The 57,671-nt window shown below is 42.9% G+C and carries 56 protein-coding genes and 1 other annotated feature (1 of these 57 cut by a window edge); of the genes, 41 read left to right on the top strand and 15 right to left on the bottom strand.

All coding sequences use genetic code 11. The annotated features are described in order from the left end of the window. Positions 1–16: 16 nt before the first annotated feature. From QN079_RS13780 to QN079_RS13765, 4 genes are all read left to right on the top strand, one after another. Positions 17–1,456 carry an MFS transporter gene (locus QN079_RS13780; protein ID WP_010749980.1) on the top strand — a complete coding sequence of 480 codons (1,440 nt, stop codon included), beginning with the start codon at positions 17–19 and terminating at the stop codon, positions 1,454–1,456. 198 nt (positions 1,457–1,654) lie between these two features. Next, positions 1,655–2,338, top strand: a complete 684-nt coding sequence (locus tag QN079_RS13775; protein WP_005228247.1) for a metal-dependent hydrolase — start codon at positions 1,655–1,657, stop codon at positions 2,336–2,338. A 37-nt stretch (positions 2,339–2,375) separates the two neighbouring features. Continuing rightward, complete coding sequence (locus tag QN079_RS13770) at positions 2,376–3,707, top strand: DRTGG domain-containing protein (RefSeq protein ID WP_005228249.1); 1,332 nt, start codon at positions 2,376–2,378, stop codon at positions 3,705–3,707. 54 nt (positions 3,708–3,761) lie between these two features. Continuing rightward, on the top strand, positions 3,762–4,715 hold the full coding sequence (locus QN079_RS13765; RefSeq protein WP_060791471.1) for a DHH family phosphoesterase: 954 nt from the start codon (positions 3,762–3,764) through the stop codon (positions 4,713–4,715). A 140-nt stretch (positions 4,716–4,855) separates the two neighbouring features. Here QN079_RS13765 and dapD read toward each other — a convergent pair whose 3' ends face one another. Genes dapD through dapA form a run of 3 tightly spaced genes read right to left on the bottom strand, consistent with a single transcriptional unit; the run spans position 4,856 to position 7,232 of the window. Then, positions 4,856–5,569 (bottom strand): 2,3,4,5-tetrahydropyridine-2,6-dicarboxylate N-acetyltransferase, encoded by a 714-nt coding sequence (gene dapD / locus QN079_RS13760; protein ID WP_005228253.1) that lies wholly within the window; start codon positions 5,567–5,569, stop codon positions 4,856–4,858. 12 nt (positions 5,570–5,581) lie between these two features. Next, positions 5,582–6,337 (bottom strand): 4-hydroxy-tetrahydrodipicolinate reductase, encoded by a 756-nt coding sequence (gene dapB, locus QN079_RS13755; RefSeq protein WP_005233953.1) that lies wholly within the window; start codon positions 6,335–6,337, stop codon positions 5,582–5,584. Positions 6,338–6,350: 13 nt separating this feature from the next. After that, on the bottom strand, positions 6,351–7,232 hold the full coding sequence (gene dapA / locus QN079_RS13750) for a 4-hydroxy-tetrahydrodipicolinate synthase (protein WP_008380503.1): 882 nt from the start codon (positions 7,230–7,232) through the stop codon (positions 6,351–6,353). 222 nt (positions 7,233–7,454) lie between these two features. Here dapA and QN079_RS13745 point away from each other — a divergent pair, with 222 nt between their 5' ends. The 8 genes from QN079_RS13745 to QN079_RS13710 all read left to right on the top strand — a co-directional run bounded on the left by QN079_RS13745 (position 7,455) and on the right by QN079_RS13710 (position 15,043). Beyond that, a complete protein-coding gene (locus tag QN079_RS13745; protein ID WP_289229957.1) occupies positions 7,455–8,624 on the top strand; it encodes a M20 metallopeptidase family protein in 1,170 nt (389 codons plus the stop codon). Positions 8,625–8,628: 4 nt separating this feature from the next. Further along, entirely contained in the window at positions 8,629–9,945 is a 1,317-nt protein-coding gene (gene lysA, locus QN079_RS13740; protein ID WP_010749977.1) for a diaminopimelate decarboxylase, read from the top strand. Positions 9,946–9,968: 23 nt separating this feature from the next. Continuing rightward, a complete protein-coding gene (gene dapF / locus QN079_RS13735) occupies positions 9,969–10,802 on the top strand; it encodes a diaminopimelate epimerase (RefSeq protein WP_005228261.1) in 834 nt (277 codons plus the stop codon). A 92-nt stretch (positions 10,803–10,894) separates the two neighbouring features. Beyond that, positions 10,895–11,129: a binding site (T-box leader), on the top strand. A 49-nt stretch (positions 11,130–11,178) separates the two neighbouring features. Further along, on the top strand, positions 11,179–12,033 hold the full coding sequence (locus QN079_RS13730) for a MetQ/NlpA family ABC transporter substrate-binding protein (RefSeq protein WP_289229956.1): 855 nt from the start codon (positions 11,179–11,181) through the stop codon (positions 12,031–12,033). 14 nt (positions 12,034–12,047) lie between these two features. Next, positions 12,048–13,073, top strand: coding sequence for a methionine ABC transporter ATP-binding protein (locus QN079_RS13725; RefSeq protein ID WP_060791469.1), 1,026 nt, complete (start codon positions 12,048–12,050; stop codon positions 13,071–13,073). Beyond that, the gene (locus QN079_RS13720) at positions 13,066–13,725 is read left to right on the top strand and encodes a methionine ABC transporter permease (protein WP_016609383.1); all 660 of its coding nucleotides are present in this window, start codon (positions 13,066–13,068) and stop codon (positions 13,723–13,725) included. The genes QN079_RS13725 and QN079_RS13720 overlap by 8 nt, the downstream gene beginning before the upstream one ends. Positions 13,726–13,908: 183 nt before the next feature. Beyond that, complete coding sequence (locus QN079_RS13715) at positions 13,909–14,241, top strand: zinc ribbon domain-containing protein YjdM (RefSeq protein WP_005228268.1); 333 nt, start codon at positions 13,909–13,911, stop codon at positions 14,239–14,241. Between the two features lie 94 nt (positions 14,242–14,335). Further along, entirely contained in the window at positions 14,336–15,043 is a 708-nt protein-coding gene (locus tag QN079_RS13710) for a zinc metallopeptidase (RefSeq protein ID WP_005228270.1), read from the top strand. Between the two features lie 71 nt (positions 15,044–15,114). Here QN079_RS13710 and QN079_RS13705 read toward each other — a convergent pair whose 3' ends face one another. Next, entirely contained in the window at positions 15,115–15,807 is a 693-nt protein-coding gene (locus tag QN079_RS13705; protein ID WP_010749970.1) for an HAD family hydrolase, read from the bottom strand. A gap of 2 nt (positions 15,808–15,809) precedes the next feature. After that, the gene (locus QN079_RS13700; protein ID WP_289229955.1) at positions 15,810–16,595 is read right to left on the bottom strand and encodes a DeoR/GlpR family DNA-binding transcription regulator; all 786 of its coding nucleotides are present in this window, start codon (positions 16,593–16,595) and stop codon (positions 15,810–15,812) included. Positions 16,596–16,832: 237 nt separating this feature from the next. Between QN079_RS13700 and lacG the strand changes: the two genes are divergently transcribed. The 5 genes from lacG to pyrG all read left to right on the top strand — a co-directional run bounded on the left by lacG (position 16,833) and on the right by pyrG (position 24,040). Beyond that, positions 16,833–18,233 (top strand): 6-phospho-beta-galactosidase, encoded by a 1,401-nt coding sequence (gene lacG / locus QN079_RS13695; RefSeq protein ID WP_289229954.1) that lies wholly within the window; start codon positions 16,833–16,835, stop codon positions 18,231–18,233. A gap of 24 nt (positions 18,234–18,257) precedes the next feature. Then, the gene (locus QN079_RS13690; protein WP_010749967.1) at positions 18,258–18,575 is read left to right on the top strand and encodes a PTS sugar transporter subunit IIA; all 318 of its coding nucleotides are present in this window, start codon (positions 18,258–18,260) and stop codon (positions 18,573–18,575) included. Positions 18,576–18,587: 12 nt separating this feature from the next. Continuing rightward, positions 18,588–20,261, top strand: coding sequence for a PTS lactose transporter subunit IIBC (locus QN079_RS13685; protein ID WP_289229953.1), 1,674 nt, complete (start codon positions 18,588–18,590; stop codon positions 20,259–20,261). A gap of 15 nt (positions 20,262–20,276) precedes the next feature. Continuing rightward, entirely contained in the window at positions 20,277–21,908 is a 1,632-nt protein-coding gene (locus tag QN079_RS13680; RefSeq protein ID WP_289229952.1) for a glycoside hydrolase family 53 protein, read from the top strand. Positions 21,909–22,432: 524 nt separating this feature from the next. Continuing rightward, a complete protein-coding gene (gene pyrG, locus QN079_RS13675) occupies positions 22,433–24,040 on the top strand; it encodes a CTP synthase (protein ID WP_005228290.1) in 1,608 nt (535 codons plus the stop codon). A gap of 262 nt (positions 24,041–24,302) precedes the next feature. On the opposite strand, the gene QN079_RS13670 is transcribed toward pyrG, so the two are convergent. Next, complete coding sequence (locus QN079_RS13670; protein ID WP_005233973.1) at positions 24,303–24,758, bottom strand: YehR family lipoprotein; 456 nt, start codon at positions 24,756–24,758, stop codon at positions 24,303–24,305. A 367-nt stretch (positions 24,759–25,125) separates the two neighbouring features. Between QN079_RS13670 and QN079_RS13665 the strand changes: the two genes are divergently transcribed. Further along, on the top strand, positions 25,126–25,995 hold the full coding sequence (locus tag QN079_RS13665; protein ID WP_005228297.1) for a class II fructose-bisphosphate aldolase: 870 nt from the start codon (positions 25,126–25,128) through the stop codon (positions 25,993–25,995). Positions 25,996–26,087: 92 nt separating this feature from the next. Here QN079_RS13665 and QN079_RS13660 read toward each other — a convergent pair whose 3' ends face one another. Both QN079_RS13660 and QN079_RS13655 read right to left on the bottom strand, forming a co-directional pair. Further along, positions 26,088–27,635, bottom strand: a complete 1,548-nt coding sequence (locus QN079_RS13660; protein ID WP_289229951.1) for a putative ABC exporter domain-containing protein — start codon at positions 27,633–27,635, stop codon at positions 26,088–26,090. Beyond that, a complete protein-coding gene (locus tag QN079_RS13655) occupies positions 27,619–28,353 on the bottom strand; it encodes an ABC transporter ATP-binding protein (RefSeq protein ID WP_142964559.1) in 735 nt (244 codons plus the stop codon). The genes QN079_RS13660 and QN079_RS13655 overlap by 17 nt, the downstream gene beginning before the upstream one ends. 241 nt (positions 28,354–28,594) lie before the next feature. Between QN079_RS13655 and murA the strand changes: the two genes are divergently transcribed. From murA to QN079_RS13635, 4 genes are all read left to right on the top strand, one after another. After that, entirely contained in the window at positions 28,595–29,854 is a 1,260-nt protein-coding gene (gene murA, locus QN079_RS13650; RefSeq protein WP_005228299.1) for a UDP-N-acetylglucosamine 1-carboxyvinyltransferase, read from the top strand. A gap of 2 nt (positions 29,855–29,856) precedes the next feature. Next, a complete protein-coding gene (gene rho / locus QN079_RS13645; protein ID WP_005228301.1) occupies positions 29,857–31,152 on the top strand; it encodes a transcription termination factor Rho in 1,296 nt (431 codons plus the stop codon). Positions 31,153–31,251: 99 nt separating this feature from the next. Continuing rightward, positions 31,252–31,515: a type B 50S ribosomal protein L31 gene (locus QN079_RS13640; RefSeq protein WP_005233979.1), complete on the top strand. Its 264-nt coding sequence runs from the start codon at positions 31,252–31,254 to the stop codon at positions 31,513–31,515. A 491-nt stretch (positions 31,516–32,006) separates the two neighbouring features. Next, a complete protein-coding gene (locus QN079_RS13635; RefSeq protein WP_016608429.1) occupies positions 32,007–32,633 on the top strand; it encodes a restriction endonuclease in 627 nt (208 codons plus the stop codon). Positions 32,634–32,826: 193 nt separating this feature from the next. Here the strand turns inward: QN079_RS13635 and QN079_RS13630 are convergent, their stop codons facing one another. The 4 genes from QN079_RS13630 to QN079_RS13615 all read right to left on the bottom strand — a co-directional run bounded on the left by QN079_RS13630 (position 32,827) and on the right by QN079_RS13615 (position 35,768). After that, complete coding sequence (locus QN079_RS13630; protein WP_005234033.1) at positions 32,827–32,994, bottom strand: hypothetical protein; 168 nt, start codon at positions 32,992–32,994, stop codon at positions 32,827–32,829. A 220-nt stretch (positions 32,995–33,214) separates the two neighbouring features. Then, the gene (locus QN079_RS13625) at positions 33,215–33,988 is read right to left on the bottom strand and encodes an ABC transporter permease (protein ID WP_289229950.1); all 774 of its coding nucleotides are present in this window, start codon (positions 33,986–33,988) and stop codon (positions 33,215–33,217) included. A 5-nt stretch (positions 33,989–33,993) separates the two neighbouring features. Further along, positions 33,994–34,797 carry an ABC transporter permease gene (locus tag QN079_RS13620; protein ID WP_010749956.1) on the bottom strand — a complete coding sequence of 268 codons (804 nt, stop codon included), beginning with the start codon at positions 34,795–34,797 and terminating at the stop codon, positions 33,994–33,996. Continuing rightward, positions 34,794–35,768 (bottom strand): ABC transporter ATP-binding protein, encoded by a 975-nt coding sequence (locus tag QN079_RS13615; RefSeq protein ID WP_142964562.1) that lies wholly within the window; start codon positions 35,766–35,768, stop codon positions 34,794–34,796. The genes QN079_RS13620 and QN079_RS13615 overlap by 4 nt, the downstream gene beginning before the upstream one ends. 399 nt (positions 35,769–36,167) lie before the next feature. Between QN079_RS13615 and QN079_RS13610 the strand changes: the two genes are divergently transcribed. Next, complete coding sequence (locus QN079_RS13610; protein ID WP_142964563.1) at positions 36,168–36,836, top strand: CPBP family intramembrane glutamic endopeptidase; 669 nt, start codon at positions 36,168–36,170, stop codon at positions 36,834–36,836. A 48-nt stretch (positions 36,837–36,884) separates the two neighbouring features. Here the strand turns inward: QN079_RS13610 and QN079_RS13605 are convergent, their stop codons facing one another. Continuing rightward, a complete protein-coding gene (locus tag QN079_RS13605; protein ID WP_015510303.1) occupies positions 36,885–37,676 on the bottom strand; it encodes a helix-turn-helix domain-containing protein in 792 nt (263 codons plus the stop codon). 232 nt (positions 37,677–37,908) lie between these two features. Between QN079_RS13605 and QN079_RS13600 the strand changes: the two genes are divergently transcribed. The 3 genes from QN079_RS13600 to QN079_RS13590 all read left to right on the top strand — a co-directional run bounded on the left by QN079_RS13600 (position 37,909) and on the right by QN079_RS13590 (position 40,699). Continuing rightward, the gene (locus tag QN079_RS13600; RefSeq protein WP_289229949.1) at positions 37,909–38,904 is read left to right on the top strand and encodes an acyltransferase family protein; all 996 of its coding nucleotides are present in this window, start codon (positions 37,909–37,911) and stop codon (positions 38,902–38,904) included. Between the two features lie 197 nt (positions 38,905–39,101). Next, positions 39,102–40,166: a DUF1002 domain-containing protein gene (locus QN079_RS13595; RefSeq protein ID WP_289229948.1), complete on the top strand. Its 1,065-nt coding sequence runs from the start codon at positions 39,102–39,104 to the stop codon at positions 40,164–40,166. A 161-nt stretch (positions 40,167–40,327) separates the two neighbouring features. Then, positions 40,328–40,699 (top strand): YccF domain-containing protein, encoded by a 372-nt coding sequence (locus QN079_RS13590; protein WP_060791455.1) that lies wholly within the window; start codon positions 40,328–40,330, stop codon positions 40,697–40,699. 244 nt (positions 40,700–40,943) lie between these two features. On the opposite strand, the gene QN079_RS13585 is transcribed toward QN079_RS13590, so the two are convergent. Next, on the bottom strand, positions 40,944–41,795 hold the full coding sequence (locus tag QN079_RS13585; protein ID WP_289229947.1) for a MurR/RpiR family transcriptional regulator: 852 nt from the start codon (positions 41,793–41,795) through the stop codon (positions 40,944–40,946). 152 nt (positions 41,796–41,947) lie between these two features. Between QN079_RS13585 and gnd the strand changes: the two genes are divergently transcribed. The 11 genes from gnd to QN079_RS13530 all read left to right on the top strand — a co-directional run bounded on the left by gnd (position 41,948) and on the right by QN079_RS13530 (position 51,236). Then, positions 41,948–42,847 (top strand): phosphogluconate dehydrogenase (NAD(+)-dependent, decarboxylating), encoded by a 900-nt coding sequence (gnd, locus tag QN079_RS13580; RefSeq protein WP_005228429.1) that lies wholly within the window; start codon positions 41,948–41,950, stop codon positions 42,845–42,847. Between the two features lie 11 nt (positions 42,848–42,858). Beyond that, on the top strand, positions 42,859–43,860 hold the full coding sequence (locus QN079_RS13575; protein WP_010749950.1) for a D-isomer specific 2-hydroxyacid dehydrogenase family protein: 1,002 nt from the start codon (positions 42,859–42,861) through the stop codon (positions 43,858–43,860). A 15-nt stretch (positions 43,861–43,875) separates the two neighbouring features. Further along, positions 43,876–44,979, top strand: coding sequence for an iron-containing alcohol dehydrogenase family protein (locus tag QN079_RS13570; protein WP_289229946.1), 1,104 nt, complete (start codon positions 43,876–43,878; stop codon positions 44,977–44,979). A gap of 11 nt (positions 44,980–44,990) precedes the next feature. After that, positions 44,991–45,824, top strand: a complete 834-nt coding sequence (locus QN079_RS13565; protein ID WP_005228432.1) for a PTS mannose/fructose/sorbose/N-acetylgalactosamine transporter subunit IIC — start codon at positions 44,991–44,993, stop codon at positions 45,822–45,824. Between the two features lie 19 nt (positions 45,825–45,843). Beyond that, on the top strand, positions 45,844–46,701 hold the full coding sequence (locus QN079_RS13560) for a PTS system mannose/fructose/sorbose family transporter subunit IID (RefSeq protein ID WP_074535421.1): 858 nt from the start codon (positions 45,844–45,846) through the stop codon (positions 46,699–46,701). Positions 46,702–46,719: 18 nt separating this feature from the next. After that, a complete protein-coding gene (locus QN079_RS13555; protein ID WP_005228434.1) occupies positions 46,720–47,226 on the top strand; it encodes a PTS sugar transporter subunit IIB in 507 nt (168 codons plus the stop codon). A gap of 103 nt (positions 47,227–47,329) precedes the next feature. Continuing rightward, positions 47,330–48,205, top strand: coding sequence for an MATE family efflux transporter (locus tag QN079_RS13550; RefSeq protein WP_289229945.1), 876 nt, complete (start codon positions 47,330–47,332; stop codon positions 48,203–48,205). A 24-nt stretch (positions 48,206–48,229) separates the two neighbouring features. Then, positions 48,230–48,685 carry a PTS sugar transporter subunit IIA gene (locus tag QN079_RS13545; RefSeq protein ID WP_289229944.1) on the top strand — a complete coding sequence of 152 codons (456 nt, stop codon included), beginning with the start codon at positions 48,230–48,232 and terminating at the stop codon, positions 48,683–48,685. A 20-nt stretch (positions 48,686–48,705) separates the two neighbouring features. Beyond that, entirely contained in the window at positions 48,706–49,803 is a 1,098-nt protein-coding gene (gene uxuA / locus QN079_RS13540; RefSeq protein ID WP_289229943.1) for a mannonate dehydratase, read from the top strand. Then, entirely contained in the window at positions 49,800–50,417 is a 618-nt protein-coding gene (locus tag QN079_RS13535) for a bifunctional 4-hydroxy-2-oxoglutarate aldolase/2-dehydro-3-deoxy-phosphogluconate aldolase (RefSeq protein ID WP_289229942.1), read from the top strand. Before uxuA ends, QN079_RS13535 begins: the two co-directional genes overlap by 4 nt. Positions 50,418–50,513: 96 nt before the next feature. After that, entirely contained in the window at positions 50,514–51,236 is a 723-nt protein-coding gene (locus tag QN079_RS13530; protein WP_289229941.1) for an HAD family hydrolase, read from the top strand. Between the two features lie 186 nt (positions 51,237–51,422). On the opposite strand, the gene QN079_RS13525 is transcribed toward QN079_RS13530, so the two are convergent. Then, positions 51,423–52,601 (bottom strand): ROK family transcriptional regulator, encoded by a 1,179-nt coding sequence (locus QN079_RS13525; RefSeq protein ID WP_289229940.1) that lies wholly within the window; start codon positions 52,599–52,601, stop codon positions 51,423–51,425. Positions 52,602–52,851: 250 nt separating this feature from the next. Here QN079_RS13525 and xylB point away from each other — a divergent pair, with 250 nt between their 5' ends. The 4 genes from xylB to QN079_RS13505 form a co-directional block, all read left to right on the top strand. Next, entirely contained in the window at positions 52,852–54,348 is a 1,497-nt protein-coding gene (xylB, locus tag QN079_RS13520; RefSeq protein WP_289229939.1) for a xylulokinase, read from the top strand. Positions 54,349–54,465: 117 nt separating this feature from the next. After that, positions 54,466–55,773: a xylose isomerase gene (xylA, locus tag QN079_RS13515; RefSeq protein WP_008380597.1), complete on the top strand. Its 1,308-nt coding sequence runs from the start codon at positions 54,466–54,468 to the stop codon at positions 55,771–55,773. Between the two features lie 141 nt (positions 55,774–55,914). Then, positions 55,915–57,381 (top strand): glycoside hydrolase family 1 protein, encoded by a 1,467-nt coding sequence (locus QN079_RS13510; protein ID WP_216696191.1) that lies wholly within the window; start codon positions 55,915–55,917, stop codon positions 57,379–57,381. A gap of 36 nt (positions 57,382–57,417) precedes the next feature. Then, on the top strand, positions 57,418–57,671 hold the beginning of the coding sequence (locus tag QN079_RS13505; protein ID WP_074535429.1) for a response regulator. It continues 1,153 nt past the right edge of the window; only the first 254 of its 1,407 coding nucleotides appear in the window; the start codon lies at positions 57,418–57,420; the stop codon falls past the right edge of the window.

Raw genomic sequence — 57,671 nt, 5'->3', positions numbered from 1 at the left:
AGAGGATGGTCGATTTGTGAATAGTTATCAAGAAAATCCCATAGTACAACAGAGAAAGTGGTGGATTCTCATTGCTGTTTCGATGTTTACCTTTATGTCAACACTGGATGGGAGTATCGTAAATATCGCTTTGCCGACGATCTCGGCAGATATGGGTGTCCCTATGAATCAAGCGGAGTGGGTCGTATCCGTCTACTTGATGATCGTTTGTGCCTGCCTTTTGTTATTCGGTAAGGTAGGGGATAGTTGGGGCAAGATCAAAGTATTCCGCTTGGGGATGCTAATTTTTATTATCGGTTCGCTGTTATGCGGGTTTAATCATTCCTTAGCATTTCTGCTATTTGCCCGAGTCGTGCAAGCGATTGGTGCCAGCATGACGATGGCGACAAATACCGGAATCATTACTGAAGTTTTTCCTATGAGTGAACGAGGACGTGCCTTAGGGATGATTGGTGCCTTTGTTTCGTTAGGCTCCATCGCCGGTCCTGGATTGGGCGGAGTGATTTTGGCGCATTTTTCTTGGCCGTTTATTTTTTGGATCAATGTTCCAGTCGGTATTCTGACAATGATTGCTGGAGAAAAGGTGTTGCCAAAAGATATCACCATGAGTCATGATTCCATCGATAAAACCGGGTTTGTGCTGTTTTCAATTGCAATTATCAGCTTCTTCGGCGGCATTTTTCTTGGACAAGAGCGTGGCTTTCTAACGTGGCTGCCGCTGCTGTTGGTGGGGATCGCCTTAGTGGCATTCATCGTCTTTTTGCGAGTAGAAGCGCGTGTGAGCAAACCGCTGATTACCTTTGGGATCTTTCGTAATAAAATTTTCACCATGAGCCTGATCACGGCGTTGCTGATCTTTTCTGCAAACTTTTTTGTCAATGTCGTGATTCCCTTTTACTTGCAAAGTGCCCGAGGCTTAACGCCGAGTGTGGCAGGAATGCTGATGATGGTCTTTCCTTTGATGATGGTCATCGGTTCACCACTTAGCGGCTATTTGACGGACCGTGTAGGACCGGAGATCTTGGTCTTAGCTGGCTTAGCGTTGCTGTCCATCACTCAGCTGATGTATATGTTTATGAATCAGCATACGCCGATTTGGTACTATGTCGTCGCTACTGCCATCATGGGGTTAGGCAATTCGTTGTTCCAATCCCCCAACAATACGATGGTGATGAGCAGCGTCACCAAAGAAAATCTTGGGGTGGCAGGTAGTCTAAATTCCTTTGCCCGTAACTTGGGCATGGTCTTAGGGATATCCTTAGCAACGACGATTCTTTATGCCGCAATGAGTCAAGCCTATGGGAAGCATGTGACGACCTATATCGCAGGTCGGGCAGATATTTTTGCCTATGGCATGAAAATCACCTTCTTTGGGGCGTTCCTTCTTTGTATCACGGCGTTATTCTTAACAGTCTGGCGCATCTATAAACAAGGCGGACGTAAGAAAACGCTATGATCGCTTGAAGTCATCAGGTCGAACTGTTCTATTCCTTATTCAGAAAGGGTAGAACAGTTTTTTTATTTTTCTTGACAAGAACCAGAAAAAGGACGGATGTAATAAAGCTGCCAGAATTTGTGCTTTTGGATTTCTGGCGTTATCTGTTATAATGAAAAATATTAGACTGTATTACTTAGATGGAAAGGGGAATGTTGTATGAAACTTACGTATCACGGACACTCGGTGCTTGCTATCCAATTAGCGGATGGCCAAAAATTGTTGTTTGACCCTTTTATTACTGGAAATGCTCTGACTGATTTGGATGCAGACACAGTGGAAACCGATTGGCTTTTGATCACGCATGGTCATAGCGATCATATTGGGGACATGGTGCCGATCGCCAAAAGAAATGAAGCACCAGTGATCAGTGTCGTTGAAATTTGCCGCTATGCAGCCCGCAAAGGCGTTGCTGAGACGCATGGCATGAATATGGGAGGCTCTTTTGAGTTCCCGTTTGGCAAAATCTCAATGGTGGAAGCGAAACACAGCTCTGGTCTTGAAGAAGACGGAACGATGATCTATATGGGCAACCCAGTGGGGATCATTTTAGAAGCAGAAGGCAAAACCATCTACCACGCTGGCGATACTGCCCTCTTTAGCGATATGGCGATGATCGGTGAACGTTTCGACATCGATGTGGCGTTTTTACCGATCGGGGATAATTTTACGATGGGCGTTCAAGATGCTGCAACAGCAGCGGCGCTTTTAAACGCGAGCAAAGTAGTACCGATCCATTACAATACGTTTCCAATGATCAAGCAAGATCCGCAAACCTTCGTGAATTTATTGCCGGCAGGTGTGGGCCAGATCCTTGCAGTCGGTGAAACATTAGAAGTTTAAGCAACAGGAAGATTCGTAGTAGGAATAGGGGATAATTATGGCGACAAAACACGACTTGATTTTAGCGCATATCGAGAATCTGCCTGTAGGCGATCGCATCTCGGTGCGGGGAATCGCAAAAGACTTGAATGTCAGTGAAGGAACAGCCTATCGGGCGATCAAAGATGCGGAAAATATCGGCTTGGTTTCAACGATCCAACGTGTGGGAACCATTCGGATTGAACGGAAACTAAAGAAACACATTGAAAAACTAACTTTCGGCGAAGTCGTCCAAATCATTGAAGGCGATGTTTTGGGCGGCGCAGCCGGTTTAGACAAAGACTTGAACAAATTTGTTATCGGCGCCATGAAGGAATCAGCAATGGAACGCTACATCACGCCTGGTTCCTTAGTGATCGTCGGAAACCGTAACGAAGTCCACAAGTTGGCACTGGAAGATGGCGCAGCCGTCTTGATCACGGGGGGCTTTGAAACCTCAGAGGAAATCTGTCGCTTAGCAGACGAATTGGAGCTGCCGATTTTACAAACGACCTATGACACCTTTACCGTGGCAACGATGATCAACCGTGCCTTGAGCGACCAGCTGATCAAAAAGGACATCATGCTGGTGAGTGACATTTATATGCCATTGGAAAAAACCAAGTATCTACACACCTTTGATACGGTCAAGGATTACAAACTGCTTTCGGAGTCTACCAACCACTCCCGCTATCCAGTCGTCAACAAGAATATGCGGGTCGTTGGGATCATCACAGCCAAAGATGTCCTAGAAAAGCCTGACACGCAGATCATCGAACGAATCATGACCCGGGAACCACGGGTCGTAAAAAAAGAGATGAGTGTGGCCTCTGCCAGCCATCAGATGATTTGGGATGGCTTAGAAGTGATGCCCGTCGTAGCAGATGACCTTTCTTTGATTGGGATCGTCACACGCCAAGACATCATGAAAGCGATGCAGATGGTCCAACGACAAACACAAATTTCAGATACGATTTCAGACCAAATCTCGGGACAGATGCAAGTCATCGAACAAGATTTTGAAGGGAACAAATTGCCGCAGCCGCATTTCAGCTTTGCGGTGACGCCTCAAATGGTCAATGAAGTCGGAACGATCTCTTTTGGTGTCTTGAGTGAAGTGATCGCTAATACGGCAAAACGTACCATGCAGTTGAATCAACGGCGCAATAGTTGGATCGAGCAAGTCAATCTGCATTACTTCCGTTTGATCCAATTAGAAAGCGAGATCATCATTCAACCGAAGATTCTAGAACTGGGGCGACGTTCGGCGAAAATCGATATCGAAGTATCGATCGAAAATTCCTTAGTGGCAAAAGCGATCGTGGTATGCCAAGTAATGGAACGCCCATAAATCATCGAAAACGGCACTTATGGAAAAATTTTAGAGAGAAAGTTGAGACCATTCATGAAGGTACAAGAAGAAATACTTGCAACAATCAAAGCATTCGACCGAATCATTATCCATCGGCACCAACGCCCTGATCCAGATGCATTAGGATCACAAGTGGGTTTGGCAGAAATTTTACGAGCTAGTTTTCCCGAAAAAGAAATCTATCAAGTCGGCGGACCCGTTGAAGGATTGGATTACTTGGCGCTGATGCAGACGATCCCTGATGATTTGTATAAAGGGGCGTTGGTGATCGTTACAGATACGGCCAATGCACCAAGGGTCAGTGACCAACGCTATGATCAAGGGGCGAAATTGATCAAAATCGATCATCATCCTAATGATGAGCCTTACGGAGAGCTGGTCTGGGTCAATACAAAAGCCAGCAGCTGTAGTGAGATGATCGTTTCGTTTTGGCAAATGTTTCAAAACGAGCTGACGATGACGCAAGAAGCGGCTCGTCTGCTATATGCAGGCATTGTTGGTGATACTGGACGGTTTTTATATCCGGCAACGACAGCGACAACGCTGCGCTTAGCGGCTGAACTATTGGATTACGGTTTTGATGCACCGAAGATCAATCGGCAATTGGATCAAGTCTCTCGCAGTGTTGCTCGCCTTTCAGGGTATGTCTACGAAAACATCGAGATCGATGAGATTGGTGCTGGCAAAGTGATCCTATCACAAGAATTGCAGCAGCGTTTTGGCGTAGTGGATTCGGAAACCTCAGCAGTCGTTTCCTTACCAGGGAAAATCGACGAAGTGATGGCTTGGGCGATCTTTGTCGAACAACCAGAAGGCTATTATCGGGTGCGGATGCGTTCGAAAGGTCCAGTGATCAATGAGATCGCCAAACGCCATCATGGCGGCGGACATCCCCTTGCCAGTGGAGCAAACGCAAAAGACCTTGAAGAAGTTGCCGTGATCTATCAAGAGATCCAAGCAGCGATCAAAGAATTTCAAGCAGAATAAACACTTTTACAAGAACATTTACCAATAGAAAAAGGGCGTGCCAAAAGCTTTCGGTACGCCCTTTTTTAGACAAAACGCAGCGCAGGCTCATCACTGAACCCGCACTGCGTTTTTTTGCTTATTTTTGAGAAAAGCGCGGCTTAGCCCCGTAGATCGTCTAAAAATTCGGTTTTGCTTTTAGTTTTCTCGTCTTTCATTTTGATGACTTTGGCTGGTGAGCCAGCAACGACTGCTCCAGCAGGGACATCTTCCGTCACCACAGAACCGGCAGCGACGACTGCACCTTCGCCGACACGAACGCCTTCAAGGACGACGGCATTTGCACCGATCAAAACATTGTCTTCAATGATGACTGGGCTTGCTGAAGGTGGCTCAAGAACGCCAGCCAAGACAGCACCAGCGCCAATATGGGCTTTTTTCCCAACGGTTGCTCGGGCGCCTAAAATCGCACCCATGTCGATCATGGTTTCTTCACCAACGACGGCACCAATGTTGATCACGGCCCCCATCATGATAACGGCATTTTTTTCAATGATGGCTTGGTCACGGATAAAGGCACCTGGTTCGATACGGGCATCGACTTTCGTCAAGTCCAATAAAGGGATCGCTGAATTGCGGCGATCATTTTCCAGATAGTGATCGGTGATTTTGTCTTGGTGCGCGGTTAAAAACTCAGCCACTTTTTGACTGTCACCAACCACGAAATAGAAGGTGCCGTTACCAAACAATTGGATGCCATCTGCTTGGACGTTACTAAGATCTCCATTGATATAGACTTTTACAGGTGTTTGTTTATTTGCTTCTTTGATGTATTTTGCTAATTGATAAGGATCGGAAAATTGTAATTCTGTCATGAGAGACCACCTTTACTTGTCGATTAGATTTTGCATGGAATAAAAACCAGCTGGTTGGTCGGCTAAAAATTCCGCTGCTTTTAGCGCACCATTGGCGAAGATTTCGCGGGAGAGCGCTGTGTGTTTTAATTCAATGATTTCATCCTGCCCAGCGTAGATGACAATGTGTTCTCCAGGAATCGTTCCGCCGCGAACGGCATGGATGCCCATCTGCTTGCGGTCATTTACTAGATCACTGCCTTCACGCCCGTAGAGATACTCTTTTTTCGTTTCGCAGCTGTCATTGATACTATCTGCCAACAGCAAAGCTGTACCACTTGGTGCATCGAGTTTTTGATTATGATGCTTTTCGATGATCTCAATGTCAAAGTCAGCTTCTAATGCGGGGGTGATACTTTGTAGTGCTTTGATCAGTACATTGATCCCCAACGACATATTGGCAGAATAGAAAACTGGGATCACTTTAGCAGCCAACGGCAGCATCATCTGCGTGTCTTCCGTCAACCCAGTTGTAGCAACCACGATAGGCAGCTGCTGTTCGACACAATAGTTCAATAAGGCAGGGACATTGCTATAATGAGAAAAATCAATCACCAAATCGATCGGCTGCGTGATTTTTTCTGGACGATCATAGATTGGAAAGGGACCATCTAATTGCTCGGTACGATCCAAGCCGGCGGCCACTTCTAACTGAGGGTGCTTTGCGATCAGGCTTTGCAACACTTTGCCCATACGACCGTTTGCACCGCTTAATAAAATCTGTTTCACCAAAAACTCCTCCTTACAGCAATCCGTAATTGGTCATTTCTTCTTCTAAATGAACGAGGGTCGCATCTTCTGGGACACCCAAAGGCAAACGATAATGCAATTCGCATTTGCCTAGCAAGGAGACCGCTGCTTTGATCGGCACAGGATTTACTTCACTGAAAATCGCATCGATCAACGGTTTTTGTCGCAATTGCTCTTTGATGGCTGCTTTTACATCACCATTTAAGAAGTCAGCAACGAGTTGTGCCGTTTGTTTCGGAGCAATATTGCCGATCGTTGAAATCACGCCAGAGCCACCTAAAGCTAGAATTGGGGTTACTTGATCGTCATTTCCTGAGTAGATCGCAAAGTCATCATCCGCAAGACGAGCGATTTCTGCGATTTGCGAAATGTCGCCGCTGGCTTCTTTGATGCCTTTGATATTAGGGATTTTTTTCAGTTCTGCCACAGCTTCAGGTGTTAAATTTAAGCCGGTTCTTGAGCTGACGGAGTATAAGATCACTGGCAGCTCAACGCTTTGACAGATTGCTTCATAGTGAGCGACTAAACTTTTCTTGGTCGCTTTGTTGTAGTAGGGTGTTACAACCAATAATGCGTCAGCACCAACGCGCTGTGCTTCTTTTGAAAGATGGATCCCATGTTGGGTGTTGTTGGAGCCTGTTCCGCCGATGACGGGGATTCGACCAGCAACTTGTTTTACCACCGCTTCGATCACCGCGATATGTTCTTCATCGTCTAACGTGGATGCTTCACCGGTCGTACCGCATGCAATGATTGCATTCGTTCCTTGCTGCACATGCCACTCCGCTAACTCCTTCAGCTTATCGAAATCCACCGAACCATCTTGAAGCATAGGGGTGATCAACGCAACGCCAGAACCTTTGAATATTGTCAAACTACGACACATCCTTTCAACCAATTTATTTTTCGTAACTCTACGTATAAGTGTACCAAAACGAGGGGTAAATTTTTCAATAAAAATCGAAACATTTCGACAATTTATACTATAGATTATTCGAATTATATACTATAATATTAAACAATATCAATGAAAAACTGAATATTCGTTGGTTTTTATGGATATTTTTAAAAGGAATGAATAGAAAGGTGTTTTAACATGCAAGTATCGCAAGCAGTCAAAGAATTAACCGAAGACGTGGTTCGTTTTCGTCGTGAATTACATACAATCCCTGAATTAGGGTTAACTGAGTTCAAAACAAAGGAATACTTGCTGCGTCAGTTGCAATCCTTTGGGATCAAAGAAATCTATCCAGTGATTGAAACCGGCTTGATTGCGGTCTTTCGCAGCGATCGCCCAGGAAAGACACTGGCCTTTCGAACGGATATCGATGCACTGCCGATCAAAGAAGAGACAGGTGTTTCCTTTGTTTCCAAACATGAAGGGAAAATGCATGCCTGCGGTCATGACGGCCATATGGCAACGATGCTAGGGTTTGCTAAATATTTGGCAACACATCCTGAAGTGATTCGTGGAACGATCGTTTTGATTTTCCAACCAGCCGAGGAAAGCCCCGGTGGCGCTCAATTGATGATCGATGAAGGCATCTTACGAGATTTTGGCGTGGAAAAAATCGTGGGGCTGCATGTCTTCCCAGATTTTCCCGAAGGAATCATTGCGAGTCGGAAAGGTCCGATGATGGCCCGTAACGGCGAGATCAATCTAACGATCAACGGCACGAGTGCCCATGGTGCCCAGCCTCATCAAGGACATGATGCCATTTTAGCCGCGGCTGCGATTATTCAAGGATTGCATTCGATCATTTCACGCAATATCAGCCCGCTTTCTGCTGGGGTCATCACTTTTGGGAAGATCCATGGGGGAGATGCGGAAAATATCATTCCCGGCAAGGTCGTTTTAAAAGGAACGATGCGGGCGTTTGAAGATGAAGTCTATGAAACGATGACGCGCAGAATCACCACCGTCGCACAAGAAATCGCCAAAGGATATGATTGCACGGCGGATGTCGAATTCGAACATCTTTATCGTGTCGTGGACAATGATCCTGAGATGGTGGAAGTGTTGGAAAAAGTGGTCGGGGAGAGCTACCAAGAAACACCACCATATATGTTGGCAGAGGATTTTTCGATGTACCAAAAGGAGATCCCAGGTGTCTTTTTCTTTGTTGGTACCCGAAATGAAGAAAAAGGCTATGTCCACCCTTTACACAGCAGCAAAATGAATTTTGACGAAAAAAATCTATTGCAAGGCATCGAATGCTACGTTCGTTTGATCGAGGCATTGAACGAGCCGACAGACAAGGAGTAAAGCGATGGCAAAAGAAATCAAGAACAATCACTTATACATTGACGGTTGTGATACCGTTGAGCTGGCAAAAACCTTCGGAACCCCCCTTTACGTGTATTCCGTTTCGGAGATTCGCGAAGAATGCCAAAAGATTCAGGCGCAGTTTTTGACGCGCTACAGCAAGACACGGGCAGCCTATGCCGCTAAAGCTTTCTGCACCACAGCAATGCTGCAAGTGATCAAGTCAGAAGGACTCTCATTAGACGTGGTTAGCGGTGGAGAGCTGTATACAGCGATCCAAGCTGATTTTCCAGCAGAACACATCGAGTTTAACGGCAATAATAAATCGATTGAAGAATTAGCAGCCGCCCTTGATTATGGCGTAGGACGGATCATCGTTGATGGCATTCAAGAAGTCGGCTTGATCCGCGCGTTATGTCAAGAAAAGCAAGTCGTTGCTAAAATTTTGTTGCGCATCACACCCGAGGTTTCGGTCAGCACCCATCAATTTATCTCGACCGGACAAAAAGATTCGAAATTCGGGATTCCTTTAGATGAAGAAATCTTATTTCCGTTAGTGGAAGAAGTGATTCAAGCACCTGAATTGGATTTCTATGGCCTGCATTTTCATGTCGGCAGTCAATTGTCGGACAATCGCTCACATCTAGCGGCAGTTGATGCGGCTTTGGCCCTTGTCCAAACCATTCATGAACGCTTTGATTATTGGATCAAAGAACTAAATGTTGGCGGCGGCTTTGGCGTTCGATACACAGACGCAGATATTCGCCAACCCTACAGCTACTTTTTAGATCCTGTGATGGAAAAAATCGATGCCTTTTATGCGCAGCACCAGAGCGAACGTCCGACCATCGTTATTGAACCTGGGCGCAGTATCGTCGCAGAAGCAGGTATCAGTTTGCACACCATCGGCAGTATCAAGACATTGCCAGGAATCAGAACATACGCCAGCATTGACGGTGGCATGACAGACAATATTCGTCCGGGTCTTTATCAGGCAACTTACACTGGGATCTTAGCCAACCGCGCTTCCGAAGCAGCGACACAAAAGATCACCATTTCTGGTAAAGCTTGTGAGAGCACGGACATCTTAGTAAAAGACCTTGCATTACCGCCCGTTGAAACTGGGGATCTGTTTGCTACGTTCGCAACAGGAGCTTATGGCTATTCGATGGCCAGCAGCTACAATAATTTACAGATTCCTGCAGTCGTCTTTGTGGAAAACGGCCAAGCGGAATTAGCCGTTAAACGCCAGTCCTACGAGCAAATGCTGCAAAATGAAGTGGTTCCTTCGTTTCTAAAAGAGGGAGCTTCCAGCAAGTAAAATTTTGAAAAGCAGGTGACAACATGACGATTCCTTATACAAAAATGCAAGGTGCAGGAAATGATTTTATCGTAATCGATAACCGCACATTGAAATTCTCCCATGAACAACTGTCGCAATTTGCTGCTCAGGTTTGCCATCGGAAATTTTCTGTTGGCGCGGATGCAGTCATGGCAGTGGATTTTCCCACAGGAACCGCTGATTTTCGGATGCGGTTTTACAATGCTGATGGGACCGAAGCAGAAATGTGCGGCAACGGCGCTCGCTGTATTGCCCGTTATGCCTTTGAGAAGGGAATTGCTGGCGAGCAGATGACCATCGAAACAGTTGCTGGCGATGTCCCCGCATGGCGCTTGTCGGCAAAACACTACAAAGTAACCTTGAATCCACCGACCGTGACTACATTTGATCAAGCGTACCCGAATCCAATGGTTTCTTTCGTGGACTATGTGGAATTGGGTGATCCAGGAATCCCTCATGCGGTGGTTCACTATCCTGGTCTGGCAGAAACTGAGTTGGAACAGCTGGCTGAACTTGCCAAAGAGATACGCTATTGGGAGGTTTTCCCAAAAGGGGCGAATGTCAATTTCTATGAAGAAGATGACAAGGGTGATCTGATCGTTCGCACGTATGAACGAGGGGTGGAAGGTTTTACCTATGCGTGCGGCACAGGTTCTGGTGCCACTGCGTATGTCGTGACCAAACGTCACCAGCAAGCGGCAGCGAATGTCTTGCTGCACGTGTTAGGTGGCGAGTTAACGGTAGAAGTTGATGTTGATCAGGGCGCATTAGAATTGATCGGCGATGCGGTTATGGTATCTGAAGGCTTGATTTTAGATGAGAATTTGACTGTGTAAACGCTGTGAAAATCATTGTAAAAAGATGGTTTTTTCGTGAAAAAAAGAATTGACATTCATTTGAGGCTATCGTATAGTTAAACACAACTTAAAAACACGCGATGATAAGAAGAGTAAGTCAGTTTCGATTGGATCAGAGAGCTCGGATTGGTGAGAAAGAGCACAGCCGTTTGACTGAAGATGGCCTTGGAGCGTTTGGACGTGAGCAAAAGCAAGCGTGCAGCGGGATTGCCCGTTACAGCAAAGCAGTTGATAAACTGATAAGGTTGGCAGCTTGTGCCAATGAATTAAAGGTGGTACCACGAACATGGTTGTTTCGTCCTTTCTCTATGATGGAGAAAGGACGTTTTTTTATTATAAAAAGGGGGAACTAAAAATGAAACAGTTGAAAAAGGGAATCGTTGGGTTAGTTGCTGCTGTCTTAATTACATTGGCAGCTTGTGGCAATACTAGCAGCACAGAGGATACACAGTCTGGTGAAAACAGTGTAGATGCAGTGGAAGAAAAAGTCGTTGGAGTGGCACCAGGACCATATGGGGATATGGTGACAGAGGTGATCTCTCCATTACTGGAAGAAAAAGGGTATCAACTAACGACCAAAGTGTTTAATGATTATATTCAGCCGAACAATGCCTTGGCGAATGGCCAAATCGATGCCAATTTGTTTCAGCATACGGCCTATCTAGAAAAATTTTCGGCAGATAACCAGTTATCTCTTACGGCATTACAAAAAGTGCCAACATTGGGAATGGGCATCTATTCGAAGCAATTGTCCAGCTTGGATGAGTTAGCAGACGGGGCGACTGTTTCGATTGCCAATGATGCCTCAAATTTAGCTCGGACCTTGCAACTGTTAGCTGCCAATGTGTTGATCACCATCGCAGACAATATCGACGAAACGAAGGCAACGGTGAATGATATCGAAGAAAATCCGAAGAATCTGACATTTAAAGAATTAGACGCAGCCCAATTGGCTCGTTCGTTAGATACAGTTGATTTAGCTTTAGTACCAGGAAACTTCGCTTGGGCGGCTTCTCTTGATCCTGCAGATGCTTTGGCGTTGGAGTCGTTGAAAGAAGAATATAAAAATGTCTTTGTGGTGTCCACCGAAGAAGAAGACAGTGATTTTGCTAAGGCAGTTACGGAAGTATTAGAAAGTGATGCATTTAAAGAAGCGATTGCCGAATCACCGTTCAGCAACTTTGATCAACCGAAATTTTGGGCTGAGTAAGAAGGGCATATCTTATGGCAAAAATAGAAGTAAAACAAGTATCAGTGACATTCACTCATAAAAAACAAATCAAAAAAGCAGTGGATTCCGTTGATTTTTCCGTTCAAGCTGGAGAAGTATACGGGATCGTCGGATTGAGCGGGGCTGGGAAAAGTACCTTGGTTCGTACGTTGAATCTACTGCAGGTGCCCTCTAGCGGTCAAATTCTGATTGATGGTCAAGACATCACGCAAGCCAAAGGCAAACACTTGCGTGAAGTACGACAAAAAATCGGGATGATCTTTCAGCATTTCAATCTGATCCATAATCGAACCATCAAGGAAAATTTAGCCTTTGCTTTGCGCGCTGGTGATTATCCGAAAGATCAGCAAGAAGCGAGGATCAAGGAACTGTTGGAAATGGTGGATCTGCCTCACAAAATTCACGAGTATCCGAATAATTTGTCTGGGGGAGAAAAGCAACGGATCGGCATTGCACGAGCGATTGCCAACGAACCTGAGATTTTGTTGTGTGACGAAGCTACCAGTGCGTTAGATGTTGAAACGACCGAAGAAATTTTGAAATTGTTGATCCGAATCAAGGAACAGACAGGCATCACCATCGTCTTTATCACTCATGAATTGGATGTTGCCCGTAAGTTTTTTGATCGGGTGGCAGTGATGGAAAAGGGGCGCATCGTTGAAGAACAAACGACCTATGGCTTGTTCAGTCAGCCTAAACAGCCTATTACGAAAAAACTGGTAGGCCGCTACTTGGATCTGACGCTTCCTGAAGAGATTCTAGCATCTTTCACGCAAGGCGACTTGCTGGAATTGCGCTACCAAGGTGAGTATACGTTAGAACCGCTGATTTCGACTGTAGCGAAAGCCTACGATGTGTCGATCAATATCATCCATGGGAAAATTGAGTATATCAAAAAAGATGTGATCGGTATTTTGTATATCTATTTGACGGGACCCGACGAAGAAGCAGCAAAAGCCCGAGAACACTTAGCTGCGAACGTCTTTTCTCTAAGAAAGATAGGTGAGAAAAATGGCTGAAACGATTGAGATTTTAAAAACAAACCTGCCTCAAGCACTATGGGAAACATTCTTTATGGTGGGGACCTCAGCAATTATAGGAGTAGTTTTCGGCTTATTGATTGGATTAGTCCTATTTTTAGTCGGCAGTAACCTTTTTCATAAAAATATTTTCTTGCATCATCTGGCCGATTTTGTCGTCAATGCAATCCGTTCGCTGCCATTTTTGATCTTATTGATTACGCTGATTCCGTTATCAGCGATGCTGATCGGTGATCCTTATACCCCAGCGGGTGGTGCGATTGCTTTATCGATTGCCGCGATTCCTTTTTACGCCCGAATCGCTGAATCTGCATTTGCCGAAATCGACTATGGCGTCCTTGAAGCCAGCGTCGCTTCTGGAGCATCGACGAGACAGATCGTTCGCGAAGTGATTTTACCAGAAAGTCTGCCAGCTTTGATTCGTGGATTTGTGCTAACTTTGATCAGTCTTTTAGGCTACTCAGCGATGGTGGGAACAATTGGCGCAGGCGGCATTGGCGATTTAGCAATTCAGTATGGTTATTATCGCTATGAAACGGCGATTTTGATTGTGGTGATTCTCCTGCTGATTCTTCTGGTACAAATCATCCAGTGGGTCGGCGATGCTTGTGCGAATCATTTCTCAAAATAAAAACCAACGCTTTGTAGTTCCTTTTCGAATACACTTGAGTTATCGCTTCTGTTATTACTCTACAGAAGCGATTTTTTTTACTTACAGGTCACTGATTTTTGGTTGCACCTCTAATGGTTTTTCGGTATGCTGATGGTGAGTTGTTTTTTTACAGCGAAAATTATATTTTAAAGGAGCAACACTATGACTCAAATTCCTAACTGTCCAAATTGCCAATCTGAATACGCTTATGAAGACCGTGGGCTGTTTGTTTGTCCCGAATGCGGAAACGAATGGCAAGAGCAACAAGCGGCGGAAGAAGCACCCGTATATAAAGATGCCAACGGCAATATTTTAGTCGATGGCGATACAGTAACGGTCATCAAAGACTTGAAAGTCAAAGGCGCATCTGGCGCCATCAAACAAGGAACAAAAGTGAAAAACATCAAATTAGTCGAAGGCGACCACAACATTGATTGCAAGATCGATGGCTTCGGCGCAATGAAACTAAAATCAGAATTTGTAAAAAAAGGTTAAAAACAAAATCTTCCAGTCATCTTCATAATTTTTTCACCACTTTAATGGTAAAATAAGGTCAAAGATTAAAAGGGGGAATTTTATCGTGTATGGTATGGGCGGATACGGGTTCGGCTTTTTTTATGACCCGACTTTCATTCTTGTAATTATCGGTATGGTGATTTCGCTAGCAGCGTCAGCGTACGTCAAAAGTACCTTTAACAAATATGACAAAGTCAGAAGTAAAAATAATATTACCGGCACAAAAGCGGCGCAGTACATCTTGCAAAGCCAAGGAATCAATAATGTGGGTGTGCAAGCGATCGCTGGTGATTTGACGGATAATTACAATTCTGGCAACAAAATGCTGAGTTTATCGCAATCCACTGCACAATCAACTTCGGTAGCAGCAATCGGTGTTGCGGCCCATGAGTGTGGACACGCAGTCCAAGATGCCAAAGGTTATTTTCCTTTGCGTTTGCGTCATGCGATCGTACCGATCGCTAATATCGGAACCAGCATCTCGATCCCATTGATTTTGATTGGGGTCCTATTACGAGGATCGTTTCTGATCAACTTAGGCTTGTTGGCTTTCTCATTGGCGTTTATTTTCCAATTAGTGACCTTGCCAGTCGAGTTCGATGCCTCAAAACGGGCGATCCGTATTTTGGCAGATGGTGGCTTGTTAACAGAAGATGAAGTACCACAAGCAAGAAGAGTGCTCTTTGCCGCAGCGTTGACGTATGTCGCAGCTGCCGTAGCAACCTTATTGCAGCTCTTACGTTTGATTATTTTATTTGGTAATAACAACCGTCGGAATTAAAAAATGGAAACAAATAATAACAAAGCGGCTCAATCAAGATTTTTTGGTTGAGCCGCTTTTTGTATGGAATATTATGATTTAACGAAAACTTTTGACAGGTGCTCTGTCCAAAAATCAGTAAAATCTTTGATGGTTCCATCTTTATTTAGCTGTGCCTGTTCAAATACTGATTTATTCTTACCGAATGGATCAATTGCGATAATTGTTCCAATCCCAGCACGCTTGGCAGCAAGCAAACCTGAATAAGCATCTTCGATAACAAGACAATCAGCAGGAGCTAAGCCCAATTTGCCAGCCGCTTTAAGAAAAATATCCGGTTGCGGTTTTCCAGGAAAAGAGCCATCGTCATAGACGATCTTATCCCAATCAAACCAGCGAGCTAAATCGAAAGTATCAAAATAAAAAGCAACATTCTCTTTAACAGTAGCCGTGGCGATCGTTAATGGAATCTGCTGGTCAGTCAGCTGATCAAGAGTCGCTTCAAGCCCCTTTGTCAATTGGAGATCGTTCTTATTTTGCAAGCAAAGCATACGATAATAGCTTTCTTTTTCTTCTGACAATACGGCGATCTCAGAGGCGGTCAAATGTTCTGAAATGAAATGTTTTAAAATCTCCGTATTCGTTCGACCATGGATATTTTTTAAAATATCCTCATCTGATAAACCATCTTTTGTATGATCATGAATCATGTGTAGCCAAGCAGCTTCATGTAGATGAGAGTCCAAAAACATAGTTCCGTTGAAATCAAAAATAATCCCTTTCATAGTTACGCTCCTATAGTGGTATTTTCGGTTGAATCAGCAATTTGCAGATCGACATATTGTGCATAGTGCTCTTGCAGCTCAGGTGATATTTGACGATCCGTAATGAGTAGGTCGAAGTCATGCAAATTATAAAACACATAAAAATCATCCCGATTAAACTTTTTGTTATCAACGAGCAGATATTTCTTGCGGGAATTATTTAATGCGATCTGCTGTGCTTCTCCTTCTTCTGTACTGTAAGTAGAAATTGCTTCGTTGTGAACGCCATTTGAACTGATAAATGCTTTTGTAAACTTTAATCTTCTTAAATTGTCGTTAGTGATCGGTCCAACAAATGCGCCGGTATTTTTACGGAAATCACCACCAATTAGTAAAATTTCTGGTCCATCTGCTTGCGCAAGAATATCAAAAACTGGGTAATTATTAGTAATGATCCGGATTTTCTTGTTGAGTAAATGGGTCGCCAAAAGTTCGATTGTTGTACCTGGTCCTAAAAAAATTGTTTCGCCTTCTTGAATTGAGGAAGCTGCTGCGGCAGCAATCTCTTTTTTTTCTTGAATCTGCAAAGTGGCTTTTTCCGTGTGAGAAAGTTCTTGGTCTAGCGTATAGGAAAGACTTTGAGCCCCACCATGGACACGCAGCAGCTTGCCCGATTTTTCTAATTCATCTAAATCTCTGCGAACGGTCATATCAGAAACATCTAATTGATTGATGATTTCATTAACGGTAAGGATTCCTTTTTTATTGACCATTTCTACGATAGTAAACAATCTTTCTTTTTTTAGCATCGTCTTCACCTCTAATTTAAGGATAATCTACCATATAATCGGATAACAGTCAATCTGTTTCAAACAAAAACAAACAATTATTTGCGTGATATATGTTTATTTCAATGGTTTTTATCATTTTTTTTCGATTTTTGTGATTGTTTATGTTTGTTTGTGTTGACAAATGTTTTGGATACGATTACAATTCAATCAGTTAGAAAGTGCGGAAACTGATTATAGATTTGAGGAGAGATGTACATGCTTAAATTACCAGAAGATTTTATTTTTGGTGGAGCCACAGCAGCCTATCAGGTTGAAGGAGCCACTAAGGAAGGCGGCAAAGGCGCTGTTGCTTGGGATGATTTTTTAGAGGAACAGGGTAGATTCAGTCCCGATCCGGCAAGTGATTTTTATCATCAATATGCAAAGGATATTGAATTGTGTGAACGATTTGGTGTGAATGGGCTAAGATTATCCATTGCATGGAGTCGAATTTTTCCTGATGGTGATGGGGAACCGAACCCAGAAGGAATCGCTTTTTATCATCGTGTGTTCGAAGAATGTGCGAAAAGAAACGTAACGCCGTTTGTGACATTGCATCATTTTGATACCCCTAAACGTTTGTTTGACCAGGGAGATTTTTTGAATCGAGAAACAATAGAAGCATTCGTTTCCTATGCCATTTTTTGTTTTCATGAATTCAAAGAAGTGAAAGTGTGGAGTACCTTTAATGAAATCTATCCTGTTGCGACCAATCAATATTTGTTAGGCGTTTTCCCACCAGGAATCAAATATGATTTTACAAAAATCATCGCCTGTCTTCATAATATGATGGTTACCCATGCACGTGTTGTGAACTATTTCAAAGAAAACGAACTTCCAGGCGAAATCGGTGTCGTTCACTCATTGGAGACGAAATATGCGGCAACAGATGCTCCAGAAGATAAGCATGCAGCCTTTTTAGACGATGCATTGTCGATCCGCTTCTTATTAGATGCTACTTATTTAGGCTATTATTCAACTGAAACCTTGACGGCTCTTGATGAGATATGTGAAGCAAATCAGGCTAGCTATCATTTTCCTGAAGAAGATTTCGTTGAATTGAAAAAAGCCTCCACGCGTAATGACTATTTAGGAATCAATCACTACCAATGCCATTTTGTCAAAGCTTACGATGGAGAAAACGCGATCCATCATAATGGCACGGGTGAAAAAGGGACCTCTGTTTATAAAGTGAAGGGAATCGGAGAACGCATTTATAAAGAAGGAATTCCTCGAACAGATTGGGACTGGCTGATTTATCCAGAAGGTCTTTATGACTTGTTGTTACGAATTAAAAGCGATTACCCGCATTACAACAAAATCTATATCACTGAAAACGGCATGGGGTATAAAGACCAGTTTGAAGATGGCATCATTATGGATCAGCCGAGAATCGATTATTTGAGAGTCTATTTGGAATCCTTAAGCAAGGCGATAACAGCTGGGGTAAATGTGAAGGGATATTTTTTGTGGTCGCTTATGGATCTTTTCTCATGGACAAATGGGTATAACAAAAGGTATGGCTTGTTTTATGTTGATTTTGAAACCCAGAAGCGTTACCCGAAAGAGTCAGCATACTGGTACAAATTAGTTAGTGAAACCAAAACGATTATTTAATAAGTAATAATGGAGGAAGAAAAGATGAATAAAGAGGAATTACAAATGCTTGGTTTTGAGATCGTTGCTTATTCAGGGGACGCTCGCAGTACATTATTAAAATTATTGAAAGAAGTAAGACAAGGGAACTTTGAGCATGTTGATTCAGCACTGAAAGAAGCCGACGAAAATTTAACCCTTGCACACAATTCGCAAACGAAAATTTTAGCGGAAGAAGCATCGGGAAAAGAGATGGAGATGGGATTCATTTTTATCCATGGACAGGATCATTTAATGACCACATTGTTGCTGAGGGATCTGATTCAAGACTTTATTGCACTGTACAAGCAGAATCAAGGATAGGAGAAGAACGCTATGGATGGAATCATTAAACAAATCGAAAAAGGAAAACCGTTTTTTGAAAAAATCTCACGCAATAATTATCTGGGAGCCGTTCGTGACGGATTTTTAACAGCGATGCCGGCTATTTTATTCTCAAGCATATTCATTTTGATTGCTGCGGTTCCTGAGATTTTTGGTTACCAATGGCCTGAAGCTGTCTCCACTTGGTTGTGGAAAATCTATAATTATTCGATGGGGGTTGTAGGGTTACTTGTTTCAGCAACCACTGCTCGCTGCTTGGCTGATTCGATGAATCGCCGCTTACCGAAAAACAAAGTGATCAACACGACTTCTGTGATGCTGGCTTCTGTGGTAAGTTTCCTGTTGTTAAGCGTCTCTCCGATCGAAGGCGGATTTTCAACGGAATACATGGGGACAAAGGGGCTATTGGCGTCCTTTGTCGCTGCATTTTTAACAGTTAATTTATATAAGTTTTGTGTGCTGAAAGATATTACCATTAAGATGCCTAAAGAAGTTCCTGGTACGATTTCGCAAACCTTCCGAGATATTTTTCCTTTCTCTTTTTCAGTATTTGCGGCCGTTTTAATTGATTTAGGTATTCGGCAAATTTTCCAAATCTCATTTGCAGAAGCAATCATTACTGTGCTGCAGCCATTATTCACAGCAGCCGACGGTTATTTAGGAATCGCTATCATCTGGGGAGCGATGGCGCTATTTTGGTTTGTCGGTGTTCATGGACCGTCGATCGTGGAACCAGCAATTGCAGCAATTATCTATGCCAATGTGGAAACCAATCTGCAATTGTTCAATTCCGGTGAGCAAGCTTCAAAAGTACTGACAGTCGGTTTAGGAAATTTTGTAGGAACTATGGGAGGAACTGGGGCCACATTGGTCGTTCCTTTTATCTTCTTACTCTTTGCTAAGTCTAAACAATTGAAGGCAGTCGGGAAAGCTTCCTTTATTCCAGTAAGTTTTGCTGTCAATGAACCATTGTTGTTTGCAGCACCCATGATTTTGAATCCTTATTTTTTCATTCCGTTTTTGTTAACACCAGTTGTAAACGTTTGCTTGTTTAAGTTTTTTGTCGATGTGCTAGGCATGAACAGTTTTATGTACGTTTTACCTTGGGCAACTCCGGCACCGATCGGTCTGGTTCTAGGAACGGGCATGGGGGTGTTAGCCTTTGTTTTAGCAGCGGTTCTAATCGTCGTTGACTTCCTGATCTATCTACCATTTTGTAAAGCATACGATGCTGTTTTAGTAGAGCAAGAAGCACAAAAAGCGGAAGTGATCGCAACCGAAGAAGGTGCTTCTGCTGCTATACGTGAGGAAGTACCTGAGGCAGCGAGCCAAATTATCAGCGATACAAATAAAGAAATCAATGTGTTGGTGCTTTGTGCTGGAGCAGGGACAAGTGCGATGTTAGCTAATGCTTTAAAAGAAGGCGCATCTGAATCGAAAGCACCGATCAGTGCAATGGCGGGTGCTTATGGTTCTCATTACGAAATGCTGCAGGATTTTGATATGGTGGTCTTAGCACCGCAAGTCAATTCTTATTATGATGATATCAAAGAAGATACCGATCGCTTAGGAATCAAGCTGGTTGCGACAAAAGGAGCAGAATATATCGGATTAACGAGAGATCCTGAAAAAGCCGTTCAATTTATTCTGAACCAATTTCAATAAAGGAGGAGCAAATGAATGAAAAAGGGAGCTTGGTTGCGTAAAGTCGCTTTATTTGCAGCTGTGATAGGGACTTTGGGGGCTGTTTCAAAAACAGTTGAAGCATCTGCCAGCGAGTTTATTCGCGGAGCAGATATTTCGATCTTGTCAGATATGGAAAAATCTGGTGCAAAATATTATGAAGATGGTATTTCAAAAGATGCCTTAGAGATTCTAAAAAATAATGGTGTCAACTATGTTCGACTGCGTTTGTGGCAGGATCCTTATAATAGTAACGGAGAAAGTTATGGGGCAGGGACAAATGATCTGGAAACGACGATTGCCCTTGCAAAACGAGCAAAAAGTCATGGACTCAACGTGTTGCTAGATTTCCATTACAGTGATTTTTGGGTTGATCCTGGGAAACAGAATGTTCCTAAAGCGTGGCAAGATCTGACCTTTGAAGAAATGAATACGGCATTGTATGACTATACAAAGAACGTTCTGTCGGAAATGAAGCAGCTAGACGTTTATCCTGATATGGTTCAGATCGGCAATGAACTGAATAGTGGAATGCTCTGGCCTTATGGCAAGTCTTGGGGAGAAGACGGGGGAGAGTTTGATCGATTGGCTACTTTTTTGAAGTCTGGTGTCCAAGCTGTTCGAGACACTCAACCTAAAACAACTCCAGTAATGCTCCACTTAGCTGATGGTGGCGATACAGGAGCATTTACTTGGTGGTTTGATGAAATCACCAGTCGGGGTGTGTCATTTGATTTAATTGGAGTATCGTATTATCCGTATTGGCACGGTTCAATGAATGAACTTCAAACCAATATGAATACGATCAGTCAACGGTATGGCAAAGAAGTGATCGTAGTTGAAACAGCTTATGGGCATACAACAGCGAATGCAGATACTATGCCAAATGCCTTTGGCGAAGCCGAAGCAGCGGCGGGGGGATATGAACCAACACCGTCAGGACAAGCAGAGTATTTGCTGGATCTAGCCGATCGTATTCAAGCGGTGCCGAATGATCGCGGGGCGGGCTTCTTTTATTGGGAACCTCTTTGGTACAACGGAAACGTGAGTTGGGCAACACAAGCAGGTATGAATTATCTCGGTGTTCAATCTACTATGGGAAACGAATGGGACAACCAAGCGATGTTTGATTTTGCTGGAAACGCCTTGCCAAGCTTGCGTGCGTTTAAACAAGCAGGGGCGCAAACAAATCTGGTTAAAAATGCAAGTTTCGAGAGCGATGGACCAACGACCAGTCCTTCCGATTGGCAAACGTGGTTTCAACAAGGAACAGCTGAAGGTACGATCAAAACGGAAGCTGGGACTTTTTTTGGAGACTACAAATTAACTTTTTGGCAGGACCAAGCTTACGAGGCATCAGCTTATCAAAATGTTAGTGGCATCAGCGATGGAACTTACACATTGAGTGCCTATGTAATGTCTGGGGGAGAGTTTGATACCAATCAGTTATATATCAAAAATTATGGTGGAGCGGAACTAAATACTGCGGTTGTTAAAACAAGTGAATGGACAAAAATTACAATCAAAGACATTCCAATTACAACAGGTGCTTGTGAAATCGGGGTTTACAGCAAGGCTTCAGCAAATGCTTGGACGAACGTTGATTTTGTTTCATTGGTGAAACAATAGTCTAAGGATTGCTGCGATTGATCCTCAGTGCTCCCCTTCAACCGCATCACTAGCGTAGAAGGCAGGAATCGAACCTGCACCTCGTCTTTGCCAAAAATAACCAGAAATACGTTCCGATCATTTTTACCAAAACGAGTAAAGCGCCAGACTTCATCTACACTTTGTATTATGCCAAAGAGAGTTCAACGATTTCGTAAGAAGCAATGAAAAATTTGCAAAAAGTTGTGCAGAAAACATGAAGGTTGTTTAAGAAAGAATAACCATAGAACTTAGTCGTGAAAAAGAAGGAACCAGCGGTATCGATAAGTAAAGCCTTTGTCTGGAAACTTCGTTTTTTTCTGAAAAAATCAAATAAAGTTTTCTTGACATTTGCTAGGTGAGAATGTATCATTCTGTTTGGGCACTCTTTACAAGAGTCAGAAAGTGATTTAGAATTTTCGCTCCCTATTCATTTATGGATAGGGAGCTTTTATTATTTTCTAAATGCTTTTCCTGTAAAATAGATTAAAGGAGTTTTTCAGTTTATGACAAAATATATTTTTGTAACCGGCGGTGTGGTTTCTTCTATTGGTAAAGGGATCGTAGCAGCATCATTAGGACGTCTGTTGAAAAATCGCGGCTTGAAAGTAACGATTCAAAAATTCGATCCGTACATCAACGTCGATCCAGGAACGATGAGCCCATACCAACATGGTGAAGTATTCGTAACCGATGATGGAGCAGAGACCGACTTAGACTTAGGTCACTATGAACGCTTTATCGATATCAATTTGAACAAATACTCAAATGTAACAACTGGAAAAATCTATTCAGAAGTTTTGCGGAAAGAGCGTAAAGGAGAATACTTAGGCGCGACTGTTCAAGTGATCCCGCATATCACCAACGAGATCAAAGAAAAAATCATGCGGGCAGCCAAAATGACTGATTCAGATGTGATCATTACAGAAGTCGGCGGTACAGTAGGGGATATTGAATCATTGCCATTTCTAGAAGCTTTGCGTCAAATGAAAGCAGACGTAGGTTCAGACAATGTGATGTACATCCACACCACGCTGATTCCTTATTTGAAAGCAGCGGGCGAAATGAAAACCAAACCGACTCAACACAGTGTGAAGGAACTGCGCGGCTTGGGGATTCAACCAAATATCTTGGTCGTTCGTACAGAACAACCCGTAGGACAATCAACGAAAAACAAATTGGCCCAATTCTGTGACGTGGCACCAGAAGCCGTGATCGAATCTCGTGACGTTGAGACCCTTTATTCGATCCCATTGGCACTGCAAGCGCAAGGCATGGATCAAATCGTGTGTGATCATTTGAAACTGACTGCACCAGCTGCTGACATGACTGAATGGCAAGCATTGGAAGAAAAGGTACTGAATTTGAAGAAAAAAGTACGCATCGCATTAGTTGGAAAATACGTGGAATTGCCAGATGCTTATCTATCAGTTGTTGAAGCCTTGAAACATTCTGGCTTTGCCTTTGATGCAGATATCGAGATCGATTGGATCAAAGCCCAAGAAATCACACGAGAAAACGTGGATTCTTACTTAGGTGAAGTAGACGGTATTCTCGTTCCTGGTGGATTCGGTGATCGCGGGATTGAAGGAAAAATCGAAGCGATCCGATATGCTCGGGAAAACGATGTACCATTCTTAGGGATTTGTCTAGGGATGCAAATGGCTTGTGTGGAATATGCCCGCAATGTCGTTGGCTTGGAAAATGCCAATTCCGCAGAAACCGATCCTGAAACAGCCAACAACATCATTGATTTGATGGCTGACCAAGAAAACATCGAAAACTTAGGTGGGACATTGCGCTTAGGCTTGTACCCATGTAAAGTGAAAAAAGGTACCAAAACAGCTGCAGCTTATGACGGAGAAGAGGTTGTTCAAGAACGTCACCGTCATCGTTATGAATTCAACAACAAATACCGTGAAATCTTTGAAGCAAACGGGATGGTTTTCTCAGGTGTATCACCAGACAATCGTTTGGTTGAGATCGTTGAGATCCCAGAAAACAAATTCTTCGTGGGTTGCCAATTCCACCCAGAATTGATTTCTCGTCCAACTCGCCCACAACGCTTGATCAAAGCATTTGTTGGAGCTTCATTAGACAACCGCCAAGCATAATAATCGCTAGCGGGAAACCAAGAAATGAATGTGCGAAACTCCTCATCTCAAGATGGGGAGTTTTTTTGAGTTACGCCATCCCAGTAATCCATAAAAGGTTGAAACTTGCGTGAGCGTTGGTAGAAGGTATCTGTTTCTGCACACAAAAAACTTCCGTCAAAACGACCGGAAGTTTCTGGCTGATGCATTATTTTTTTCGCTAACAGTTCGAGTGAAATCCGCCAGCGGAAACCCATGTTGATTTGCTGGTGCCTAGAGAGGATTATTCTTTTAGCTTATACCCTTGGTCTAAGAGCATTTCCTCTGTACGTTCCATGCTGATCCCATTTTCAGTGTTTCCTTCGAAACTAACCCCAGGCAATTGTTTCGCTGAATCATAATCCAACTCATCATAATTGATGGTCAAGGATTCAGTCGCTTCACTATCTGTATAGTCGAGGGAATAGTCCAACCCTTTGACTTGCTGATACTGTTCTGCGATCGGATCAAGCACGGTTTGTGCTTCTTCTTTAGTCGTTACCCCGATCGCTGAATAAGGCATGACATTGTTCGCAGTCTGAGTTTTTACTTTATCGCCTTCATAAGTGAAGACCAGTTCCATCGAAACTCCATTTTGATCCATTGTGAATGTTTTGGTTTCTTCCTTGGCCCCCGAGCTACAGCTTGCCAAGAAAAGAACTCCGATGACTGCCAAAAATCCAATAAGCGCTTTTTTCATTTTATCCCTCCTTTTTTACATAATAATATAGCCGCTTTCACAAGGCTATTCTTATGCTCAAAAGAGAAGAGGAAAGGATTTGCTGGAAGATTATGATAAAATAACAAAAAATATGTGAAATTTTTCTCGAATTTTCACATGCCGATTTGTTATCTAACGACCGCAGACAGAAGAGCAAAACCTTACAGAATCCTAGACTTTCAGAAAAGATGATGAAAATGCTGGGTTTTTATATTTGTGCAATCTTTTTTTGAAAAGAGAAATTCCTCTTTTTAGTAGCAAATACCGCAAATCTTTGCTAAAATAGCATTGTCGGTTAAGCATTGCTTAACAAATAAAGTTTTTCAAAACTTAGGAGGAATTTTTTATGCCAGTAGTATCAGGAGCTGAATTCTTAAAAGCTGCTCGTCAAGGCGGATATGCAGTCGGCGGATTCAACACAAACAACTTAGAATGGACACAAGCGATTTTAAAAGCTGCTGAAGCGAAAAAAGCGCCAGTTCTAATCCAAACTTCAATGGGTGCTGCCAAATATATGGGCGGATACAAAGTTGCTAAAGACATCGTTACAAACTTGGTTGATTCAATGAACATCACTGTTCCAGTTGCAATCCACTTAGACCACGGTGATTATGATGCAGCAATGGAATGTATCGAAGTTGGTTACACTTCTGTTATGTTTGATGGCTCCCACTTACCATTTGAAGAAAACTTGAAATTGGCTAAAGAAGTTGTCGAAAAAGCACACGCAAAAGGCGTTTCTGTTGAGTGTGAAGTTGGTTCAATCGGCGGAGAAGAAGATGGAATCATCGGTTCTGGCGAATTAGCTGACATCGAAGAATGTAAACAAATGGTTGCAACTGGTATTGATTACCTAGCTTGCGGAATTGGTAACATTCACGGTCAATACCCTGAAAACTGGAAAGGCCTTGCTTTTGACCACTTACAAGCAATCGCTGATGCAGTAGGTTCTGATGTACCATTAGTATTACACGGTGGTTCTGGTATTCCTCAAGACCAAATCGAAAAAGCAATCTCAATGGGTGTTTCTAAAGTAAACGTAAATACTGAATTCCAATTATCATTTGCTAAAGCAACTCGTGAATACATCGAAGCTGGCAAAGATAAAGAAGGTAAAGGATTCGACCCTCGTAAATTATTAGCACCAGGTGTTGCTGCAATCGTTAAAGATGCAGAAGAACACATCGACTGGTTCGGTTCAGCTGGTAAAGCTTAATCTTATAATGAACGAAAACCGCTGGAAAGCATATTTTCCAGCGGTTTTTTTGATATAGATAAGATGTCGAGTGAATTACATTATCACGTATGTTATTCCGAATAAAGCCCATTGCCATTAAGTAGATCCAAACAGAAATAGCCACCAATACTTGCTGTTAACACATTACAGATAATTAGAACACTAGCAATCAAGGTGATATTTTCGAGTAGTGGGGGATTCAGTATATACATCCCTCCAAGAATCAGTAGGATCGGCACACAGGCTGTCAGCATCACCATGTAACGAATCAATCCTTTTGTTAAAAGATTGTTGCGGTCTTTCAACCAACGAATAGCAAGAAGATTGCCTACAAAAAAGACCATTAAGAAGGAGAATAGGACAAGTGTCACTTTTAGCCATAAGAAGAGCGGTGGTCCTGAAAAGAGCAAATGTACTACCAGTGGCAGCACAAGGATCATTGCTGTTTTTATAAATGGAATCAAAAGCGTATAAAACATTTTTTTGGCAGAAGAATCTGGAATCAGGTAAATATAAATGCTTTTCATTTCCTCCTCCATCCCGGTTTCGTTGACTAAACTGAACAATGTAAGCCAGATGATTAGTGCGACCGCATAAATATCTTTGAAAAGAAACATAAAGAGTATCAAGGTTCCTAGTCGTATCTTTTCATTAGAAGAGAAGACCTTTTTTTTCTTTTTCATCAATAAAATATTTTTTGATAGGGAAGCGCCTGCTAATTTACGATAAGAAATAGTGGCATCACTTACTTTCGTTGGGTCATCGGTTTTTCCATCCAGCGCTTCTTGTAGCATTTTGCTTGCTTCCTCAGAATCTTGAATGGCTTGTTCAAAGAAGTACCCTCTAAGTGTGCATAAACGCAAAATCAACAATAGACAGCTCAAAAGGTAGAAACTATTGCTCAGTAGAAGGTGTGCTAGGTTTTGACTAGAGTAGCCATCGGTTAGCCATTTTCCCCAACCAATGATGGGAATAAAATAAAAGAACGTGTTGTCTGTCAAAGAATAAAAGGTTTCTAACCAGCTATGTGTTGTTAAATAGCTGAAGCCCACAAAGCCAAGCATACCAAGAACGGCAGCAGTGGCAAACAGCAAGCGCAAATACGTTTTTCTTTCCTGAACCAATTCATTGATATACCAAATTGCCGTCACCAATTCCCAGAAAAAGAAAATTAAAAACGTACTCCAAAAGAGGTAGAGAAGGGAAACAAGGGTGAATGAAAACAATTGTCCAAGAATGACATAAAAGAATAAAACTATGCCGACGGAAGCAGACACGCTTTGAGAAAAGCTAAAGAGTATCGTATACCCGAGGATCTGTTTGATGGAATAGGGACCGATAAATAAAAAATGGGCGTCTACATGGTAAAAAAGTGCTTGTTTTTTTGAAAACAAGCTGATTATCAGAAAGCCTGACACGATTGCGGAAATGATCAGGTTGGGTACTGAAAGGTCTTGGCTTGTCATTGGCATTTCGTGATTAGAAAAAAAGATGCCGAAACTTGGTAAAAGCAAGAAGACCAATGCAATGATGAGGATCGTTGCCGAGAGGGGTTTGCTAAGATAATACCGCACCAAACCTTTTGCTTTTAAAAAAGTTAAGTTAATCAATGAGTTCATCTGTTTTAAAAGCCCCCTCTTGCTGTTCAATGTGGGATTGATTGACTCGGAAAAACAGTTCTTTCAGCGGTTCCGATTGGCTTGCTTTTATTGTTTCAGCTACGACTTTGCCTTCTTTTAAAATATACGCACGATCCCAGATGTCATCCACCATATCAATGATATGCGTGCTCAATAAAATGCTAGTTCCTTTTTCTTTCAGGGAAGCCAGGATATTCAATGTTTCTTGAATACTTGTTGGATCAAGACCCATCATCGGCTCATCGACCAGCAGTGCCTTCGGTTCCGTCATTAGCGCAAGAATCATTGAGACTTTCTGCCGCATACCTTTAGAAAGCTCTTTGGCGATCGTTTTTCTTTTGTGGTCAAGGTGAAACGATTTGAGGTAATAAGCAGCCGTCTCTTGGTAATTTGGTAAATTATAGGCATTGCCGATATAATCAATATGCTCTTGTATCGTTAATAGCTCGAAAAGCACAGGCGTTTCAGGAATATAAGCAAAAAGCCGTTTCGCTTCAACGCTGAGGTTATCATGACCACAAATGGTGACTTCTCCTTTAAACTTTAATAATCCGATGATGCTTTTGATCGTTGTTGATTTTCCAGCCCCGTTTGCCCCTAGCAAAACAGTTAATTGACCGGGGGGTGCCGACAGTGAGATATGGTCAGCGCCTAAAACTTTGCCATAATCCTTCACCAAATTTTTTACTTCAATCATTTATTCTTCTCCTTAATGCGTTCATTTTCTAAAAAAATCTGCTGTTTTTTAATAAGTGTATCGAAGTTCGGAATATTTATCAATATTCTTAAAACAAGTATCGTGTAAAATCGCTTTAAAGACTAAAAAACCCGTTTTCTTATTTTGACTTATAAAATATCCTGCATCTTTTTTCTTTGAGTGATCTGTGCTAAAATTGGAATGATACACATAAATTAAAAAAGAGTATAGGTGGAATTCCATGAAAAAAATTGTCATCAACGGCAATCGTCCCTTAAAAGGTGAAGTCACCATTAGCGGCGCAAAAAACAGTGCAGTCGCATTGATCCCGGCAGCGATCTTAGCTGATTCACCGGTCATTTTAGAAGGAGTGCCTGACATCCAAGATGTGCACTCATTAATTGAGATTATCGAAATCATGGGTGTGAAGACCCATTTTGAAAACAATACGCTAGAGATCGATCCGACAAACATCGTTTCGATCCCGATGCCTAACGGAAAAATCAACAGTCTACGAGCTTCTTACTATTTCATGGGGGCATTGTTGGCGAAGTTTGGTGAAGGCGTCGTTGGATTGCCTGGCGGCTGCTTCTTAGGCCCGCGACCAATCGATTTGCATATTAAAGGCTTCGAAGCACTTGGCGCAAAAGTCACCAATGAACATGGTGCCATGTATTTGCGTACCGAAGAAGAAGGCTTGACTGGCGAACGAATCTTCCTAGATATGGTCTCCATCGGAGCAACCATCAATGTGATGCTGGCAGCAGTAAAAGCCAAAGGCAAAACGATCATTGAAAATGCCGCACGAGAACCTGAGATCATTGATGTTGCGACCCTTTTAAATAATATGGGAGCGAAAATCAGAGGTGCAGGTACCAATGAAATTCGTATCGAAGGCGTGGAAGAATTGCACGGTTGTCGTCATTCCATCATTCCAGACCGGATCGAAGCAGGAACCTACCTTTCTTTAGCCGCAGCAGCGGGGGAAGGCATTACTGTCAAAAATGTGATTTATGAGCATCTAGAAAGCTACATTGCGAAATTGGAAGAAATCGGCGTGCGAATGGATATCAGCGAAGATGAAATCTATGTGCATCCCTCAAAAGACTTGAAACCAGCGACTGTGAAAACCTATCCTTATCCAGGATTTGCCACAGACCTGCAACAGCCGATCACACCATTATTGTTAAAAGCAAACGGAACATCGGAGATCATGGACACGATTTACGCCAAACGGGTCAACCATATTCCTGAATTAGCACGGATGGGCGCACAAGCAACGACAGAAGGCAACATGATTTTTGTTAGCGGACCGAGCCAATTGCACGGAGCAGAAGTTGTCGCTTCTGATTTGCGAGCAGGAGCTTGTCTTGTCATTGCCGGATTGATGGCGACTGGCACGACCAGCGTCTTTAATGTCGAGTATATTTTGCGCGGCTATGATCATATCATCGAAAAACTAACGGCTCTTGGAGCTGATATTCAAATGATAGAGGAGTAATTATGAGCGATTATCTTACGATGGCAGAGTTGGAAAACAAAACCTTAAAAGAAATCTACACCTTTGCCAAAGAGTTTCGAATTCCTTATTACAGCCAGATGAATAAAAAAGAATTGTCATTGGCTGTGATACGGGCGCAGGCGGAAAAACAAGGCTTCTTTTATATGGAAGGAATCTTGGATATCGTAGGCCAAGAAGGCTACGGTTTTTTACGCCCAATCAACTACGGACCGAGTGCAGAAGATATCTATATTTCTTCATCACAGATTCGTCGGTTTAGTTTGCGTAATGGTGATAAAGTCGCCGGTAAGGCGCGCCCGCCCAAGGAATCTGAGCGCTATTATGGATTGATGCACGTTGAGTCTGTTAATGGCAAAGATCCAGAAGATGCCAAAGAGCGTCCGCATTTTCCAGCGCTGACGCCGCTTTATCCGAATCGTCATTTAAAATTGGAAACAACGTCAGGACGCCTTTCTACGCGGATGATCGACATGCTGTCGCCAGTGGGTTTTGGACAACGGGGACTGATCGTTGCTCCGCCTAAAGCTGGGAAAACCAGTATCTTGAAAGAAATTGCCAATGGGATCACTGACAACTATCCTGAGGTGGAATTGATCGTTCTTTTGATCGACGAGCGCCCAGAAGAAGTGACTGATCTGGAACGCAGTGTCAAAGGCGATGTTGTTTCTTCAACCTTTGACCTGCAGCCTAGCAACCATACCCGTGTTTCTGAATTGGTACTAGAACGGGCGATGCGTTTGGTAGAAGACAAGCGTGATGTCGTGATTCTGATGGATAGTATCACTCGTTTGGCAAGAGCCTACAACTTAGTGGTACCTCCAAGCGGACGTACACTAAGCGGCGGGATCGATCCAGCTGCTTTGTACAAACCAAAGAAATTTTTTGGTGCTGCCCGTAATATTGAAGAAGGCGGCAGTTTGACGATTCTTGCCACCGCACTGGTGGATACCGGCAGCCGCATGGATGATGTCATCTATGAAGAGTTTAAAGGAACCGGCAATATGGAGCTGCAGCTTTCTCGCAGCTTAGCAGAACGTCGGATCTTCCCAGCGATCGACATCAAGAAATCTGGTACCCGTAAAGAGGAATTGCTGATGAGCAGCGAGCAATTGGAAGAAACCTGGCGCTTACGCAACAACATGTTGGGGGATTCCTTGGAGTTCACAGAACAATTCATTCAATTCTTGCGTAAAACGAAGAACAATGAAGAGTTTTTAGCGGCTTTTCATGATGTCCATTTCGGAGACAAACGGCAAAAAAGAAATATAAAAAGATAATTGCATCTAAAAACCAAACATGGTAAGATAGTCATGTTGTAAAATCGACAAATCAACTCTGGTGAAGCAAATGAGCCAGGGCAAAGGAGAGAAGAAGAAATGAAACAAGATATCCATCCAGATTATCATCCAGTTGTATTCATGGACTCAACTACTGGTTTCAAATTCTTATCAGGTTCTACAAAGAATTCTCAAGAAACTGTTGAGTGGGAAGACGGCAACACGTATCCATTGATCCGTGTCGAAGTAACTTCTGATTCACATCCATTCTACACTGGACGTCAAAAATTCACACAAGCAGACGGACGTGTGGACCGTTTCAACAAAAAATACGGTCTCAAAGACACAAACGCTGCAGAATAAGACAAATAACTGCAAATGTTGTTTCGGCAACATTTCTGAGGTTTCCCTTTTACGAGGGAAACCTTTTTTTATTTTTATAGGTAATAGACACGCAACTGCTAAAGCGAAAGAAACCATTCAGAATCTGTTACAAGTAAAGTAAGAGGACTCAATAGATCAGTGAGACAAGAATGTGGAAATTAGCACTATAACGAATCCTATCTAGAAATTTTCTTAAATGAAGCAGTGATCAAGAGTGATTTGATTTAACCTTCGATTGTTATTGAATATTCAAGCTTCAATTGACTTTTAGCTTAAATGAAATTATCATTAAATTAATAATATCCCTATATAAGTTTCTTATTTTGACTTATTTCGCCGAAATCAAACGATTTTTTGAGAAAAGTAGATTTTTCCTCTCTTAAGAACCAGTTTTATTCTACATAATTAAAGACCACTTACTAGCTAAGCTTTAACTAATCACATCCAAAACAATCAAGAAAGGAAGAGACATGTTTTCATTTAAGAAAAAGAAGGAAGTTATTAATTTACCAGAACTAAGCAACTTTAATGAACGTACATACCCGAAAAAATTGAAAAAGATTGTGGCTCAATTAGAAACCTGTAAATCGGAGGATTTGAATTATATTGCTGAATGTATTTTACAAAAGATGGGATATACCGTCCAAAACATCGATGGTTACAAAGATGGTGGTATTGATGTGTATGCTTTTTCTAATAATAAAAAGGCAATAGCGGTCCAATGTAAAGCTTGGAATCCGCAAAAGACAACGGAGCGGATCAGTAAGCCACTTGTTGCCGCATTTAAAGGGATTTTTCCAGACAAAGGGTTTCCCAATGGGCTTTTCATCACTACACATTTTTTTACAGATCAAGCATTAGAAATAGCCGGTGAGAATCTACTGTTGGTTGACAGAAAAAAGCTGATTGAGCTGCTTGCGCATTTTTATCCAGAAATGATCAGTGAGTTATTTTATTATAAAACCTTGACTGAATTAGAAGAATGCAAGAGTTGTAAAAATGGGAAGAAGTTGAAACTTTACAATAAGAAGAAACGCAACTATTACTATATCTGTGAAACATGTGGAGAGTATAGCTCGTTTAATTATTCATCATGAGAAAAGAACAAGAAAAAAGCGTAATGAATGAACGGATATCCGTTATTCATTACGCTTTTTTCGCGACTTATGTCAAAGTCATTTTTTTCTCAAATTAATTTTAACAAACGTGTCCTATACGTCGGGTGTAATGACTAAAACAGCCCCGGTTGTTTCGGTAGGTTCGTAGCCAGCTTCCCGTGTTTTTGACGACTTAAAGTGTATTTGAATAGAAGAAAACGTAAGAAATGGCAATCAAGCAAACCAACAATAAACCAGAGAGTGACAGAAAAAGCAGCATGATTCGTTTCTTCTTCAATCCAAGTACAAGTATCACTACATTCAATAGAAAGAAAACAAGTAAAATCGCTAAATATTCCATAACTGGTCCTCTTTTACGTTTTTATTTATCTTACCAGAGATTGGCGGCTTTTCCTAGCCAGTTTTTGTCTTTATAACAATAATTATTTACTGCATAAGACATGTGTAGTTATGCAATCAAAAAAGCGAATAAGCAATTTCACAACTATTAGAAAGTAAAAAAAGAGCATCACCCATAAAGTGACGCTCTTTTCCCACAAGATGTTTAATAAGGGGGAGGCTTACGAACCCGTAGAAATATAGTTCTTCAAACCTACTCGCCAAAAGAAGAAGGCGGGAAAGGCAAAGAGTAGACAAACCAAGGGTGATAAGATCCACCAAGGATTAGTTACGCGACCAATGACATACAGAAACGGATAATACTGAAACCAAGCCATCGGCACGACGTAGGTCAATAAACGCAAGACGTGTTTTCCGTAGATACTGAAGGGGTAGCGGCCGAACTCGCGGGCACCATCGGTAAAAATATTCATAAATTCAAGTCCTTGGATCGTAAAGAAGGAAATGGCGGCATACACTAAGAACAATAGGGCGAAAAAGAGGGCGCCGCAGACGATCATCAGAAAAAGAGTCAGGACATTTCCAAAATGCCAAGCAATTCCACTATTAGGAATCGCATAAGCAAACAACAGCAAGGCTTGAATAAAACGGCCGAGACGCGAGAATTCCATTTTGGAAGCTAAGACTTGAAAAATCAAGGAGCGAGGGCGCACGAGTGCTCGATCGAACTCGCCATTACTGATCAATTGCGGAAAAAGATCGAACCCGCGAAAGAAGCATTCCGCAATCGAAAAGGCAAACAAAACCGTTGCAAAGGAAAGTAGGACTTCCTCAAAGGTAAAGCCATCCACTTGATGAAAACGGGTAAACATAAACCAAATGCCTAAAAAAGCAGTAAAGGAACCTAGAAATTGTCCCAAAGCGGTTAACACAAAGGAAACTTTATACTGCATCTGACTTTTGAGATGAATACAAAAATAATGCCAATAAACCATATTCCTTAACCTCCTTGCACAACGACACGTTTGAGCGCCTGCTGCAGCCAAATTTTTCCGATCACGATCAAAAGTACGAGCCAAAAGGCTTGTAAGAGCAATGCTGAAACCAGCGCCAAGTCAGTCAGATCCCCGTTGTAAATTCGCAGCGGGACGTTTTGCATGGAAGCAAAAGGCAGTAGTTCCACGAATTGGCGAAAAGGCTGCGGAAAGAAAGGCAGAGGAATGACCCCACCAGCTAAAAATTCACCGATGGAGCTGATGACGACCCGCACCCCGATGGAGGATAATGTATAAAAAGTCGAGATGTAGACCAGCTGCGACATAGCGATCACTACACCTAAGCTCAGCGCCATGGACAAAAGAAACAAGAACAAGGCAACGATGTTTGCTGGCAGAATTAAACGATAAGGTGCTGGCAGTAAAAAGGCAATCACAAAAATCGGTCCGCAACGCAAGACGGCTTTTGCTAAGCGATTGGCAGCCGATTGGCAAAACCAGCGATTGTATAGATCCATCGGCCGCACAAGTTCATAGGCGATCGACCCTGTGGTGATGGTATTGAAAATTTCTGCCTCAAAGAACCACAACATAAATAAAGACAAGAAGGCTTGCTGGAGCCAAACATAGGAGACGGTTTGTTGAAAGGTCATGGGAAAGGCACTAGGATCTGCTTGGTAAAAGGCGTGGAATGCCAGAATTTCCATCAAGCCCCAAGCTAGTTGCGTAGCCATCCCGGCAATTGCCGCCGAGCGGTATTGCAAGGTATTGATAAAGCGGATGCGGAAAAATGCCTGATACTTCCTCATATCTGATACTCCTGATACAGCTTGGCGACCATTTCTTCGGCGGTGATACTGGCAACGGCCAAATCGGTGATCTCGACTTGACTGCTGAGCAGACTGAGCAGCTGAGCGACCGACACTTCTTTGGGATCAAGCTTCAGAACAAGGCGACCGACGTCTTTTTGAAGAAGTTGGACATTTTCTGGCAGATGGGGCTCATTCCCTTGATAGTCGACCTCCAGCGTTTTGACATCAGAAAAACGGTGCTTTAGTTCATCGAGGCGACCATCTAGCAAAATTTGCCCTTTGCCGATCAACAGAATTCGTTGTGTCAGCGCCTCGATATCTTGCATATCGTGGGTCGTCAGGATGACTGTGGTACCTTTTTCTTGGTTTCTTTTTTTGATGAACTGACGCACGGCGATTTTTGACACAGCATCTAAACCGATGGTGGGTTCATCAAGAAATAAGATTTTGGGGTCATGGAGTAAGGAGGCTGCGATCTCACAGCGCATACGCTGACCGAGACTTAAGGAACGAGCAGGGGTTTTTAAGATCTCACCTAAATCTAGTAAGGTGACTAATTCTTCTAGGTTGCGTTGATAACTAGCAGCGTCGACTTTGTAGATATCACGAATCAAATCAAAGCTGTCATTGACGGGCACATCCCACCAGAGTTGACTGCGTTGCCCGAAGACGACGCCGATGTCTTTGACATGTTGGATACGTTCTTGCCAAGGCGTACGACCATTGATGTGACAAACGCCTTGATCAGGGGTCAAAATCCCGCACATGATTTTGATGGTGGTACTTTTTCCAGCACCATTAGGCCCGATGTAGCCAACCATTTCGCCTTCATTGATGGTAAAGCTGATGTCTTGCAACGCATGGACGGTGGTGGTTTCACGAGAAAGAAAGGCTTTGGCTGCTTGGCGAAAGCCGCTTTTTCGCTTGGATACTTGGAAGGTCTTGCTGAGGTGTTCTACATGGATCATTTGGATTCACTCACTTTCTTTTGACAAACGCGACAAAAAGAGCATTCGAAATCGAATACTCGCGACGAGTTGGTCCAAACGAACATGGTTGGGGCAGCGGTTCGTCAGCCAAACAAAAGTAGGAACAGTGTAGCATAAGAGAGCGCTTTTTTCAAACATTACTTATATTTTTTTTGAAAAGAATAGGAATGAAAAAAGCGTGGTTTGTTCGATAAAATGAGCAAAATAACTATTTTTATTTTTTATTAGTTGTAAATAATGAGGAAACTAAGTATCATTATAAGCAGCTGATAGTGGCTAAGCATTTTCTGGAAACATGGGGAACCAAATGATGGGCTGTGTCATGATCTGTCGTAACCCGATCCTGAAAAATGCAATGAGCAAACAATGGAGGAGAGCATGAAAGCAGTAAAGAATGTCTTTATTTTGATTGGCTTATTCTTACTTAGTCAAGTAGGGATGACCGCATTTAGCGTGGTAAAAATCTATTATTTGGAAGCAGGAGAACCGACGATTCCTGCGATGATCAGCTATGGGTTGATTGCCTTGCTTTTGGCAAACATTGGTCTACTGATGTTTTTGGCTAAAAAGTTAGGACTTGCCACCTTTGACTTTGGCTGGTCAACGAAGAAAAATTGGTTATGGATCGTCGGTGGTTTTGTTTTAGGTCGAGTCGTTGCAGTTGGCGGAACGCTCTATCTGCAGCATATATCCGATCAAGAGGCGACCGCCAATGATGCATTGTTAGGGGAACTGTTTACAGGCGAAAATCCGCTTTTGATCTTTTTATTGATCGCTGTTGCTGCGCCAATTATGGAAGAGATCGTTTTTCGTGGTGGGTTTATTGGCCTTTTATTCGAGAAATACCCAATAGTCGGGATCATTTCAAGTGTAGCGGTTTTTAGTATCATCCATTCCGTCACCAATCTGATCGAGTTTTTGATTTATGGTGCTATGGGACTGATCATGGCGTTGATTTATGTAAAAACTAAGCGTCTAGAAACAGCCATCGCCATGCATTTTCTCAACAACGCCTTGGCGGCGATCGCAATGATCTTGCTAGGATAAGAAAGTCAGCAAAAAACCACCAAATCAAAACGATTCGGTGGTTTTTGTTTACTCTGGCAGCTGTCCTTGTTCAAAGGGCAATTGCGCCAGTTCTTCTGCAGTAAAGAGGAGGTCGCCTTCATCTTCGATAGAAAATGCGACACCAGCTGCAGATTTTTGATAGACGCGCGCTTTATTCATATTACGAAGATAAAGATCCTTGCCTGCATTTAATTCTGGTGCAGCTAAATTGTCTTCGCGATTGCTGCGAATGACGATTTTGCTTGTTTGCGCGCCAAAATGAAAACCGCGATGACCCAAAGCCGTTAATTGGCTGGCATTTTCGCTGCTGTATTCTTTATAACCCGACAGACGATCCGTTTTTACCAGCGGCCGATCGATCGTATAAGTGATCAAGTATTCCGTATCTTCAGGTAGTTGAATCACTTGTCCGGTTGCCTCATTCGTTATCTCAGTGGCAGGCAAGCGATACTTTTTTATAGAAGTGATCGTTAGGTCTTCTTTTGTAAAAAAGACTGGATCGATCCAAAATGCTGCCAACAAAATCGTACTTAAGCTAATACTGAGAATAGTCAAAAGGGCGATCAATACGAGGCCAATTCGTTTGCGGTGGGTGGTCAGATTAAGTTCTTGGACCATCTGCTGATCTTCTTTTAATAAATAGTCCAAGGTCAATTCAAAATAGCTGCTCAGCTTGACTACTTGGTCTAGATCAGGATAGCTCTTGCCGTTTTCCCATTTTGAAATCAGTTGCCGAGTGACAAAAAATTCCTGCGCCAATTGTTCTTGTGTGAGATTTCGTTTGGTGCGTTCTTCTTTGATAATTTTCCCAATATCCATGTGTCTGTTTTGCCTCCATCATTCTTCTTATATTATAGCAAACTCTTTTCTATGCGAACGAGGATCTATGAAATTAGCGATGCAACAAAGGGTAACATCTTTATTTATCAATGTTTCTACTTGTTGCGCTGCCTTTCTATCTTGGAAGCTTTCCGTGCTGGTCACAAAAAGAAAGGACCAGTAGAGTGAAGTATGTTTGATCAAATTTGACGGAGAAAGGAGAAACGATCGAATGAAGACAAAACAACCTATGGTTCCAATTGGCTACATCCAATTCATCGCTTCATTATTGGTGATTCTCGTTCATTGTGGCCGACTGGCAGAAAACAACGGGTTTCATTTTTTGTTAAAGAGTCTCTTATGTCGTTTGGCGGTTCCTTTTTTTCTGCTGCTGAATGGCTATTTTTTTCAAAAGAGTACCTGTTCATGGCAGCAATGGTGCAAACGACAACTCAAGCTTTATTTGCGTTGGTCGATCGTGTATCTTCCCTTAGGCTGGTTTTACTTAGGGCAGCAAAATCTTGCTGATTCATTACGGGTCATCGGTTTGGCTACTGGCTTTTTTACAGTAGGGGTCTGGTACCATCTTTGGTATTTTCCAGCGTTGCTCTTTGGCATGTGGTTAGTACGAAAAACTCGCTTTCTTGGCTATCGGCGGCAGTTTTTACTGGCGATCAGTTTGTATGTGATTGGCTGTCTTGAAACGTACAGCAGTTATTTAAGTGGACCTTTATTGGTATGCTATCAAAGCTATCGGACACTATTTTTTACAACGAGAAACGGACTCTTTTATGGGTTTTTATTTTTACTGTGTGGGGTTTGTTTAAGAGAACACCAAAAACACCCTTTTTTTACGAAGCATCTTGGTAGAAAACTCGCGGTCTCTCTTTGCTTATTAGGCATTGAAGGTCGACTGGTGTATCTCAATCAGGGGGACGATAAGAATTTCATGCTGTTTTTTGTGCCGACGACTCTTTTTTTCCTTGCTTGGCTGATCAAGCAGCAACCCCCAAAGCGGACTTGGCAAGCAAAACAAGCAGCTGAGGCTAGTCGATTGATCTTTCTGAGTCACCCGCTGTTTCTAGAAACCGGGAAGGTCTTTTTTTCACTCGCAGGGTTTCCGTTGTTCTTTTATACGATAGCTTTAACGGGAGCCTTTCTTGGTTTGAGGAAAGTGGGCAGCCGTTTGAAATCCTATACTGTTGGTTTTGCAAAAAAAAACAGTTGATGAAAAGAAAAGCGTCTAAAGTATTGCTGTACCAAGGATAATACCAAATTGCACCTTTTTTTAATAGCAGCAGAGTTCTAAGTTTTTCTTCATTTCAGACCCTAGACGTAGGCTTTGCAAGAAAACCTATAGTACAATAACAGCAGTAAGAGGGAAAAAACCCCTGAAAAAGAGATCAACACTTGGAGGATATAGTGATGAAAAAACAGACTCGAAAACCAGCGATGATTTTAGCGACTCTCTTGGTATCTAGCCAAGTTTTATTAGCAGCACCACAAGTTTTTGCTGACGAAACCAATTCAACGACCAGCAGTTCCACTGCAACGAGCAATTCTACCGCAACGACAGCCACTACCGATAGTCAAACAAGTACTTCTGACAGCAGTTCAGATCGTTTGCAAGTCAATGCCGTGGCGATCGGAAATGCCTTGACGAAAGCACAAGAAGACTACACACTGGAACGCTTAGGCATCCAAGGCGAAACACCGATTTATACGACAAACGGTAATGACTTGATGAAATACATTCCCGATGGCGGCTTTACTGCAGATTGGGCGGTCTATAGCTCGGTCAGAATGCAGACGCTAGAAAGCGGGGCAGGAATCACTGTCGATATCGCGACACCAGATAACATTACCCGCATCACTGCAGCCCAGTACCAAAATGCAGCGCTGACGGCAGGGATCACTGATGCGAAGCTAACGGTCGCTTCTGCCGTACCGATCGACGGTTCCGGAGCTTTAGCTGGGGTATACAAAATCGTTGAAGAATCAGGCGGTGTCATCAATCAGAATCGAGTAGCCATAGCTCAAGATGAGATGGATGTGCTGTCTACGATCACCGAAGAGAATAAAGACAAAGAAGGCTATTCCGATGAAGCTTTGAATGCAGCGCAAGAACAAGCGAAAACCGATTTGGCTGCTCAAACTGCAGATGGTACGGAATTAACCCAAGCAGATATTCAAGAGACAGTAGAAAAAGCCTTGAAAGACAACGGACTTGAAGGAATCGTTACGGAAAATCAAATTTCTGAATTGACCTCTTTGATGAGCGACATGCGAGACAATAATATCTTCGATGACTTCATCAAAGAATTGGATCTGTCAGAAGCCCGCAAGCAAATCGAAGAAACCTCTAAGGGCCTTTGGGAAAATATCAAGAGCTTCTTTAGCGGCATCTGGTCTTCGATCACCGGTGTCTTCGGTAATGACTCAAATGAGTCCAACAATAGCAGCGAATCAACCGTTGATTCTGGGCAATAAGCATTTTACAAAATAACACATTTTGCTTGTATTAAGAAAAAAGAGAAGCGCGCAGGGGAAGGAGCATCAGACGATAGCGCACGTCTGAGTGCTATCAATGTCCTCTGCTTTCTTTGCTAAAACAGGAGCAGTCTTTATTAAAAAAGAAGGAGGGCAATCAGATGAATTTTTTAGGCAACGTGATTTGGTTTGTCTTTGGCGGCTTGATCGGTGCGATCTCATGGTTTTTGGCTGGGTGTTTATGGTGTATCACCATCATCGGCATTCCCATTGGTCTGCAATGTTTTAAGTTTGCGACGTTGTCACTCGCACCATTTGGGAAAGACATCGCTTACCGTGGCGGTGGCGTGTCCGTGATTCTAAATATTTTATGGTTGATTTTTTCTGGTATACCACTGGCTTTAGGACATTTAGCTAGCGCAGTCATTCTAGCCATCACGATCATCGGCATTCCATTTGCGGCGCAATCATTGAAGATGGCGCGCTTAGCGTTGATGCCCTTTGGAGCAGAGATTGTGTCTAGTCGTTATTGATTTACCTAAAAAAAGATAGTCTTAAAAAACCACATTACAGAGCGGATAGCTTTGTGATGTGGTTTTTTGCGAGAGTAAGGGACAAGATTTTTGGCAGGCTCAGCGCATTTGAGATTCAGAACTGAAAAAGTTGATAAGAAACCAACGAAGAGTACAGAAAAAAGCACAAGTTTTTTTGCATATCAACTGTGATTCACAAAAGAATTAGCGAAACGCAGAAAAATCTAAGTTTTTTCTTCCCTTCTCAGGGTTCTTTGATTTTTGAAATGGAGCGCCGAATTTTGGCAATCGATTGTTGTGCTTTGTCTCGATTAATAAACATTAAGATGACATAGAGGGAATCCATGATGCTCAGTTGAGCGATTCTGGATGCCAATGCCTCTGAGCGAAACTCAGTTTCTTCGGAAATAGAGATGAAAACCACGTCGCCGAGTTTGGCTAAAGGGGAAGCAGCATGGCTAGTAATGACGATAATTTTGGCACCATTGTTTTTGGCAACTTGAGCTAGTTCAATGGTTTCTCTTGATTTTCCAGTATGAGAGATAAAAATGCCGCAATCATCTGGCGTCAACAATGAAGCCTCCATCAGTTGGATGTGATAATCACTGCTGTGAAAAACAGTGATCGGCGAGCGCAAAAATTTGTGATAGGCATCGGTTGCCACGATCTCTGAACCACCAACGCCGAAGAAAAAAAGTCGTTTAGATTGATTGATAATTGCAGCAGCAAGCTTTAAATCTTCTTCTTTCAAAAGATTTTTGGTATCAGTCAATGTGGTCATATTGGAATCAAATACTTTTTGAGCCATAGTCAATTCATTATCAGACTTCTGGATATTTTCATGGATCGAAATGGCAGAAAAATCATTTTCCTGCATCAGCATTGCCATTTTGAAGTCTTTAAATCCGTTGTAACCGAGTTTTTTTGTGAATTGAAAAAAGGTCGAATCAGCGATGCCTAATTTATTGGATAAATCACTGATTGAACTGTGGCTGACTTTACTAGGATTTTCCAAAATGTAGTCGGCAATCGCTTGTTCTTTGAGACTTAAGTCTTTATAAAGCGTTTTTATTTGCAGGCGAATCGAAACAGTCAAAGACGGTTACCTCCTTTATATGAACATTATTATCTTTGTATTGTTACGTTACCTCTTTTAAAGAAAAAAAGCAAATAAAAATTATTTTTATTTTTTGTGTTTACAAAAAAATATTTTTTTGTATAATGAAAGTATGAAATGGAGGCGCTATCATGGAGATAGGAATTATCGGACTTGGAAAAATGGGATTGAACTTGGCCCTCAATTTAAAAGATCAAGGTTATCAAGTAAAAGGGCTGGATCTTTCGATACATGCGCAGAAAACAGCGCAAGAAGCTGGAATTACACTCTATCAAACGCTAGCTGATTTGACGAATTCTTTTAGCGGCCGACGGGTTTTATGGTTGATGCTTCCTGCGGGAACTGTGACTGAGGGGATTCTTGAAGAACTATGGCCCCTTGTATCAGCGAAAGACATCGTGATTGAAGGCGGAAATTCTAATTACAAAGATTCGATTCGCCGAGCAGCCTGGTTTAAAGAAAAAGAGGTGCATTACTTTGATTGTGGGACTTCTGGTGGGGTTTCCGGAGCTAGAAAAGATGCATGTTTGATGATTGGCGGGAATGAAATCGCTTTTTCAGAGGTGGAATCTTTGTTTGCAGATGTGGCTGTTTTAGGAGGCTACCTTTATGCAGGGGAATCAGGAAGCGGTCATTTTCTAAAGATGGTCCATAACGGTATCGAATACGGAATGATGCAAGCCATCGGTGAAGGCTTTCAATTGATTGAACAAAGTGCCTATGACTTTGATTTGGCTTCCGTCGCAGAGGTATGGAATCATGGATCGGTTATTCGCAGCTGGCTGATGGAAATCGCAGCGGCCCAATTTAATGAGAGCCCTAAGTTGGAGGAATATCGCGGGGTTGTTGCAGCTTCTGGTGAAGCTAGGTGGACAGTGGAAACGGCTTTGGAGATGAATGTTGCTGTACCGACGATCGCTATGAGTTTGTTTATGAGAAATTTGTCCCAAGAAGAAGACAGTTTCTCAGCAAAAGTCGTCTCTGCGCTAAGGAATGGTTTTGGTGGTCACGAGATTGTTGCAAAAGAGTAAGGAGGAAGAATATGGAACAGTTTAAGATCGCTATAGTGAATTCCAGCAGCTTTGGAAAAATCTTTCCGCAACATATCGAGCGGTTGAAAGCAATCGGAACTGTCAGTCATTTCACGTTCGATAGCGAAATCAATGGGAAAGAATTGGCAGAAAAGCTTAAGGGATACAACATCATTATAGCAAGTGTTACCCCATTTTTTACCAAAGAGTTTTTTGAGTACAAAGATGAATTGCTACTGATCACACGCCATGGGATCGGCTATAACAATATTGATTTAGAAGCAGCGAAGGACCACCAAACGATTGTTTCGATCATTCCAGCTTTGGTCGAGCGAGATGCAGTAGCAGAAAATAATGTGACCAATCTATTGGCGCTTCTGCGCTGTACAGTTGAATCGAATACAAAGGTCCGCGAAGATCAATGGGAAAAACGAGCGAACTTTGTCGGACGCGCATTATTTAACAAGACGGTAGGGGTGATCGGTGTCGGCAATACTGGAAGTTGTGTAGTAGAAATATTGAGAAATGGTTTCCGCTGCGAGGTTTTGGCATACGATCCATATAAGTCCGCTTTGCATATTCAAAGCTATGGCGGAAAAAAAGTCGAGCTAGACGAGCTACTAGCAAAATCAGATATTATTTGTCTATGTGCTAACTTGACGGAGGAAAATTATCATATGATTTCCTTTGAAGAAATTTCAAAAATGAAAGATCAAGTATATCTCTCCAATAGTGCCCGTGGCGCCCTTTTGAATGAAGAGGCAATTGTAAGCGGATTAAAAAGTGGGAAAATCGCTGGTCTTGCCACCGATGTCTTAGAGGAAGAGCCTGGTCATAAAGATCATCCGTATTTAGCTTTTGAAAATGTAGTTATGACACCGCATACATCGGCTTATACTATGGAATGCTTAGAAGAGATGGGAAACAAATGTGTAACGGATATTGAACGAATCGTTAAGGGGCTGCTGCCAGACCGTGCTGTTCAAGCGGAAAGTCGGTTTTTGGCTGTATAAAGGAGAGTGAAACTCGTGCTAACGGATTTAAAAGTAAAGGTTGGACCGCAAGTTTATCGTTACCATGAAGGCGCGATCGACTATGTGCCGGAAGTATTAAAAGAGTACAAAGTAAAACGACTGCTGCTCGTACATGGAACGGTTTCATGGGAAAAAGCAAAACCAAAATTACTCTTTATAGAAGATGCGCATTTGGAAATTTTTTATCATCGCTACACGGGAGAATGCAGCTATTATGGCGCTGGGCTGATTGCTGATCTTGTTGAAGAACTGGCGATCGATTTTATTCTGGGGGTTGGCGGCGGGAAGTTAGCCGACTTAGTGGGATATGCAGCACATGTAGTCAATCGACCCTTTGGACTGATCCCAACATTGGCCAGTAATTGTGCACCATGGACACCCTTGTCTGTCATGTATAAAGAGTCGGGAGAATCTGAAGGAAAGTCGGAACACTATTTAAGACAGGCTGCTTTTTTGATTACCGATCCGACGTTAGTGATCGATGCACCAGTCTCCTACTTCATCGCCGGTTTAGCAGATACGTTGGCAAAGTGGATTGAATCGGAAGCAATCTTAGCCCAACCACATTTGAAAAATGAGCCCTTCTTGCAAATGGCAGGCTATACAGCAAAATTATGCGAAACAGCTATTTTGACACAATCGAAACAAGCGATTGAAGATATGAAGCGGCAGGAAGTGACAGACGCCTTTTGTCACTTGTCGGAGATCGTTATTGCAGTTGCTGGAATGGTAGGCGGGCTAGGCGATAAATATGCCCGCAATGCAGCGGCGCATGCGATGCATGATGCCATCAGTAAATATCTGCCTGAAAGTCATCGTTTTCTTCACGGGGAAAAGGTTGCCTATGGGATGTTTTATCAATTAGCCCTTGAAGAAAAATGGACGGTCATCGATCAGTTGATCCCCTTTTATCAAGAATTGCACTTACCAATGAGTTTACATCAAATGGGTATTTTTCCTGAAGATGCACAAGTCATCGATCAGTTGGTGCAGTTCATAGATTCGAAAGAAAAAGTACACTTGATCCCAGTCTTAATCACCAAAGAACGCTTGAAAGAAGCTGTTCTTGATTTAGAAAACTATTTGAAAGAAGTTTAGGAGGAGGAAAAATGGATACATTAAGTGTTACACAAAGTTTACTGATTGCGCTATGGGTTGCAGCAGTCATGTCTCGTTGGCTCGGCGGAGGCGCCACACTGACTTTACGTTTTTCACCATTGATGACGGGATTAGTTGTCGGACTGGTGATGGGAAATGTGGCTCAAGCCATGATCGTTACTGCCGCTTTACAAATGATTTACATGGGGGTATTTTCTCCTGGCGGATCCATGCCAGCGGAACCTTCGATTGCTGCGGCGATTGCCGTACCGGTAGCTTTGCTAGGAAATCTGCAACCAGAAGCAGCGATTGCTGTTGCCGTTCCTGTTGGGTTGCTAGGGAGTTATTTGTATCAGTTCCGTTTCTTTATCAATACCTTCTTAGGAAAGTATACGGATAAAGCAGTAGAAGATCTTAATGCCAAGGCAATGACGCGTTCAATTATTTTATACCCAACGCTGGCTTCATTTATTTTATTTGTTCCGCTGGTATTTATTGCACTTTATTTAGGCGCTCCACTGATTGCTGATGTCATCAATGCTCTTGAGGGGACAGTCGTTATTCATATTTTAGAAGTAGTCGGCGGAGGATTGGCAGCGATCGGGATTGCAACTACCGTCTATGTGATCGGTCGAAAAGATTATATGGTCTTTTTCTTCTTGGCCTATTTCATGAGTGTAGTTTTCAGTTCGCTGGAAATTACCATGGTCACCTATGCGATTTTTGGCATTTTGATCGCGTTGATTTTTGTTCAGTCACAAAAAGGAAAATTGGTCCCAGCCCCAGAAACGAATACAGCATCACCATCCTTTGATGATGACGATGACTATGATGACGGGTTCTAATCGATAAGGAGGAGCAGTAATGACCGAAACAATTCAAAAAGCGCAAGGCGCACCAGAAGAAATCACGAAGAAAGATGTCACAAAAGCATACCTAAGATGGCATTTCGCCAATGAGATCCCGCATTCATTTGAACGGTATTTATCACCCTCGCTTTTATACGCCATGATGCCGATTTTGCGCAAACTTTACAAAGACGATGAGGCACTGAAAGCTGCCTACAAACGCCAACTGCTGTTTTTCAATACCCAGCTGAGTTGGGGTGGCGGAGTCATCACTGGGCTGATGTCATCAATGGAACAACAGCGGGCCGAGGAAGAGCATGAGAAAAAAGAGATTTTGATGCAAGATGATCTAATGTACAACACGAAAGCTGGTTTGATGGGTGCTTTAGCAGGAATCGGAGATGCCATCGACTCAGGAACCGTTCAATATATCTTTATTGCGATTGCTGTTCCTTGGGCACAGCAAGGAAGTCCACTAGGTGCGTTGTTCCCATTCATTTGCTTTGCACTGTATCAAGTTTCTCTAGGAATGTTTTTCGCCCGTCAAGCATTTTCGATGGGGCGCAATGCAACTGGTTTGATGCAGAGTACAGGCGTCCAAACCGCAATTGAAACACTGTCGGTTCTCGGTTTATTTATGATGGGGGTTCTGGCTGGAAACTATGTCAAAGTCAGTTCTTCGCTACAGTTTGATATTTCTGGACGAGAATTTATTATCCAAGATATCCTTGATCAGATTGTACCAGGGATTTTGCCGTTAGCAGTTGTAATGGGCGTCTACTGGTTCTATACAAAGAAAGGATTAAAAGTCACGCAAGCATTACTATGGCTGACCTTGATTCTGATTATTTTAGCCGGTGTCGGTATTTTATAAGAAAAGGAAGTGGAAAAAATGGGTGTAGTAAATTTAGCACGAGTAGATGAACGATTGATCCATGGGCAGGTCATGATGACTTTGTCACAAAAAAGCGGAGTCAACTCGATTTTTGTAGTGGATGAGGTAGTAGCTAAGGATAAGTTCATGCGGGAATTATACAAAAATGCCGGTAGCCGCACAGGGCAAAAAACGATCGTCGTTACACCAGAAAAAGCCAAATTTTACTGGGATGAATACAACTTCAAAGATTACAACTGTATTTTGATCGCTAAAACCGTCAGTGTGATGTACGACTTAGTCAAACACGGCGTGCCAATGAAAGAATTGAACATAGGCGGTATCGCCCAAAAAGATCCCGAGAAAGATCTCTTGGTAACAAAATCTGTTTATTTAAATCAAGCTGATGCGCAAAAACTCAAAGAAATGAACGAAGCGTACGGTGTGGAATCAATCTATTTTCAAGCAACACCTTCTGCACCGAAATCAACGCTTAAAGATGTGTTGAAGCAGTTCAATTTGTAATCATTGAGCGCGTTCGTCATCTGTTGAAGAGGAAGGCGGAGGATCTTATAAAAAATAGAGTTCCTCCTTCCTTGTCAGTAATTTGTGAATAGGAGAATCCGCCATGAATCAAACAGAAACATTTCGTGATTGGCTTTTTCGTTATCGGTATGTCTACCGATCGCGTTCCACGGATAAAAGCAAACAAAGATTTTTGAAGGCACTCATCGCAGATATCATTCCGTTTCGCAAAGATCTTCAGGTGATCGAGTATGATCACACGAAAAAAAACGCCTCACGCAATTTGTATGTTGGCGATCTGACCAAAGCAAAACGGATCATCTGCACATATTATGATACACCGCCACAGCATTTCGGCGATTACCATTTTTTTGATCGGCAGGAGCAAGGGCGCAAAACAAATCAATTTATTCTGACTGCTTCAGCAGTGATGATTCTTTTTGGGGTGTTTGGTACCTGGCTTTATATCCACTTTGCCTCAGGGAGATTTCCCTTGTTGTCATGGCAAACAGCGCTTTTTGCTTTAGGAGTCGGTATTTATTTTCTGCTATTAAATCGCGTAAGCCGCGGAGCTGGATTTGAGCAAAATCTGACCCGCAATACGTCCTCTATCTTAGCGCTGCTGTCACTGATCAGTCAAAACAGTCAAACAGCGACTGCTTTTGCGTTTCTTGATGAAGGAAGTTTTGGAGAACGCGGGTTGGAAGTGTTACGTGATTCAGTAGGGCCGAATGCGAAGATTTATTATTTAGATTCTATCGGCGCCGATGCTCCGATTCGAGCTATCGGCAAGCAATTCAATGAAGGGCAACTGCAGCAGCTGGCGATCGAACACAGTAGTGAAGCGATGGGCAGCATCAACTATCTGTTTTGTGCAGAAAAGCAGCAGGATCAGACGTATGTGTTGCCTAGAAAACAATTAAAGCAAAAAGAGCTGAATAGTAGGAATATGCAAAAAGTACTTGCGTTATTTGGTTAAGAAGCGAAAAAGGAGGAACAACATTTGTTAGGAATCGTATTGGCAACTCACGGACAGCTGAGTACTGGTTTTAAAGATGCTGCAGAGGTGATCATGGGCAGTGTCGAAAATATTGCGGTCGTTAATTTGAACCACGGAGAGGATATTCAACTTCTGGGAAACAAAATCCATGAAGCAATCCACGAAACAGATCAAGGGGACGGTGTAGTGGTGTTTGCTGATCTATTGAGTGCGAGTCCCTACAATCAGTCGGTTGTAACGATCAATCAATTAGAAGAATCTCTTCAGGAAAAGACGTATGTGATCGGCGGAGTGAATCTGCCGATGGTATTAGAAGCGATCAATCACCAATTTTTGGCAACACCGATTGAACAGGCGGTGGCAGCAGTAATCCAGCAAGGAGAAAATAGTGTAGCGCTTTGGCACAATTCTTCAGCAGGTGATAGTAGCGAAGAAACTGATGAGGACGATGATTTTTAAAAACGAAAGGATGACAGCAAATGCAATGGGGGTTTCGATGGTACGGGGAAGGGGATACGATCCCGTTAACGAATATTCGACAAATTCCAGGAATGCACGGCATTGTAGGAACACTTCTGAATAAAATGCCCGGAGATGTCTGGGAGATTTCCGAAATCAACGCACTAAAAGCATCAATTGAAAAAGAGCATCTTTCGCTATTAGGGATTGAAAGTGTGGCGATCCACGATGCGATCAAAGCTGGAACAGAGGAACGGGATCACTACATCGATCAATATATTCAAACGATTCGGAATTTAGCAGCTTGTGATGTACATATGATCTGCTATAGCTTCAAACCAATCTTCGGCTGGGCCAAAACAAATCTATTTTATCAAAACGAGGATGGCAGCTTCTCCTTGCTCTATGATCAAGCCGTTGTGGATGATATGGAACCTAGTGAGATGTATACGCTGATCCATAGCCAATCAAAAGGCTTTCAATTGCCAGGTTGGGAAGAAGAACGACTGAAAAAGTTCCAGCGTTTGATGGCAACTTATGAAGGGGTCACTCAAGAGATCCTCTTTGATAACTTAAGCTATTTCTTAAAGCGGATCATTCCTGTGTGTGAAGAAGTAGATGTGAAAATGGCGATCCATCCCGACGATCCACCTTGGGAAATTTTTGGCTTGCCACGAATCACCAAAAATTTAGAGGACTTAAAAAAAATCATGGCCATCGTGGATTCGCCTTATAATGGGGTGACGTTGTGCACCGGTTCGTTAGGTGCCGATCCAGAAAACGACATGGTGGAGATCGTTCATGCCTTAAAGGGACGCATCAACTTTGTTCATTTCCGCAATGTGTTGTTTATGGGGGAACGTAAATTTAAAGAATCCGCCCATCTATCCACCGAAGGATCATTAGATATGTATGCCATCATGAAAGCCTTGGTTGAGGTCGGTTTTGATGGCGTCATCCGTCCAGATCACGGGCGGACGATCTGGGGGGAAGTGGCGATGCCAGGCTATGGTCTGTATGATCGCGCGATTGGGATCAGTTATCTTCAAGGGCTTCATGAAGCCGTCTTGAAAGAACAAATGCAATCGAAGGAAACGAAGGGAGGGAAGAGTATATGACACTCTATGAACAATTGGCAAAAACAAGGGTATTGCCTCTTTACACTGCAACGGATCTTACCTATTTGCCAGTAGTAGAATCACTGTTGATCGAACATGAACTACCCTTTATTGAAGTGACCTTCCGCAGTGACCTTGCTTTAGCAGCGATTGAAAAACTCTCTCAATCAGGCAAATTGATCGTAGGCGCAGGCACGGTGCGCACCTTAGAACAAGCGAAAGCAGCAGTTGAGAAAGGGGCGCGCTTTATTGTTTCCCCTGCTCTTGTACCTGATGTGGTGGAATTTTGTCTTGCCGAAAACATTCCAGTGTTTCCAGGAACAGCTACCCCAAATGACATTCAACGAGCAGCGGCTTATGGCTTATCAGTTGTGAAATTTTTCCCCGCGGATATCTACGGGGGCTTGCCGGCGATCAAAGCCCTCAGCGGTCCATTTTATGATATTCGATTTGTCCCAACTGGCGGAATCAACCTCGAAAATATGCAAGACTATTTATCTGATCCGCAAGTGCTAGCAGTTGGCGGCTCCTTCATTCTTTCAGAATCACTAGTAAAAGAAGGTCGGGTAAAGGCTGACAGCCATTTGGCGCATGTAAAATCATTGCTAAGTTGAGCAGTCAGCTGTAAATAAACAAGGTGAAGCAATGGGTGCCAAAGGATTTTGGTACCATTGCTTTTTTATTCGCAGAAAAGTAAAGGAGGCTATAGGATGAAAAAGATAAAACTGGTGATTTTTGATATGGACGGTTTGATGTTTGAAACAGGTCGTCTAGCTTACCGCGCTTATTTAAGAGCCGCGGAGGAATATGATTTTGAAGTTTGCCAAGAAGTTTATTATTACCTGACTGGCAGAACGGAAGCAGATATTCGTATAGGGATGAAGGAACTTTATGGCAATCAAGTACCAACGGATCGGTGGCGAGCAGCGATGAATCGTCAGAAAGAAGTGGTTTTAGCTGAAGAAAAACGGGTGTTCAAAAAGCCCGGCCTTCTTGACCTGTTGGAAGCATTAAAAAAACAAGATTGCTTGATAGCCGTGGCATCCTCTTCATCGAAAGAAAAAATCAAGGCGTACTTTGAAATGGAACAGATGCCAGATTGGTTTGATACGGTGGTTTCTGGGGATCAAGTGCGAAAGGGCAAACCTGATCCAGAAATCTTTCTAACAGCTTGCCAACATTTAGGCGTAAAGCCTGAAGAAGCATTGGTATTAGAAGATTCTCTAGCTGGCATAAAAGCCGCAAAACAAGCCGAGATCCCAGCTTTTCTGATTGCGGATGATTTGAGTGCTTTGCCAGTCAAGAAAAATGGGAAGTATCCTTTGCTTAAACAGCCAAAACTTGAGCAAGAAGTAGCTGCACAGGTGAAAACTTTTTCTGATCTGACGGAAGTCAAAGACTGGCTCGTCGCGAATCATTTTTCTTGGGATTGATCAAATCGTACGGATTTTCCTGCATAGCATCTCGCAAAAACAGGTAGTCAGCGATCAATAAGTTTTTGGATGACTTTTTTCTATTGAAGTATAGAATTGGTATTATAACTGTCGCAGGATTCAAAGGATAGCGAGACCTTTTTACCAAAAGAAAACGCTGGACTGAGTTTTCAGTCCAGCGTTCATTTAACGGATCGCATGGGAGAGATCAAGTGCCGCAAAGCGCAAATCGTTGATATTCAAGAAATGTTTCGCCACTAAAACGTTGCCGCCAAACAGCGGAGCCTGATCGCCTAATCGGCTGTTTTTGATCTTCGTGTTTTTGGTGAACTGGCTGGTCAATTTTTGTTGCAGCGCCAGTAATAAATCAGGAATTTTGCGATAGACCGAGCTGTTGATATAGACTTCTTCGGGATCAGAAAAAGTGATGACATTGTTTAGCCCAATACTAAGAAACTCAACATTTTGTTGCGCCAATTCGACTGCTGATTTTTCTCCGGCATGATAGGCTTGTGCAAAGGTATCCGAATTAACGAACGCAGTTTTTGTATAGTGACTGTAGGTGTCAAACAAGACTTTGTTCGACGCGTATTGCTCTAAGCAGCCTCGATTGCCACAAGGGCACAAGTTGCCGTGAGGAAAGAGCGTAGAATGGCCAACTTCCCCCGCCATGCCGTGAGTACCGGTTTGCAGCTGCCCATCAACGATGATTCCGACACCGATCCCACTATGGACGCTGACGCTCAGTAAATTCGTGGAATCAGAAGAAAAACAGTACTCGCCTAAAGCCGTCAGATTGGCTTCGTTTTCTATATAGACCGCCGTATTGTATTTTTGGCTCAAAGGGGCGATCAAATCAAAGTGTTCCAAGTCGTAGTAGGGGGCAAAGGTGACCGTCTGATTGTGAACGATGCCGTGGATCGCCAAACAGATTCCTACTAATCCATGAGTGGTTTGCGGCATTTGCGGCCAAAACTCTTTCATCATGGAATCGATCGTCGCTAGTACATTTTCTTTGGTGATCAATTCATGGGAATGGTCGGCAGAGGCGATCATCTCGCCATTGATATAAGAGAGCATCCCTCGAACATAGTTATAGCCGATGTCAAAGGTAACAGCTAAGCTGCTACGGTGATTGAATTGCAATTGAATCGGTTTGCGACCACCGATCGAAGTGGAATCACCAATGCCGACTTCGCGCACGAAGTCCGTGTCGATCAGTTTTTTGGTTATTTGAGAAACAGACGCTTTATTGAGATGGGTCAAATTTGACACTTCCGCTCGTGACACATTTTCATTGTCAATGATCGTCTTCAATACAGCCGCTTCATTTTGTTCGCGTATGCCCATTTTATTGATAATCATGTGTTCTCCTCTTCGTAGATGTGATTAGTGTTAGTTTACCGTGCAAATTAATATTGTGCAAGCTGAAGAATAAAGAAAAGACGCAGAATGTAGGAGCAGCAGTTTGAGAAGGAAAAACCATGAAAGATTCGTTGAAAGCGCTTGACAGGAATGCGAGAATCGTTTACTATCCAATTAGTTAGTTTTGAATGCTAATTAACCGATTAAGGGTCAATGGTTAACTGCTTCAAACAGAGGAAGGAGAGAAGAGATGGCTTATTTTTTAGGGTTGGATCTAGGAACAAGTGCGTTAAAAGGCTTAGTTTTTGATCAAACCGGGGAACTCCAAGGAACAGCAAGTACTGACTATCCATTGTTATCCCCTAGACCGGGGTTCAGTGAGCAAGAGCCGGTGCATTGGCAAGAGGCGGCAGATAAGGTGATCAAAACCTTGATCCAGCAGCTTCCAACGCTGCAAAAGGAATTGATCGGCGTCAGCTTTTCTGGGCAAATGCATAGTCTTGTTTTATTGGATGAAGAAAACCGAGTCATTCGTCCGGCAATATTATGGAATGACGTTCGAACCACCAAACAATGCCAAGCGATCATGGCATCCTTTGGAGAGGAAATAAAAGCAATCACCAAGAATGTTGCTTTGGAAGGGTTCACCTTACCAAAAATTTTATGGGTCCAAGAACACGAGCCTGAACATTGGCAACAAGTTCGTCACATGATGCTGCCAAAAGACTACTTGGCTTTTTGGCTGACTGGGAACTATTCGATGGATTATTCCGATGCAGCGGGTACGTTACTGCTGGATATCGAAAAGAAGTGCTGGTCTGAAGCCATTTTAGAAAAATTCGCAATCGCATCGGATTTACTGCCGCCGCTTTTTGAATCAGCAGCGCCTGTGGGGCAAATGCGAAAAGAGCTGCAAGAAGCCTTTGGGTTTGAACAAGAGGTGACGATCTATGCAGGTGGCGCAGACAATGCCTGTGCTGCATTAGGTTCAGGGATCATCGCCGAAGGTGTCGGCATGGTGTCGATTGGCACGAGCGGTGTGTTCTTATCCTTTGAAGAAGCGCAAGAGGTTGATTATCAAGGAGATCTACACCTTTTCCGTCATGCGATCAAAGACAAGTTGTATTCAATTGGGGTCACGTTAGCCGCTGGAAATTCCTTAAGCTGGTATCGTGATACGTTTGCCCCCAACCAATCGTTTCAGGAATTGCTTTCAGCGATCAGTGAGGTAAACCCAGGGGCAGAAGGCCTGCTGTTTACGCCTTATATCGTGGGCGAACGCACACCACATACCGACAGCCAAATCAGGGGTAGTTTTATCGGCATCGACACACGGCATCGCGAAAAGCATTTCAGTCGTGCGGTCTTAGAAGGGATTACCTTCTCTTTAAAAGATTCCCAAATGATCATGGAAGAACGGGCACAGCGGAAATTCACCCAGATCGTTTCTGTGGGGGGCGGTGCGAAAAATGCCGAATGGCTGCAAATGCAAGCCGATATTTTTAATGCAGAAATGCTGACTTTGTCTACTGAGCAAGGTCCAGGTATGGGCGCAGCAATGCTGGCAGCAATCGGCAGCGGCATTTATCCAGATGCAGGTGCCTGTGTTAACGCCTTTGTCAAATACGGCAAGGCCATTGCACCGATTCCTGAAAATGTCGCCAAATACCAAGAAATTTATGCGATCTACCGCACCGTCTACCAACAAACCGCCCCTATCTGCCATGCATTGGCGCAAATCGAGTAGCATAAAGGCAGCAGGCAATCTACTTGATCAAAATGAGGAATCGTTTTTGGTTCTAAATGATTGGAAACAAGTAAGTTAGTTTATTACACTAAAAAACATAAAATGGAGGCAACAACAATGACTTATTTCCCAGAGATCGAAAAAATCCGCTACGAAGGTCCTAAAACAGACAATATGTTTGCATTTCGCCACTACGATGCCGAAGAAGTTGTTTTAGGCAAGAAAATGAAAGATCATCTACGTTTTGCAATCGCCTATTGGCATACGATGACGCAAGACGGCTCTGATCCTTTCGGCGCACCCGTCAACAAACGGACGTGGATCGGTGACACCGAAATGGAAACGGCGAAAAATCGAGTAGAAGCCTTCTTCGAGATTTGCGAAAAATTAGGGGCAGAGTTCTTCTGTTTCCATGATGTAGACGTGGCGCCTGCAGGAGAAACGTTAGAAGAGTTTTTCCAAAACTTAGACGAAATCACCGATTTGATCAAAGAAAAAATGGAACAAACGGGAATCAAACTATTATGGAATACAGCAAATATGTTCTCACATCCTCGTTTCAATAACGGCGCTGCTTCCACCAATAATGCGGAAGTTTATGCGTATGCGGCAGCCCAAGTCAAAAAAGGCTTAGACATCTCGAAAAAATTAGGCGGCGAAAACTATGTCTTCTGGGGTGGCCGTGAAGGCTATGAAACCTTGTTGAATACAGACATGAAATTTGAACAAGACAACATCGCCCGTCTATTCAAAATGGCGATCGCTTATGGCGAAAAAATCGGTCATAAACCTCAGTTCTTATTAGAGCCGAAACCCAAAGAACCATCAAAACATCAATATGATTTTGATGCAGCGACAACGATGGCCTTCATTCAGCACTACGGCTTAGAAGGAGATTTCAAATTAAACCTAGAAGCCAATCATGCAACATTAGCTGGCCATACCTTTGAACATGAAATCGCCGTTGCCCGTAGCTATAACGCATTAGGCTCACTGGATGCCAACCAAGGAGATATGCTGTTAGGATGGGATACGGATGAATTCCCAACCAACGTCTTTGACTCGACACTCGCTTTATACGAAGTCTTAGAAAACGGCGGCATCGCGCCGGGAGGAATCAATTTCGATTCTAAAGTCCGTCGTTCGTCATTTGAAATGGAAGATCTGTTGTTAGCCCACATCGCTGGTATGGATACGTATGCCAGAGCGTTGAAAGCAGCAGCGAAACTAAAAGAAGACCGCTTCTTAGACGAGTTGAAGGAAAAACGGTATGCCTCTTTCCAAGAAGGCATCGGAGCGAAGATCGTTGCTGATGAGGAAAACTTAGAAACACTGACAGATTACGCATTGGCTCATGATCAAATCGAATTAGAATCCAGCCACATTGAATATGTGAAATCTCGTTTGAATGATTACCTGTTTTAATAAGAAACGACTGTCGTTCTGAGGAGCGGCAGTTTTTTCACCTAAAAAATATCTTTTGGCAATTGTTACGAATCAACCAAATTATGATACGATAAAATGTAACCGATTTATTTCGGTTTAGGAAATGAAGGAGGCAACTTGATGTTTCACACAAACTTAGATCCTTTCCCAGAAAACTTCTTATGGGGGGCAGCTTCGGCGGCCTATCAAATTGAAGGAGCATGGGCAGAAGACGGCAAAGGTCCGTCGATTTGGGACACCTATGCCCAAATTCCTGGCAATACTTTTGAGGAAACCAACGGCAAAGTGGCGATCGATCATTACCATCGGTACAAAGAAGATGTTGCTTTGATGAAGCAAATGGGCTTGAAAGCCTATCGCTTCAGCGTGGCGTGGTCGCGAATCTTGCCTGATGGCGAAGGCGCGGTCAATGAAGCGGGTGTGGCGTTTTACGAAAAGCTGGTGGATGAATTGCTTCGGCAAGGAGTAGAGCCGATTTTGACGCTGTATCATTGGGACCTTCCCCAGGCTTTGCAAGACAAATACTTAGGATGGGAAGGCCGAGAAACAGCAGAAGCATTTGAACGGTATTGCCGGATCCTTTTTGAACGCCTAGGAAAGAAAGTCACCTATTGGGTCACCATGAATGAACAAAATGTCTTCACTTCTCTTGGGTACCGTTGGGCGGCACATCCGCCGGGCTTGAAGGACTTAAAACGGATGTATGCAGCCAATCATATCATCAACCTTGCCAATGCTAAGGCGATCAATTTGTTCCATGAGCTGGTTCCTGAAGGCAAGATCGGTCCAAGTTTTGGCTATGGACCGATGTATCCGTTTAGCTGTGACCCAGAAGATGTGCTAGCAGCAGAAAATGGCGAAGCCTTCAACAATGCTTGGTTTTTAGATGTTTATTGCAAAGGCGAATACCCGAAATTTGTGTACAAGCAATTAGCCAAAGTTGGCTTGGCTCCTGAAGTCACTCCAGAAGATCAAGCACTATTAAAACAGGCAAAACCTGATTTCTTAGGAATCAATTACTATCACGGTGGGACGGCCCAGCAAAACAATTTGCAAAAGCAGTCAGCTGAAAAGAAAGAATTTTCTAAAGTCGATCCGTATTTGATGCAAGCGGCAGCTGGTGAGTTCTCACCCGAAGAAACCATGTTTGCGACAGCAGAAAATCCTCACTTGAAAAAAACAGATTGGGGCTGGGAGATCGATCCCGTTGGTTTCCGTGTAGCCTTGCGCCGCATCCAAGCCAATTATGACTTGCCGATTTTTATTACTGAAAATGGGTTAGGCGCTATCGATCAATTGACAGAAGACAAGCAGATCCATGATCCATACCGCATTACCTATTTGCAGGAACATCTGGTGGAATTGCAAAAGGCCATTACGGATGGGGTTGAGCTGATCGGCTATTGTGCTTGGTCCTTTACAGATCTACTAAGTTGGTTGAATGGATACAAAAAACGCTATGGGTTTGTTTATGTTGATCGCGACAATCAAAGCGAACGTCAGTTGGCGCGCATCCCGAAAGATAGTTTTTATTGGTATCAAGAGGTGATTCGCACCAACGGGGCAAGTTTGACAAGTGAAACATGATGTAACGAAGGAGTAGCTGAAAATGGAGGTTGGAAAATGCGTAAAGTGTTGATCGTTGACGATGAAGCATCGATCCGAAATGGGCTACCTCTGATCATCGATTGGGAACGTCTGGGGTATCAAATCGTCGGGTCGGCGGAAAACGGCGAAGCTGGCTTGGCAATGATCCGTGAATTGAAGCCAGACGTTGTGATCGCTGATATCCGTATGCCGGGAAAAAATGGTCTTGAGATGGTGCAAGCAGCATCGGAGGAAGGGCTTTTGTTTTTTGCCATTATTTTATCCGGCTA

The organism is Enterococcus sp. FZMF, from assembly GCF_030263915.1.
Taxonomy (GTDB): Bacteria; Bacillota; Bacilli; order Lactobacillales; family Enterococcaceae; genus Enterococcus_D; species Enterococcus_D casseliflavus.
The sequence above is the reverse complement of the archived record's forward strand: the minus strand, read 5'-3'. Positions and strand labels throughout refer to the sequence as shown.

Coding starts and splice junctions, on each gene's coding strand:
- QN079_RS13620 (WP_010749956.1), bottom strand. CDS start 34,797: ATGAGGAAGTATCAGGCATTTTTCCGCATCCGCTTTATCAATACCTTG.
- QN079_RS13600 (WP_289229949.1), top strand. CDS start 37,909: ATGAAGACAAAACAACCTATGGTTCCAATTGGCTACATCCAATTCATC.
- QN079_RS13775 (WP_005228247.1), top strand. CDS start 1,655: ATGAAACTTACGTATCACGGACACTCGGTGCTTGCTATCCAATTAGCG.
- QN079_RS13615 (WP_142964562.1), bottom strand. CDS start 35,768: ATGATCCATGTAGAACACCTCAGCAAGACCTTCCAAGTATCCAAGCGA.
- QN079_RS13665 (WP_005228297.1), top strand. CDS start 25,126: ATGCCAGTAGTATCAGGAGCTGAATTCTTAAAAGCTGCTCGTCAAGGC.
- rho (WP_005228301.1), top strand. CDS start 29,857: ATGAGCGATTATCTTACGATGGCAGAGTTGGAAAACAAAACCTTAAAA.
- QN079_RS13700 (WP_289229955.1), bottom strand. CDS start 16,595: ATGCTAAAAAAAGAAAGATTGTTTACTATCGTAGAAATGGTCAATAAA.
- pyrG (WP_005228290.1), top strand. CDS start 22,433: ATGACAAAATATATTTTTGTAACCGGCGGTGTGGTTTCTTCTATTGGT.
- gnd (WP_005228429.1), top strand. CDS start 41,948: ATGGAGATAGGAATTATCGGACTTGGAAAAATGGGATTGAACTTGGCC.
- QN079_RS13690 (WP_010749967.1), top strand. CDS start 18,258: ATGAATAAAGAGGAATTACAAATGCTTGGTTTTGAGATCGTTGCTTAT.
- QN079_RS13725 (WP_060791469.1), top strand. CDS start 12,048: ATGGCAAAAATAGAAGTAAAACAAGTATCAGTGACATTCACTCATAAA.
- QN079_RS13640 (WP_005233979.1), top strand. CDS start 31,252: ATGAAACAAGATATCCATCCAGATTATCATCCAGTTGTATTCATGGAC.
- QN079_RS13510 (WP_216696191.1), top strand. CDS start 55,915: ATGTTTCACACAAACTTAGATCCTTTCCCAGAAAACTTCTTATGGGGG.
- QN079_RS13610 (WP_142964563.1), top strand. CDS start 36,168: ATGAAAGCAGTAAAGAATGTCTTTATTTTGATTGGCTTATTCTTACTT.
- QN079_RS13655 (WP_142964559.1), bottom strand. CDS start 28,353: ATGATTGAAGTAAAAAATTTGGTGAAGGATTATGGCAAAGTTTTAGGC.
- QN079_RS13575 (WP_010749950.1), top strand. CDS start 42,859: ATGGAACAGTTTAAGATCGCTATAGTGAATTCCAGCAGCTTTGGAAAA.
- QN079_RS13770 (WP_005228249.1), top strand. CDS start 2,376: ATGGCGACAAAACACGACTTGATTTTAGCGCATATCGAGAATCTGCCT.
- QN079_RS13560 (WP_074535421.1), top strand. CDS start 45,844: ATGACCGAAACAATTCAAAAAGCGCAAGGCGCACCAGAAGAAATCACG.
- xylA (WP_008380597.1), top strand. CDS start 54,466: ATGACTTATTTCCCAGAGATCGAAAAAATCCGCTACGAAGGTCCTAAA.
- QN079_RS13525 (WP_289229940.1), bottom strand. CDS start 52,601: ATGATTATCAATAAAATGGGCATACGCGAACAAAATGAAGCGGCTGTA.
- QN079_RS13730 (WP_289229956.1), top strand. CDS start 11,179: ATGAAACAGTTGAAAAAGGGAATCGTTGGGTTAGTTGCTGCTGTCTTA.
- QN079_RS13680 (WP_289229952.1), top strand. CDS start 20,277: ATGAAAAAGGGAGCTTGGTTGCGTAAAGTCGCTTTATTTGCAGCTGTG.
- lysA (WP_010749977.1), top strand. CDS start 8,629: ATGGCAAAAGAAATCAAGAACAATCACTTATACATTGACGGTTGTGAT.
- xylB (WP_289229939.1), top strand. CDS start 52,852: ATGGCTTATTTTTTAGGGTTGGATCTAGGAACAAGTGCGTTAAAAGGC.
- QN079_RS13565 (WP_005228432.1), top strand. CDS start 44,991: ATGGATACATTAAGTGTTACACAAAGTTTACTGATTGCGCTATGGGTT.
- QN079_RS13530 (WP_289229941.1), top strand. CDS start 50,514: ATGAAAAAGATAAAACTGGTGATTTTTGATATGGACGGTTTGATGTTT.
- QN079_RS13685 (WP_289229953.1), top strand. CDS start 18,588: ATGGATGGAATCATTAAACAAATCGAAAAAGGAAAACCGTTTTTTGAA.
- QN079_RS13535 (WP_289229942.1), top strand. CDS start 49,800: ATGACACTCTATGAACAATTGGCAAAAACAAGGGTATTGCCTCTTTAC.
- QN079_RS13715 (WP_005228268.1), top strand. CDS start 13,909: ATGACTCAAATTCCTAACTGTCCAAATTGCCAATCTGAATACGCTTAT.
- lacG (WP_289229954.1), top strand. CDS start 16,833: ATGCTTAAATTACCAGAAGATTTTATTTTTGGTGGAGCCACAGCAGCC.
- QN079_RS13670 (WP_005233973.1), bottom strand. CDS start 24,758: ATGAAAAAAGCGCTTATTGGATTTTTGGCAGTCATCGGAGTTCTTTTC.
- QN079_RS13635 (WP_016608429.1), top strand. CDS start 32,007: ATGTTTTCATTTAAGAAAAAGAAGGAAGTTATTAATTTACCAGAACTA.
- QN079_RS13765 (WP_060791471.1), top strand. CDS start 3,762: ATGAAGGTACAAGAAGAAATACTTGCAACAATCAAAGCATTCGACCGA.
- QN079_RS13710 (WP_005228270.1), top strand. CDS start 14,336: ATGGGCGGATACGGGTTCGGCTTTTTTTATGACCCGACTTTCATTCTT.
- QN079_RS13555 (WP_005228434.1), top strand. CDS start 46,720: ATGGGTGTAGTAAATTTAGCACGAGTAGATGAACGATTGATCCATGGG.
- QN079_RS13595 (WP_289229948.1), top strand. CDS start 39,102: ATGAAAAAACAGACTCGAAAACCAGCGATGATTTTAGCGACTCTCTTG.
- QN079_RS13590 (WP_060791455.1), top strand. CDS start 40,328: ATGAATTTTTTAGGCAACGTGATTTGGTTTGTCTTTGGCGGCTTGATC.
- QN079_RS13625 (WP_289229950.1), bottom strand. CDS start 33,988: ATGGTTTATTGGCATTATTTTTGTATTCATCTCAAAAGTCAGATGCAG.
- dapD (WP_005228253.1), bottom strand. CDS start 5,569: ATGACAGAATTACAATTTTCCGATCCTTATCAATTAGCAAAATACATC.
- QN079_RS13705 (WP_010749970.1), bottom strand. CDS start 15,807: ATGAAAGGGATTATTTTTGATTTCAACGGAACTATGTTTTTGGACTCT.
- dapF (WP_005228261.1), top strand. CDS start 9,969: ATGACGATTCCTTATACAAAAATGCAAGGTGCAGGAAATGATTTTATC.
- QN079_RS13605 (WP_015510303.1), bottom strand. CDS start 37,676: ATGGATATTGGGAAAATTATCAAAGAAGAACGCACCAAACGAAATCTC.
- QN079_RS13660 (WP_289229951.1), bottom strand. CDS start 27,635: ATGAACTCATTGATTAACTTAACTTTTTTAAAAGCAAAAGGTTTGGTG.
- murA (WP_005228299.1), top strand. CDS start 28,595: ATGAAAAAAATTGTCATCAACGGCAATCGTCCCTTAAAAGGTGAAGTC.
- QN079_RS13745 (WP_289229957.1), top strand. CDS start 7,455: ATGCAAGTATCGCAAGCAGTCAAAGAATTAACCGAAGACGTGGTTCGT.
- QN079_RS13630 (WP_005234033.1), bottom strand. CDS start 32,994: ATGGAATATTTAGCGATTTTACTTGTTTTCTTTCTATTGAATGTAGTG.
- uxuA (WP_289229943.1), top strand. CDS start 48,706: ATGCAATGGGGGTTTCGATGGTACGGGGAAGGGGATACGATCCCGTTA.
- QN079_RS13550 (WP_289229945.1), top strand. CDS start 47,330: ATGAATCAAACAGAAACATTTCGTGATTGGCTTTTTCGTTATCGGTAT.
- QN079_RS13720 (WP_016609383.1), top strand. CDS start 13,066: ATGGCTGAAACGATTGAGATTTTAAAAACAAACCTGCCTCAAGCACTA.